Annotated in this window: 54 protein-coding genes (1 of these 54 running past the window's edge); 45 read left to right on the forward strand and 9 right to left on the reverse strand. The window is 71.6% G+C overall.

Annotated features, from left to right (window positions below):
- A protein-coding gene (gene bioA, locus IPJ59_RS21620) for an adenosylmethionine--8-amino-7-oxononanoate transaminase (protein ID WP_293273131.1) crosses the window boundary here: on the reverse strand, nt 1-220 show its 5' portion. The gene continues 1,118 nt to the left of window position 1, outside the view; only the first 220 of its 1,338 coding nucleotides appear in the window; the start codon lies at nt 218-220; its stop codon lies beyond the left edge, outside the window.
- A 152-nt stretch (nt 221-372) separates the two neighbouring features.
- Here bioA and IPJ59_RS21625 point away from each other — a divergent pair, with 152 nt between their 5' ends.
- From IPJ59_RS21625 to IPJ59_RS21675, 11 genes are all read left to right on the forward strand, one after another.
- Nucleotides 373-1,086, forward strand: coding sequence for a hypothetical protein (locus IPJ59_RS21625; protein WP_293273132.1), 714 nt, complete (start codon nt 373-375; stop codon nt 1,084-1,086).
- A gap of 147 nt (nt 1,087-1,233) precedes the next feature.
- Nucleotides 1,234-1,746 (forward strand): hypothetical protein, encoded by a 513-nt coding sequence (locus tag IPJ59_RS21630; RefSeq protein WP_293251278.1) that lies wholly within the window; start codon nt 1,234-1,236, stop codon nt 1,744-1,746.
- A 130-nt stretch (nt 1,747-1,876) separates the two neighbouring features.
- Nucleotides 1,877-2,305: a hypothetical protein gene (locus IPJ59_RS21635; protein WP_293251280.1), complete on the forward strand. Its 429-nt coding sequence runs from the start codon at nt 1,877-1,879 to the stop codon at nt 2,303-2,305.
- Nucleotides 2,306-2,314: 9 nt separating this feature from the next.
- Nucleotides 2,315-3,985 carry a sigma-54-dependent transcriptional regulator gene (locus IPJ59_RS21640; RefSeq protein ID WP_293273133.1) on the forward strand — a complete coding sequence of 557 codons (1,671 nt, stop codon included), beginning with the start codon at nt 2,315-2,317 and terminating at the stop codon, nt 3,983-3,985.
- A 36-nt stretch (nt 3,986-4,021) separates the two neighbouring features.
- Nucleotides 4,022-6,541 carry a tetratricopeptide repeat protein gene (locus tag IPJ59_RS21645; protein WP_293273134.1) on the forward strand — a complete coding sequence of 840 codons (2,520 nt, stop codon included), beginning with the start codon at nt 4,022-4,024 and terminating at the stop codon, nt 6,539-6,541.
- Nucleotides 6,511-7,020: an ATP-binding protein gene (locus IPJ59_RS21650; protein ID WP_293273135.1), complete on the forward strand. Its 510-nt coding sequence runs from the start codon at nt 6,511-6,513 to the stop codon at nt 7,018-7,020. The genes IPJ59_RS21645 and IPJ59_RS21650 overlap by 31 nt, the downstream gene beginning before the upstream one ends.
- Complete coding sequence (locus IPJ59_RS21655; protein WP_293273136.1) at nt 7,017-7,523, forward strand: hypothetical protein; 507 nt, start codon at nt 7,017-7,019, stop codon at nt 7,521-7,523. Before IPJ59_RS21650 ends, IPJ59_RS21655 begins: the two co-directional genes overlap by 4 nt.
- Nucleotides 7,524-7,575: 52 nt before the next feature.
- On the forward strand, nt 7,576-7,959 hold the full coding sequence (locus tag IPJ59_RS21660) for an acyl-CoA thioesterase (protein ID WP_293251288.1): 384 nt from the start codon (nt 7,576-7,578) through the stop codon (nt 7,957-7,959).
- 73 nt (nt 7,960-8,032) lie between these two features.
- Entirely contained in the window at nt 8,033-8,245 is a 213-nt protein-coding gene (locus IPJ59_RS21665) for a hypothetical protein (RefSeq protein WP_293251290.1), read from the forward strand.
- A 29-nt stretch (nt 8,246-8,274) separates the two neighbouring features.
- The gene (locus tag IPJ59_RS21670) at nt 8,275-9,174 is read left to right on the forward strand and encodes a hypothetical protein (RefSeq protein WP_293273137.1); all 900 of its coding nucleotides are present in this window, start codon (nt 8,275-8,277) and stop codon (nt 9,172-9,174) included.
- Nucleotides 9,175-9,219: 45 nt separating this feature from the next.
- Complete coding sequence (locus tag IPJ59_RS21675) at nt 9,220-11,070, forward strand: OPT family oligopeptide transporter (RefSeq protein WP_293273138.1); 1,851 nt, start codon at nt 9,220-9,222, stop codon at nt 11,068-11,070.
- 40 nt (nt 11,071-11,110) lie between these two features.
- On the opposite strand, the gene IPJ59_RS21680 is transcribed toward IPJ59_RS21675, so the two are convergent.
- The gene (locus IPJ59_RS21680) at nt 11,111-11,737 is read right to left on the reverse strand and encodes a M23 family metallopeptidase (RefSeq protein ID WP_293273139.1); all 627 of its coding nucleotides are present in this window, start codon (nt 11,735-11,737) and stop codon (nt 11,111-11,113) included.
- 44 nt (nt 11,738-11,781) lie between these two features.
- Complete coding sequence (locus tag IPJ59_RS21685; protein ID WP_293273140.1) at nt 11,782-12,813, reverse strand: hypothetical protein; 1,032 nt, start codon at nt 12,811-12,813, stop codon at nt 11,782-11,784.
- Nucleotides 12,814-13,100: 287 nt separating this feature from the next.
- Between IPJ59_RS21685 and IPJ59_RS21690 the strand changes: the two genes are divergently transcribed.
- From IPJ59_RS21690 to IPJ59_RS21735, 10 genes are all read left to right on the forward strand, one after another.
- On the forward strand, nt 13,101-13,520 hold the full coding sequence (locus IPJ59_RS21690) for an acyl-CoA thioesterase (protein WP_293273141.1): 420 nt from the start codon (nt 13,101-13,103) through the stop codon (nt 13,518-13,520).
- A 72-nt stretch (nt 13,521-13,592) separates the two neighbouring features.
- Nucleotides 13,593-14,615: an NAD(P)H-dependent glycerol-3-phosphate dehydrogenase gene (locus tag IPJ59_RS21695; protein ID WP_293251302.1), complete on the forward strand. Its 1,023-nt coding sequence runs from the start codon at nt 13,593-13,595 to the stop codon at nt 14,613-14,615.
- Nucleotides 14,616-14,889: 274 nt separating this feature from the next.
- On the forward strand, nt 14,890-16,470 hold the full coding sequence (locus IPJ59_RS21700; RefSeq protein WP_293273142.1) for a serine/threonine protein kinase: 1,581 nt from the start codon (nt 14,890-14,892) through the stop codon (nt 16,468-16,470).
- Between the two features lie 45 nt (nt 16,471-16,515).
- Complete coding sequence (locus IPJ59_RS21705; protein WP_293273143.1) at nt 16,516-17,229, forward strand: hypothetical protein; 714 nt, start codon at nt 16,516-16,518, stop codon at nt 17,227-17,229.
- Nucleotides 17,230-17,251: 22 nt separating this feature from the next.
- Nucleotides 17,252-18,412 carry a coproporphyrinogen-III oxidase family protein gene (locus IPJ59_RS21710; RefSeq protein WP_293251308.1) on the forward strand — a complete coding sequence of 387 codons (1,161 nt, stop codon included), beginning with the start codon at nt 17,252-17,254 and terminating at the stop codon, nt 18,410-18,412.
- A 54-nt stretch (nt 18,413-18,466) separates the two neighbouring features.
- Nucleotides 18,467-19,603 carry a hypothetical protein gene (locus tag IPJ59_RS21715; RefSeq protein ID WP_293251309.1) on the forward strand — a complete coding sequence of 379 codons (1,137 nt, stop codon included), beginning with the start codon at nt 18,467-18,469 and terminating at the stop codon, nt 19,601-19,603.
- Between the two features lie 50 nt (nt 19,604-19,653).
- On the forward strand, nt 19,654-20,205 hold the full coding sequence (locus IPJ59_RS21720) for a nucleotide exchange factor GrpE (protein WP_293251311.1): 552 nt from the start codon (nt 19,654-19,656) through the stop codon (nt 20,203-20,205).
- A 20-nt stretch (nt 20,206-20,225) separates the two neighbouring features.
- The gene (gene dnaK / locus IPJ59_RS21725; RefSeq protein WP_293273144.1) at nt 20,226-22,091 is read left to right on the forward strand and encodes a molecular chaperone DnaK; all 1,866 of its coding nucleotides are present in this window, start codon (nt 20,226-20,228) and stop codon (nt 22,089-22,091) included.
- Between the two features lie 138 nt (nt 22,092-22,229).
- Nucleotides 22,230-23,336, forward strand: coding sequence for a J domain-containing protein (locus IPJ59_RS21730; protein WP_293273145.1), 1,107 nt, complete (start codon nt 22,230-22,232; stop codon nt 23,334-23,336).
- A 92-nt stretch (nt 23,337-23,428) separates the two neighbouring features.
- On the forward strand, nt 23,429-23,809 hold the full coding sequence (locus IPJ59_RS21735; RefSeq protein ID WP_293273146.1) for a hypothetical protein: 381 nt from the start codon (nt 23,429-23,431) through the stop codon (nt 23,807-23,809).
- Nucleotides 23,810-23,852: 43 nt separating this feature from the next.
- On the opposite strand, the gene IPJ59_RS21740 is transcribed toward IPJ59_RS21735, so the two are convergent.
- Nucleotides 23,853-24,077 (reverse strand): hypothetical protein, encoded by a 225-nt coding sequence (locus tag IPJ59_RS21740; protein ID WP_293251319.1) that lies wholly within the window; start codon nt 24,075-24,077, stop codon nt 23,853-23,855.
- A gap of 503 nt (nt 24,078-24,580) precedes the next feature.
- Here IPJ59_RS21740 and IPJ59_RS21745 point away from each other — a divergent pair.
- The 14 genes from IPJ59_RS21745 (at nt 24,581) to IPJ59_RS21810 (ending at nt 39,949) form a co-directional block, all read left to right on the forward strand.
- Complete coding sequence (locus tag IPJ59_RS21745) at nt 24,581-27,490, forward strand: serine/threonine protein kinase (protein WP_293273147.1); 2,910 nt, start codon at nt 24,581-24,583, stop codon at nt 27,488-27,490.
- A gap of 85 nt (nt 27,491-27,575) precedes the next feature.
- Nucleotides 27,576-28,094, forward strand: a complete 519-nt coding sequence (gene ribH, locus IPJ59_RS21750; RefSeq protein ID WP_293251323.1) for a 6,7-dimethyl-8-ribityllumazine synthase — start codon at nt 27,576-27,578, stop codon at nt 28,092-28,094.
- Entirely contained in the window at nt 28,081-28,584 is a 504-nt protein-coding gene (gene nusB, locus IPJ59_RS21755) for a transcription antitermination factor NusB (RefSeq protein ID WP_293251325.1), read from the forward strand. The genes ribH and nusB overlap by 14 nt, the downstream gene beginning before the upstream one ends.
- 130 nt (nt 28,585-28,714) lie before the next feature.
- A complete protein-coding gene (locus IPJ59_RS21760; protein ID WP_293251327.1) occupies nt 28,715-29,110 on the forward strand; it encodes a response regulator in 396 nt (131 codons plus the stop codon).
- A complete protein-coding gene (locus IPJ59_RS21765) occupies nt 29,107-31,530 on the forward strand; it encodes a chemotaxis protein CheA (RefSeq protein ID WP_293273148.1) in 2,424 nt (807 codons plus the stop codon). Before IPJ59_RS21760 ends, IPJ59_RS21765 begins: the two co-directional genes overlap by 4 nt.
- Entirely contained in the window at nt 31,520-32,161 is a 642-nt protein-coding gene (locus tag IPJ59_RS21770) for a chemotaxis protein CheW (RefSeq protein ID WP_293251331.1), read from the forward strand. Before IPJ59_RS21765 ends, IPJ59_RS21770 begins: the two co-directional genes overlap by 11 nt.
- The gene (locus IPJ59_RS21775; protein WP_293273149.1) at nt 32,158-32,673 is read left to right on the forward strand and encodes a chemotaxis protein CheW; all 516 of its coding nucleotides are present in this window, start codon (nt 32,158-32,160) and stop codon (nt 32,671-32,673) included. The genes IPJ59_RS21770 and IPJ59_RS21775 overlap by 4 nt, the downstream gene beginning before the upstream one ends.
- A 9-nt stretch (nt 32,674-32,682) precedes the next feature.
- Nucleotides 32,683-33,468, forward strand: coding sequence for a response regulator transcription factor (locus IPJ59_RS21780; protein ID WP_293251335.1), 786 nt, complete (start codon nt 32,683-32,685; stop codon nt 33,466-33,468).
- Nucleotides 33,459-35,495, forward strand: coding sequence for a HEAT repeat domain-containing protein (locus IPJ59_RS21785; protein WP_293273150.1), 2,037 nt, complete (start codon nt 33,459-33,461; stop codon nt 35,493-35,495). Before IPJ59_RS21780 ends, IPJ59_RS21785 begins: the two co-directional genes overlap by 10 nt.
- 32 nt (nt 35,496-35,527) lie before the next feature.
- Nucleotides 35,528-36,355: a CheR family methyltransferase gene (locus IPJ59_RS21790; RefSeq protein WP_293273151.1), complete on the forward strand. Its 828-nt coding sequence runs from the start codon at nt 35,528-35,530 to the stop codon at nt 36,353-36,355.
- 29 nt (nt 36,356-36,384) lie between these two features.
- Nucleotides 36,385-37,599, forward strand: a complete 1,215-nt coding sequence (gene cheB, locus IPJ59_RS21795; RefSeq protein WP_293251341.1) for a chemotaxis-specific protein-glutamate methyltransferase CheB — start codon at nt 36,385-36,387, stop codon at nt 37,597-37,599.
- Nucleotides 37,600-37,720: 121 nt separating this feature from the next.
- Complete coding sequence (locus IPJ59_RS21800) at nt 37,721-38,542, forward strand: GAF domain-containing protein (protein ID WP_293251343.1); 822 nt, start codon at nt 37,721-37,723, stop codon at nt 38,540-38,542.
- Nucleotides 38,539-38,952 carry a response regulator gene (locus tag IPJ59_RS21805; protein WP_293251345.1) on the forward strand — a complete coding sequence of 138 codons (414 nt, stop codon included), beginning with the start codon at nt 38,539-38,541 and terminating at the stop codon, nt 38,950-38,952. Before IPJ59_RS21800 ends, IPJ59_RS21805 begins: the two co-directional genes overlap by 4 nt.
- A 28-nt stretch (nt 38,953-38,980) precedes the next feature.
- On the forward strand, nt 38,981-39,949 hold the full coding sequence (locus IPJ59_RS21810) for a site-specific tyrosine recombinase (RefSeq protein WP_293251347.1): 969 nt from the start codon (nt 38,981-38,983) through the stop codon (nt 39,947-39,949).
- A gap of 35 nt (nt 39,950-39,984) precedes the next feature.
- Here IPJ59_RS21810 and IPJ59_RS21815 read toward each other — a convergent pair whose 3' ends face one another.
- Nucleotides 39,985-40,824, reverse strand: a complete 840-nt coding sequence (locus tag IPJ59_RS21815) for a hypothetical protein (protein WP_293251348.1) — start codon at nt 40,822-40,824, stop codon at nt 39,985-39,987.
- 68 nt (nt 40,825-40,892) lie between these two features.
- Nucleotides 40,893-41,024: a hypothetical protein gene (locus IPJ59_RS21820; RefSeq protein ID WP_293251350.1), complete on the reverse strand. Its 132-nt coding sequence runs from the start codon at nt 41,022-41,024 to the stop codon at nt 40,893-40,895.
- A gap of 240 nt (nt 41,025-41,264) precedes the next feature.
- Between IPJ59_RS21820 and IPJ59_RS21825 the strand changes: the two genes are divergently transcribed.
- From IPJ59_RS21825 to IPJ59_RS21860, 8 genes are all read left to right on the forward strand, one after another.
- Nucleotides 41,265-42,134, forward strand: coding sequence for a hypothetical protein (locus IPJ59_RS21825; protein WP_293251352.1), 870 nt, complete (start codon nt 41,265-41,267; stop codon nt 42,132-42,134).
- 172 nt (nt 42,135-42,306) lie between these two features.
- A complete protein-coding gene (locus IPJ59_RS21830; protein ID WP_293251354.1) occupies nt 42,307-43,296 on the forward strand; it encodes a hypothetical protein in 990 nt (329 codons plus the stop codon).
- A gap of 22 nt (nt 43,297-43,318) precedes the next feature.
- Nucleotides 43,319-45,238, forward strand: a complete 1,920-nt coding sequence (locus IPJ59_RS21835; RefSeq protein WP_293273152.1) for an ABC transporter ATP-binding protein — start codon at nt 43,319-43,321, stop codon at nt 45,236-45,238.
- Between the two features lie 82 nt (nt 45,239-45,320).
- A complete protein-coding gene (locus IPJ59_RS21840) occupies nt 45,321-46,910 on the forward strand; it encodes a glycine--tRNA ligase (protein ID WP_293251358.1) in 1,590 nt (529 codons plus the stop codon).
- A gap of 34 nt (nt 46,911-46,944) precedes the next feature.
- Nucleotides 46,945-47,232 carry an oxidative damage protection protein gene (locus IPJ59_RS21845; protein WP_293251360.1) on the forward strand — a complete coding sequence of 96 codons (288 nt, stop codon included), beginning with the start codon at nt 46,945-46,947 and terminating at the stop codon, nt 47,230-47,232.
- Nucleotides 47,233-47,447: 215 nt separating this feature from the next.
- Nucleotides 47,448-48,020 (forward strand): hypothetical protein, encoded by a 573-nt coding sequence (locus IPJ59_RS21850; protein WP_293273153.1) that lies wholly within the window; start codon nt 47,448-47,450, stop codon nt 48,018-48,020.
- Nucleotides 47,939-49,204 (forward strand): NHL repeat-containing protein, encoded by a 1,266-nt coding sequence (locus tag IPJ59_RS21855; RefSeq protein WP_293273154.1) that lies wholly within the window; start codon nt 47,939-47,941, stop codon nt 49,202-49,204. Before IPJ59_RS21850 ends, IPJ59_RS21855 begins: the two co-directional genes overlap by 82 nt.
- 208 nt (nt 49,205-49,412) lie before the next feature.
- Nucleotides 49,413-50,834 carry an OmpA family protein gene (locus IPJ59_RS21860; protein WP_293251364.1) on the forward strand — a complete coding sequence of 474 codons (1,422 nt, stop codon included), beginning with the start codon at nt 49,413-49,415 and terminating at the stop codon, nt 50,832-50,834.
- A gap of 30 nt (nt 50,835-50,864) precedes the next feature.
- On the opposite strand, the gene IPJ59_RS21865 is transcribed toward IPJ59_RS21860, so the two are convergent.
- Entirely contained in the window at nt 50,865-51,578 is a 714-nt protein-coding gene (locus tag IPJ59_RS21865; protein ID WP_293251366.1) for a hypothetical protein, read from the reverse strand.
- A 37-nt stretch (nt 51,579-51,615) separates the two neighbouring features.
- A complete protein-coding gene (locus tag IPJ59_RS21870; RefSeq protein ID WP_293273155.1) occupies nt 51,616-52,776 on the reverse strand; it encodes a rhomboid family intramembrane serine protease in 1,161 nt (386 codons plus the stop codon).
- Nucleotides 52,777-52,915: 139 nt separating this feature from the next.
- Between IPJ59_RS21870 and IPJ59_RS21875 the strand changes: the two genes are divergently transcribed.
- Nucleotides 52,916-53,398, forward strand: a complete 483-nt coding sequence (locus IPJ59_RS21875) for a hypothetical protein (RefSeq protein WP_293251370.1) — start codon at nt 52,916-52,918, stop codon at nt 53,396-53,398.
- Between the two features lie 89 nt (nt 53,399-53,487).
- Here IPJ59_RS21875 and IPJ59_RS21880 read toward each other — a convergent pair whose 3' ends face one another.
- Nucleotides 53,488-54,801 (reverse strand): UDP-glucose dehydrogenase family protein, encoded by a 1,314-nt coding sequence (locus tag IPJ59_RS21880; RefSeq protein WP_293273156.1) that lies wholly within the window; start codon nt 54,799-54,801, stop codon nt 53,488-53,490.
- Nucleotides 54,802-55,732: 931 nt separating this feature from the next.
- Between IPJ59_RS21880 and IPJ59_RS21885 the strand changes: the two genes are divergently transcribed.
- Nucleotides 55,733-56,848 (forward strand): hypothetical protein, encoded by a 1,116-nt coding sequence (locus IPJ59_RS21885; RefSeq protein ID WP_293273157.1) that lies wholly within the window; start codon nt 55,733-55,735, stop codon nt 56,846-56,848.
- The last annotated feature ends 35 nt before the right edge of the window (nt 56,849-56,883 follow it).

Here is a 56,883-nt window from a genome sequence, read left to right on the forward strand (position 1 = left end):
GGATCGCCGCGACGATCGCCGGGTGGCCGTGCCCGTGGACGCAGGTCCACCACGACGCGATCGCGTCGAGCAGCCGCCCGCCCGACTCGTCGTACAGCCAGCAGCCGAGGGCGCGTTCGATGGCGATGGGGGGCAAGCGATCGAGGTCGGCGAAGTGGGTCGCGGGGTGCCACAGGTGCGCGCGGTCGCGGTCGCGGAGGGACACAAGCCGGTTCGCCATCGCCACGGCAGCCTGGTCCGCCCGGTCCTTCGCCGTCAACCCCGCGACCTCTGCGTTGCCCGATGGCCCCGGACGGCGCACGCTGTGGTATCACCCTCGACAGACACGCCGGTTGAAATGCCGGTTGTGCGCAGCGTCACGGACGGTTCGCCATGCCACGCAGTTCCAGGTCCCTGATCCCCTCGCTCCTCGCCTTCCTCGCAACCGCCTCCCTCGGCGCTGGCTGTGTGCTCTACGGCGGCCCCGAGGACTACAAGACCTGCGCCGAGGTCGTGTGCGGCAACCATGCCACCTGTGGCGAGAACGCGGACTGTTACTGCGACGCTGGCTACGACGGCAACCCCTACGACGGCTGCGTCGATGTCACGCCGGCGGTCGACGCCACCTGCAAGGTCGACTGCGGGCAGAACGCGTACTGCTCGGAGGGCGCCTGCTACTGCGAGCTCGACCACATCGCCGTGTGCGGTGCGAACGCTGGATGCATGCCCGAGGCCCGCGTCTGCGACGGTCAGCCTGACTGTCCCAACAGCGCCGACGAGGCCGTCGCTGTGTGCAGCAAGCCGGTGTTCCAGGAGTGGCTGATCACCGACGATTGTGACGACGGCCTCGACATCGAGTGGCGGCTGTACGCCCAGGATCGCGACTGGGCCTGGCCCGACGCGACCTCCACTTTTGTCACCACTGGCATCGGCGCCGAGGACTTCCAGACCATTCAGTGCTTCGACGGCGAGACGATCTGCATGGCGGGCGCCGCAGGGGACACCGTCTGGGGCTTGAACCTCGACGGCACCGGCAGCTGTGACACGTGTTGCTTTCTCTGCGGCAGCCCAACGTACATCGACCTCGGCTTCCAGACCTGCCAGTAATTGGCCCCCGATAATTGGCTCAGCGAACAGATCGCTGGGGGCTCGCGGGGCCTTGCAATCGCGGCCATTTGCCGCTACGTCTCTCCTCCCCGTGCTTGTACTCTCGTGTTTCGCGCGACGCATTGCGCCGCGATCCATGGTGGCCCCATGACAGAGATCGCCCAGCTCTTCGAGTCTGCGCTCCGGCAGAACCGTGCCAACCTGCTGCGCAAAGCCGCGATCAACACCGTGGCCAAGATGCCGGCACAGACCACCTTGCACGAGCTCCTCAGCAGCGAAGCAGGCACCTCGATCCGCGAGCTCACCCTCCACGAGCTGCGTGAGGCGCTGACCGGCTTCGTCCCCGCAGCGGGCGCTCGTCGGAGCCCGGGTGCAGCCAGTCACAGCGGCCCAGGCGGCCACACCAGTCACTCCGGCGTGACGGTGAACGCCGCCACGCCGGCCGCCAATAACGCCTCCCCGGAGAGCCGCGAGGCCCGGCTCTACCGCCAGATCATCGACGCCGTCGGCCACGAGCCGAAGACCATCGGCCAGCTCGCCAAGGTCGTCGATGTCGACGTGGTCGAGCTCCGCGGCTATCTCGCGTGGATGAAGAAGATGGGCAAGATCGACAGCACTGGCCGAGCCCGGGCCACGCGCTATCACCTGCCAGCTGGTTGACCACGCCAGGCTGACCACGCCAGGCGCCAGGCTGACCACGCCAGGCTGATCACGCCAGGCTGATCACGGCACATGGCACGCCTGAGGGTGCTTGCTCCGGCGCGCGAGCTGGGGGATCCTTGCGCCGGCCATGGACGACAGCAGCGACGACCTCGAGTTTGGCCGGCAGATCGCCGCGCTCAAGCACGACCTCGGCAAGTATGTGGCGTGGATGTCGGCCAACCTCGATGAGGACTGCTGGCATGGCCCCGTGCGCGACGAGCTGATCGACGCCCTCGAGCGCGACCTGCTGCGCACGCGGACCCCCGCGGACGGCCCGCCCGAGCCCGCCTGGGCGGTGTGGCAGCGGCTGGCTGGCGCGCTCCCCAAGCCCTGGCGCCACCCCGAGCTGCACGACGTCGACGCCGCCGTCGCCGAGCTGCAGGCGGCCGAGCCGGCGCTGCGGGCCCGCGATCGCGTCGCGCTCGCCAGCCAGCGCTCGACCATCCGCGCCGCGCAGCGGACGATCCGCAGCGCCTTGCAGCAGCTCCATCGTCGTCTCCTCCAGGCCGAGACCTAAGAGCCTCGCATGTCCTCGATCCTCATCATCGACGACGAGGACAGCTACCTCGAGCTGTGCCGGCGCCACATGCCCGAGCACAGCTTCTTGCCGCCGGCCCGCAACTATCGCGAGGCCGCCGACACGCTGCGGCGTCACGCCGGCAAGGTCGACCTCGTCCTGCTCGACGTCCACTTCGACATCCCCGAGGCCGATCTGTTGCCGCAGGACAAGGCCGCGCTGCTGGCCCGCGGCGACGCCAGCCGCCAGATCGAGCGCCTGCGCCGTAGCCAGGGCTTGCACATCCTCGCCGCGATCCGCGAGCGTTACCCCGATCTGCCGGTGATCGTGATGACCTCGCGGGACGACCTCCCGCTCGAGACCGACGCCGAGCGTCTGCAGGCCGAGGACTACACCTACCTGCTCGCGGACGACTACCTCGACGCGCGTTCGCTCAAGCTGCAGGTCGACGCCATCCTCGCCCGCCGCGAGCGTCCGGCCGCCAACGACGACGACCCCTTCTACTGGGGCGCGACCGGGGCGATGTCCAGCCTCCAGCGCCGGCTCTCGATCCTCGCGCGCGGCCGCCTGCCGATCATCATCCAGGGCGCCACCGGCACGGGCAAGAGCCTGGTCGCCCGCGAGTTCATCCACCCGCGCTCGCAGCGACCTGGCCCCTTCGTCGCCGTCGACCTCTCGACGCTGCCGACCGATCTGATGGCCGCGCACCTGTTCGGCGTGATCAAGGGCGCCTACACCGGCGCGACCAACACGCGCGAGGGCGTGCTGACGCGGGCCCACGGCGGCACCCTCTTCCTCGACGAGATCGGCAACCTCTCGCTCGAGCTGCAGAAGTCGCTGCTGCTGGTGCTGCAGGAGGGCGTGTACCGCCCGGTCGGCGCCGTCAAGGAGATCGTCACCGACATCAAGATCGTCGTCGCCACCAACGAGAACCTCGGCGCCCTGGTCCGCGCGGGCCGCTTCCGCGAGGACCTGTACATGCGCCTGAACCCGGCCACCGCGGTCACCCTGCCGAGCCTACGCGAGCGTCGCGACGACTTCGAGGATCTGCTCGCCTGGTTCATGCGTCAGGTCGTCGGCGAGGCCTACAACCGCGACCTGCTCGGGCAGTACGCCGAGCAGCGCGGCCTCGCGGCCAACCTCCCGATCAGCGCCGGCCGCGGCGTCCCACCCCGCGCCGACGTGCGGCGGATCCATTTCCTGCTCCACCCGAGCAGCTTCAAGCTGCTGCACGACTTCGAGTGGCCGGGCAACTTCCGTCAGTTCGCCATGACCCTGTCCAACCTCGTCACCTTCACGCTGGTCGAGCTGGTCGAGCGCGCCGAGAAGATCGAACCCCAGCGCCCCGGCGAGGGGCGCCCCGACGTCATCCCGATCCCGCCGAAGATCGTCAGCGACCTGCTGCGACCGATGACCCCGCCCGAGGTCGTCGACCTGCCGATGGCCGCCGCGGGCCCGCGGCGCTTCGTCGTCGATCTCGAGGCCGGGGACTCGCTCAACGCGGTCTCCTGCGCCGTCGAGCGGCAGTACCTCGAGCAGCTCTACGAGCGCTGCGGCGCCGATCTCGGGCAGATGGCCGCGCTCCTGCTCGGCGACGAGACGGCCGGGCGCAAGATCCAGCTGCGCATGAACCAGCTCGGCATGAAGCTGCGCCTCCTCAAGCGCAAGACGGGGGAGTGACGGAACATGCGGACGCGGGCGGGCGTCATCGGGGCGATGTCCCTGCGCATCGCCGCTACTGGCCTCGTGCTCGGCCTCGTGCTCGGCCTCGCCGGTCACGTCGTCGCCGCGCCCGCTGGCAAGAAGTCCGCTGAAGCGCGCCCGCCTGCAGTCACCGTGAAGCCCGCGCTCGAGGCCGAGGGTCCGGCCGATGGCTTGCCGCCGCCGCCGGTGCTGGAGGCCGACACCGGCGAGACCGGCGGACCCGGCGACGAGTTCGGCGAGACCCCGCCGATGACCCCGCAGCAGCGGCTGCAGGAGTTCGACCTGCACATCAGCCGCGCCCAGCGGGCCGAGCGTGAGAACCGCCTCGACGACGCGATCCGCGAGTACAGCGCGGCGCTCAAGCTCCAGCCCGGCGATCCGGCGGCGCTCAAAGGTCGCGCCTATCTCCGGCACAAGCGCACGAAGGAGGGCCAGTGCCCCAAGCGCGCGATCGAAGATCTGCGGCTGCTGCGGACCTACGACCCGCGCGGCCTGTGGCTCGAGCAGCGCGGCACCCTCGTCACCTGGCTGGGTCAGTGCGACACCCGCACGGACGCGGAGCGCCTGAGCCTCGCGCTCGAGGTCGCCGACGACGACCCCAAGTCGGCCAATCGCCCCGGCGACATCCGCTTCACCATCGCCGTCCTGCAGGCGCGCCAGGCCGAGGCCGCCGAGCGGGAGCGCGAGCGGCTCGCGCTCCAGCGGGCCGCGCTGCAGGAGCTCGAGCGCTACCGCAAGGACTGCGAGCAGATCGGGCGCAAGCCGGCCGCCGACGCGCTGGCCCTGCAGGCGGCCCTCTACCGCAGCACCGACAACCCCGAGGCCGCGATCCAGATCTACGAGGAGCTGCTGCGCCGCTACCCGGGCACCACCGCCGCCAAGCAGGCCAAGAAGAGCGTCGACGACCTCAAGCTCGAGGTGCAGCTCGACCGGCTGGAGAAGGAGCAGGGCGGCAAGCCGAGTCAGGCCGCGGAGGCCGCGTACACCAGCGCCGTCGCGGCGCTGCGAACCGGTGACCTCGCCACCGCCGAGCGCGAGCTCGACAAGGCGATCGCCGACTCGCCGTGGTTCCCCAAGGCGCACTACGTCCTCGGGATCGTCCACGCGCGCAGCGGTCGGGTCCCGAAGGCCGCCGAGGAGCTGAAGATCAGCATCCGCATGGACCGCTTCGACTACGAGGCGCACATGGCCCTCGGCCTGCTCTACAAGAAGGAGTTCGCCGGCGGCGAGGACGAGCAGGCGATCAAGCACCTCGAGACGGCGCTGCTGCTGCGCCCCGATCTCTACCACCTGCACTTCCAGCTCGGGCAGCTCTACGCCCGCATCGACCGCGAGCGGGCGCGTCGCTCCTTCACCCGCTTCCTCGACGCCCCGATCCCCGAGGACGACCCCGACCGCGAGCTCGCCCGGCGCGCCCGCGACGAGCTCAACCGCGAGCCCGCCGCCGAGAACCCCTCGATCCTCCCCGAGCCCCCGCGCGACCTCCAGCGCCTCGATCCCGAGCTGCAGCGCATGATCAACGAGGCCTACCTGCGCGTCAGCGAGGAGCAGGACTTCCAGCAAGCCGAGCGGGTGCTCGAGCGCGCCCGCAAGAAGTTCCCCGGCGAGGAGGTCGTGCTCAACGAGCTCGCCAAGGTCGCCTACGCGACCGGCCGCTTCGGCAACGCCCGCGAGTTCTGGGAGACCTCGCTGGCGATGAAGGAGGACCAGATGGAGGTGCACGAGCGCCTCGGCCTCTTGCTCGAGAGCGACCTGCCCGACGAGGCCACCACCCACCTGCGCCGGGCCGCCGAGCTCGGCGCCTCGACGGCCCGCTTCCGCCTGGCCCAGCTGCTGTGGTCCGACCTGCGCGTGCTCGACGCCTCCGACGAGCTCGACCGCTACCTCGCCGCCGCCGGCCCCTACGACCTCTACTGGGACGCGGGTCGGCGCCTGCGGGAGCGCATGGACCAGGTGTTCCTGCGCCTCTATCTCGCGATCGGCGCCCTGCTCCTGCTCCTGATCTCGATCCCCGCGTGGCAGGTGTACCGGCGCCTGCGCGGCGCCTCGCTGGCCCAGCTGCTGCAGCGCGCGCCCAAGAGCTTCCCCGAGGTCGCCCGGATCTTGAGCCTCATCCGCCACGAGATCCTCAAGCACAACACCGCCTTCCTCACCGACGTCGGCCGCGCGCTCGAGATGGACGAGCCCGACGCCGAGGTGCGGGCCGGCATCGTCGCCCGCCGCCTGTTCGGCGAGCACCGCGGCGGGGCCCCGGCGGGTCAGCCCGCCGGCATGCGCGAGCGCGGCATCTACGGCCGCTTCCTCGGCTACGTCGCCGAGCTGCAGAAGGTCGGGCGCAGCCACGGCGTCACCCTGAACCTCGGCCGCAAGGACCCGATCTTCAGCGCCATGATCACCGCCTTCGAGGATCTGCGCGGGCTCGAGGCGATGCAGCGCACCCCACCCGCGACCGCCCGACCGTTAAGCTCGACTGGTCGCGCCGGCTGGTCCGCTCGGGCCACGTGCTCGGGCGCAAGGCCTTCGAGTCGCTGAGCAGCGTGATCCACTCGCTGTGCATCGTCGAGGTCGCGCCCGGCCTGGTCCGCGAGGTCTTCGCCCAGGTCGTCGCCGAGGCCCAGTTCGGCGGCGTGCAGGTGCGCGAGCTCGAGGTGGCGGGGGAGGGCGCCCGCGTGCGAGTGTTCCGCTCCGACCTCGAGGACATCCTGACCAACGTCATGCGCAACTCGCTGCAGTCGAGCGTCCTCTACGCGCCCAAGCCGATCGCCCTCGGGGTCGCCCTGGTCACCGAGATGGACGAGATCACCGGCCTCAGCAGCCTGGCGATCCGCATCCAGGATCGCTCGAGCGAGCAGCTCAGCAACGAGATGTTGCGCGGCCGCTACGTCGAGCGCGGCATGGGCATCACCGCCGACCTGCTGTCCCGCTACGACGGCTCGATCGCCGTCGAGCCCGAGCCCGGCTGGCAGAAGGCCGTCGTGCTCCGCTTCTTCACCGTCGAGGAGGTCCCATGAGTTCGTCCAACACTTCCGGGTCGCGAGAGATCGACCCACGCGAGATCAAGGTCCTGATCGTCGAGGACGGCGACGAGTACCTGCAGAACCTCTCGACCTTCGTCGCCCGCGGGATCCGCTACACCCAGGCCAAGAGCGGCGGCTGGGCCTGCACCCTCCTGAGCACGCTGCAGCCCGATCTGGTCTACCTCGACATGCGCTTCGATCGCACGCCGAACGAGGCGCTGCTCGGCGACTTAGTCGGGCTCACGGCCCGCTTCAACGGCGACGTCGCCCGCGCCCGCGCCTTCCAGCAGGACAACCAGGGCCTGTTCGTGCTGCGAGCGCTGCGCGACGCCGGCTTCCACGGCCCGGTGATCCTCTCCTACGACTTCAGCCGCGAGGAGCGGCGCTTCCGCGCCCTGTCCGACAAGGACCCCGCGCTCTCGTACTGCCCCGACTACGCCGACGCCAGCGAGATCCAGGCCGCGATCTTCCGCGCCGTCGGGCGTCGGCCGCCGTGATCGCCGATCGTCGCTGGCGCTTCACCGGCGGGCGGGCGACAGTGTGCGCGCCATGACTGAAGACCTCGGCTCTCCCGCGATCCGCGTGCTGATGATGCCGCGCGACACCAACGCCCACGGCACGATCTTCGGCGGGCACATCCTCAGCCTCATCGACCAGGCCGGCGCCGTCGCGGCCCACGGCGTCGGCGCGCGCAAGGTCGTCACCGTGGCGATCCGCGAGGTCGTGTTCAAGGCCCCCGTGCACGTGGGCGACATCGTCAGCTGCTACGCGCGCGTGGTGAAGCGCGGCCGGACCTCGCTCACCGTCCAGGTCCGCGTGCTCGCCGAGGATCCCGTCGCGCGCGACTGCGTCGAGGTCACCAGCGCCGAACTCGTCTACGTGCACGTCGACGAGGACGGCCGCCCGAACGCGCTGCCGCCGGCCAACGCTTGAACGGCCCTGGACGGCCCTGGGCGGCCCTGGACGGCCCTTGACCGCCGCGAACCCTTTCCGTAGCGTGCTCGCCATGCGCACCGCATTTCACCTCGTCCTCGGTCTGTCCCTCCTGAGCCTCGGCGCCTGCGCCGAGCAGCCCGGCAAGAAGAAGGAAGAGACCAAGGCCGAGACCAAGACCGACAGCAAGACCGACAAGCCCGACGGCACCAAGACCGAGACCAAGACCGAGACCAAGGTTGAGACCAAGGTCGAGACCCCGCCGACCCCGCCGCCGGCCACCTGATGCGCCTCCCGCTGCGTCATCCGCCGCCCGTGGCGGACACGCCGCTGCGACGTTGCGCTCACCTCGAGGCGCTGGCCGAGTCGGCCCTCGGCCTCGGCCTCGGGCCCGCGGCCGCCCTGGTCGCGCCGATCCACGCCCGCGGCCGCTTCGGCAACGCCCTGCAGTGGCACTTCGGGCTCGACCCCCACGACAGCTCCGAGCAGCTCGACTGGGAGGACCGCATCGAGCTCAAGCTGGTGTCCGTGTGGCGCCGCCGCGACGGCGGCCTCGCCTGCGACAAGCTCAAGGTCTGCGACATCACGGCCGACCCGTGGCGCAAGCTGGGCAACGTGCTGTGGGTGTTCGCCGATCGCATGACCCGCGCGATCGTCGGTCACCGATTCACTCGGCTCGCCGGGGCGGCCCGCAGCTCGCTCGCCGCGGCCTGGGACCACGACCCTCACTTCGACCGCCCCGCGATTTTCGTCGAGGCTCGTGAGCAGGACGAGCGCCAGGCCCCCGCGTACTACCTCAGCGCCACCTGGCTCGCCGAGCACGTGCTGCCCGCGAGCCTGCCCGGTGTCTACCGATTCGACGCGAAGTGGTGGTCCGAGGCCCGCGGTCACGGCCGCTGGCGCCGCGATCCCTTGCTGGCGCTGTGGCGCGGCGAGCCGTCACCCGTGGCCTGCCCGCGCTGCGGCGGCCCGCTGCGCTGCGAGCTCGATCGGCTGCGGGCCGAGGGCTGGTCGCCAGCCGTGCACGCGATGCCGCTGGGCCCCGACTGTGGCCTGCAGGCGCACGCGGTGCTCGCCATGGCCGGCCTGCCGCTGGCCCCTGGCGCCCTCGGCTTCGACGATCTGGTCGCCGCGATCGAGAGCCGCGTGGCGGCGAGTCAGGTCGCCCGCCTCAGCGACCGCGTGCTCGAGCCCGAGGACCACGAGCACGACTGACGGACGGCCCGCGATCGCGCTACCGTGCCGGCCTCACGGAGGAGCATGACGCAGGCAAACCCTGGCTTGGCGGAGTTCACGGCGCGCGCGGTGATCACGGGCATCGTCCTCGGGCTGGTGTTCGGGGCGGCCAACGCCTACCTCGGCCTCAAGGTCGGCATGACCGTCTCGGCCTCCATCCCCGCCGCGGTGATGACCGTCGCCGTGCTGCGCCGTCGCGGCGTGACGATCCTCGAGGCCAACATGGCCCAGACGATCGGCTCGGCCTCGACCTCGCTGGCGACCGGCACGATCTTCACGATCCCCGCGCTGTTCCTGTGGGGCCTCGCGCCGCCGTACTGGCAGGTGGTCGTGCTGGCGCTGCTCGGCGGCCTGCTCGGGCTCGCGGCGATGATCCCCCTGCGCCGCCTGCTCATCGTCCAGGCCCACCACGAGCTGCCGTACCCCGAGGGCACCGCCTGCGCCGAGGTGCTGCGCGCGACCACCTCGGGCGCCTCCGGCAGCGCGTGGATCTTCCGCGGCATCGCCGTCGGCGCGCTGGTCAAGCTCGCCGGCTCGCTGCTGTTCCTGATGCCCACCGAGCTGCACGCCGGCCTGCCGATCCTGCCGCGCGCCGAGCTGGCGATCGAGGTCGCGCCCGCGCTGCTGGCCGTCGGCTTCATCCTCGGCTACCGCCAGGCCGCGGTGGTGGTCGCCGGCGCCGTGATCTCGTCGCTGGCCCTGATCCCCCTGATCGCCTGGATCGGCGCCGGTCTGCCCGGACCGCTCTACCCCGAGCCGCTCCTGCGCATCGCCGACATGGACACCGGCGAGATCTGGGCCCGCTACATCCGTTACATCGGCGCCGGGGCGGTCGCCACCGCCGGCGTGCTCACCGTCGCCCGCAACCTGCCGACCATGCTCGGCGCCTTCGTGGCTGTCCTTCGGGGCATGCGCAAAGGGACAGGTCCCACCAGCGACGAGCGCACCGACCGCGACCTCCCCGGCAGCTTCATCGCCGCCGCGATCGCCACCGTGGTCCTGGTCGTCGCCCTGGTCCCCGGCGTGCTCGCGGGTGAGATGGGCCTGGCCGCGCGCTCGGTCTGCGCGGCTGGCGTGGCGGTGTTCGGCCTGCTCTTCGTCACCGTCGCCGCGCGCATCGTCGGCATCGTCGGCGTGTCCTCGCAGCCGACCTCGGGCATCACCCTGGTCACCCTGCTCGGCACCGCCTCGCTGTTCGCCGCCTTCGGCTGGGTCGAGCCCGGCGCCCGCGCGGCGGTGCTGACCGTCGGTACGATCGTCGCGGTCGCGGCCTCGAAGGCCGGCGACATCTCGCAGGACCTCAAGACCGGCTTCCTGGTCGGCGCCACCCCGGCGCGCCAGCAGCTCGGCCAGCTCATCGGGGCCGCGTGCGCCTGCTGGGCCGTCGCCGCGACCGTGATGCTGCTGTCGAGCTACGGCTTCGGCAGCAAGGAGCTGCCCGCCCCGCAGGCGACCCTGATGAAGACGATCATCGAGGGCGTGCTCAGCGGCGAGCTGCCCTGGGGCCTGGTGCTCACCGGCGCCGGGGTCTCGGGCGCGGCGATGCTGTGCGGCGTCTCGGGCCTGGCCTTCGCGATCGGCGTGTACCTGCCGCTGGCCTCGATGGCCCCGATCTTCGTCGGCGGCTGCGTGCGCGCCATGGCCTCGCGGGGCGCCGCGCCGGAGCGCGAGGGCGAGGCGCGGGCCGGCATCCTCGCCGCCTCGGGCGTGGTCGCGGGCGAGGGCCTCGCGGGCGTGCTGGTCGCCGGACTCGTCGCCGCGGGCGTGCTCGCCAAGTCGAGCCCGCCGCTGCTCTCGGGCGTGTACGGCTCGCTCGTCGCCGGCCTCGCCGTGGTCGGCGTGTGCGGCTTCCTCGGCCGCGCCGCGCGGGCCTAGGAGCGGCGCGTCGACCTCCGCCGCGGGCTGCTGGCGACGATCAGTCCTCCTCGCTGACGTAGCTGGCGAGGGCAGGGTAGGGGTGCAGCGGCGCCCCGATCAGCCACAGAGGATCGACCGCGAAGGCCCCGAGCTTGACCGTGAGGTGCAGGTGCGGCGCCTCGCTGCGCCCGGTGTTCCCGACCAGCCCGAGCGCCACCCCGCGATCCACCGGCAGCCCGACGTGCACGAGGATGTCGCTCATGTGGCCATAGAAGCTGGTCACCCCGAGCCCGTGATCGACGATCACAAGGTTGCCGAGCAGCGGGTCGCTGCCCGCGAAGCTCACCACACCCGGGCCGATGCTGAGGATGAGGTCGCCGGTCTCGCCGCGCAGGTCGAGCCCGCGGTGCAGCTTGGTCCCCGCGCCCGTGATCGGGTTGGTGCGCCACCCGAAGTACGAGGTGATGTGCACGCTCTCCACCGGCCAGTCGAAGCGCAGCCCCGGTCGCGCGAACTCGATGTCGCCAGCGTGGAACGCATCGGCCAGCGGCGCCGGCGTCTGCTCGCGCGGGCTCGCCGGCGTCTCCTCCGGGGACACCCCAAGGCCCGCGTCGCCCGCGTCGACCGCGACCCCGGCCTCACCGCAGGCGGCCAGGAGCAGCAGCGCGAGGGAGCGGCGGAGCATCGCGGCGCGACCCTACCCGATCTCCCGCCCGCGTACACCCGGCCTCACGCCGGTGCTTCGAGCACCGCGAAGTCGACCAGCCGCGCCACCAGATCCGGGGTGAGGATCACCCCCTCGCGGGCCAGCTCCGCGAGCACCTGCTCGGTCGGGCGACCGTCAAAGCGCGGCAGCAGGGCGAGCAGCTCGTTCGGCAGCTCGAGCGCGTCGCTGTCGCTGTAGGTCACGACCCGAGTCGTCGTCGGCCCGCGCTGCGCCAGCTTCACCGTCCCCGGCACCAGCACCGCCGGCGGACGTCGCAGCGCGACCAGCCCCGACGCCGGCCCGGCCGAGCCCTCCGATCGCAGCGCCGCGTGGGCGGCCTGCAACTGCTCCACCAGCGCGGCCAGCTCGGGCCCGCCGATCACCTGTACTTCGGGCCAGCTCAGCTCGTCGACCAGGGCCGCCGCGCGCAGGTAGTAGTCGCGGCGCAGCGGCACCCAGGCCGACCACTCCGACAGCGAGTCATCGATCTCCGCGGCCCCCGGCGGCGCCTCGCGGTACAGCAGCTGACACGCGCACCAGTGGCACAGCTCGCGCTCGGCGAGGGTCAGCAGCGCCTCCGCGGCCTGCCAGAAGCGCTGCCCGGCCGCGCCGCGATCGTGCTTGCAGAACCAGGTCGCGCACACGCCGTTGCGCTGGCGCCAGATCCCGCACAGGCCGCCCTGCTCCGCCAGGTAATGCGGGCAGCGCAGGTCGGGGTCGCGGCCGAAAGTCTCGGCGGCGACCAGCGCCTGGTAGCGCGCGCGGTCGGCCTCGCTCACGTCGAGCCCGTGCGGCGTGCAGGTCGCCAGGTCCTCGATCCGCGACTCGAGGCTCGCGCGCCCCGGCCCCGGCGGCAGCTCGCGCAGCGCCGCACCGACCAGGAAGTTCGGCAGCGCCGGCACGTAGGTGCAGCACTTGGCGTCGGCGCGGAAGCGGTAGCCCTCCGCCACCGCCTCGCCCTGCATCGCGCAGCTCGAGCAGGTCGCCGCCTGTTCTTCGGGCAATGTCCCTCCGAGCAGGTCGGTCAGCCATTTCGCGTAGCGCGGCGGCAGCATCGTGCGTGCGCGCCGACGTGATCTTGTCGCGGCGCGAGGGCCCATCGTACCATCGCCGCGGGGGTGACGGGTGGACGGGCGGGGTGGGGCGCGGGTCTTCGACGCGGGGGTTGTGCGGCGCGTGCCAGGCGGCATCGCCTCGCAGACCCTCGCACAGCTGCAGTCGCTGCGTCCGGCACATTCGCCACATTCGCCACACCGGGGCGACATCGTCGCGTCCAGCGCTCCGGCAGCGGCTATCGTCGCGCGCATGTCCCCGAGGCCCCGCACCCGCCGAGCCGAGCCCCGTGTTCGAGCAGCGCCGCACCGTCGTCGCCGCCGACATCGACGCCCTCGGCCACGTCAACAACCTCCGCTACCTCGAGTGGGTCCTCGCCGCCGCGATCGATCACTCGGAGGCCGTCGGATGGAGCCTCGCCCGCTACCAGGAGCTCGGCGCCGCGTGGGTCGTGCGCTCGCACGCGATCGAGTACCTGCGCCCCGCCTTCGTCGACGACGATCTGCTCGTCCGCACCTGGGTCAGCGAGATGACCAAGGTCAGCTCGCGCCGCAAGACGACCGTGTCGCGGGCCGACGGCACCACGCTAGCCCGCTGCGAGACCCTCTGGGTGTTCGTCAGCCGCCGCGCCCACGCCCTCGACCGCGTCCCGCCCGAGCTCGCCGCCGCCTTCCCGCTGATCCCCGACGCCCCGCCGCGCGTCCGGTGATGCTGGCCCGCCCCGCGTCGGGTGATGCGGGTCCCGGGCGCTCCGCCGCGCGTCCGGTGATATAAGGCTCGCATGTCCACCACGCCCGTCGTCACCGTGCTAGGCGCTGGCAGCTGGGGCACCGCGCTGGCCCTGCACGCCGCGCGTCGCGGCCTCCGCACCCGCCTGTGGACCCGCAGCGTCGAGCACTTCGAGCTGATGCGACGCGAGCGGAGGAACGCCCGCTACCTCCCCGACTTCCCGTTCCCCGACAACCTCGAGGCGAGCGCCGACCAGGCCGCCGCGCTCGCCGACGCCGCGCTCGTGATCCTGGCGATCCCCAGCCACGCCCTGCGCACCTCGTTGCTCGCCGTGCGCGAGGTCCAGGCCGAGCTCGCCGACCCGCCGCTCTACCTGGTCGCGGCCAAGGGCGTCGAGGTCGACACGCTCGCGACGATGGCCGAGGTCGTCGCCCAGACCCTGCCTCCCGCGCACGCCCGACGCATGGCCGTGCTCGGCGGTCCGAGCTTCGCCGCCGAGGTCGCCCGCGGCCTGCCCACCGCCGTGGTCATCGCCAGCCACGAGCGCGCCGTCGCCGAGCAGATCCAGCACATGCTCGGCGGCGACGGCGTGCGGGCCTACGTCACGGAGGACGTCGTCGGTGTCGAGCTCGGGGGCGCCTTCAAGAACGTCATCGCCCTCGGCGCGGGCGTGTGCGACGGCGCCGGCCTCGGCCAGAACGCCCGCGCCGCGCTCATCACCCGCGGCCTCGCCGAGATCGGCCGCCTGTGCCACGCCCTCGGCGCCCACCCGGCCACGCTCTCCGGCCTCGCCGGCCTCGGCGACCTCGTGCTCACCTGCACCGGCGGCCTCTCACGCAACCGCCGGGTCGGCCTGGCCCTCGGCCAGGGCCAGCAGCTCGACGCGATCCTCAAGGAGATGGGCATGGTCGCCGAGGGCGTCAACAACACCCTCAGCGCCCACCGCCTGGCCCGGCGCGAGCGCGTCGAGATGCCGATCACCGCGATGATGCACGCGATCCTCTACGAGGGCATCAGCGTCCGCACCGCGGTCGACGCGCTCATGCAGCGAGATCTCAAAGCGGAGCGCGACTGACAGGACTGAGTGGGACTGCCAGTGGAGCGAGCCACAGCAGCGACGGGAGCGCGACAGGGCGCCGCGCGGAAAGCCGAAACCGCGGACGTTTCGCGGCCCGGCCCGGCGCCCGCGGCCACCGCCCAGGTCCGAGTCCGTGCACAAACACCGGTAGTCCTCCGGGTCAATGCCCACGCCATCGCAGCGAAGTCACCGCCTCACCACCCGCGGGCCGCGTCTCGCCCTCTGCCCGGGGCTTGGCGCTGGATCCCGGATCCGTTAGGCTGGTGCGACCTTGAGCAACATTGAGCCCACGCCATTCGGCGACAAATATGTGCTGGTCGAGCACATCGCGACTGGCGGTATGGCGGAGATCTATCGCGCCCAGTACTCGGGCATCGAGGGCTTCGCCAAGGAACTCGTGGTCAAGCGCCTGCGCGAGGAGTTCGCCGCCCGCCCCAGCGTCGTCCAGATGTTCCTCGACGAGGCCCGCGTCGCCGCGACGCTGACCCACCAGAACGTGGTCCACACCTACGACCTCGGCGAGCTGCAGGGCGAGTACTTCATCGCCATGGAGCTCCTCAAGGGCGAGGAGCTGGTCGCCGTGCTGCGCCGCGCCGTCAAGACCGGCCACATGTTGCCGATGCAGATCGCGATCGGCATCGTCATGCAGTCGCTCGAGGGCCTGCACTACGTCCACACCCGCGCCGACGATCGCGGCCGCCTGCTCGGCCTGTGCCACCGCGACATCAACCCCACGAACATCCACGTCGGATACGACGGCACCTGCAAGATCGTCGACTTCGGCATCGCCGCCACACGCGCCAGCCTGCAGACGGCCGGCGAGGGCCAATTCGCCGGCAAACTGGCCTACATGGCCCCGGAGCAGGTCCTCGGCCACGAGCTCGACCTCCGCGCCGACATCTTCGCCCTCGGCATCGTCCTCTACGAGATGTGCCTCGCCCGCCGCCTGTTCCGCGGCCTGCCCGAGGAGGTCGCCGAGCGCATCGTCGAGGGCGACATCCCGGCGCCCACCTTCGTCAAGGCCGAGTTCCCGCCCGCGCTCGAGGCGATCATCATGAAGTCGCTCGAGGTCGACCCCGCCGAGCGCTACCAAAATTGCGACCACATGTTCCGTGACCTGGAGAAGTACACGGAGCAGGCCGGCATCCGCTGCACGCCGCGCATGATCAGCGCCTACATGAGCGAGATGTTCGGCGAGGGCGCGCCCGCCGAGGTCAACTACGACGATCAGTACGACGACCTCGTCGACGAGGCCCTCGACTTCGACAAGTTCGACTCGCTCGAGGCCGCCAAGAACGACGACGCCCCCGAGTGGGCCCGCTCCTTCGAGTCCCAGCCGGACACATCCGGCGTCCGCAACAAGAAGTCGATGACGATCGGCAACCTCGAGGCCCTGCTCGGGCCCGAGTTCCAGCAGCTGCGCGAGCAACAGGCTTCGGCCGCGGCCACCCCCGCCGCCACCGAGTCCGACGCCGCTGGCTCCGGGCGTCGCGGCAAGAAGGCTGGCCCGCGTGAGCGGGTCGCCATGCCCCGCATCGAGGCCGAGGCCCCGCCGCGCAAGGGCCCGGCGACCCGGCCGCCCGTGCCAGGCCCGGTCGCCCCGGTCCAGAAGCAGGGCCCCGCGCAGCTCGGCCGCGTGCCGACCGCGGGCCGCCCGGTCATCCGCCCCGGCCAGTCCATGACCACCGGCGCGCTGTCCTCGCTCGACACGGGCGCGACCGCCGGCAGCTTCGGTCACGGCGTGATGGCCGAGCAGAACAAGAAGGGCGGTGCAGCCCTCACCTGGCTGCTCGTCATCTTCGGCCTCGGCGGCCTGGGATACATCGCCTACACCGTCTTCACCATGAAGTAGTTGGGTTGCAGTCAGCAGTGCGTGCGTGAACGCGAGGCTCGTCGGATGAACAGCGCTGAGGTCCAAGGAAACCACACCTGGGGGAAGTTCTCCGCCTTCCGCGTGCTCGGCGATCACGAGCCCATGCCCGGCTTTCGCCTCGTCATGCAGTTCGCCCCGCGGCCCGAGGGGTTGACTCGATTGCTCGAGCAGCGCGCCCGCCACAGCGACACCCTCGACTCCGAGCTCGCCCGCCTCACGGTGCGCGCCGGCATCGGCCTGCTGCAGTCGCACAACGTCTCCTTCGCCTACGCCAACGCCGAGGAGGTCGTCGCCCTCATCCGCCCCGACGCCGTCGCCCGCATGGGCTCGTCGCTCGCCGTCTATGAGCAGCTGCTGTCGATGTACTCGGCGCGCCTCGCTGTCCTGCTCGGCGAGGAGCTCCACGTCCACGGCCACATCTTCGAGTTCCCCGACCTCGGCATCGCCCGCCGGGCCTTCGTCGCCGCCCAGGAGTGGGCCGAGGAGGGCACGCCCCTGCGCTCCGCCAGGCGCCTCGGCTCGCAGCTGCGCGGCCAGGGCCAGGGCTTCCACGCCGGCAGCATCGACTCCGTCGAGGGTCAGATGACCACCCTGCGCGGCGCCGGCGTCGACCTCGACGCCCTCCCGCACTGGTGGTGGCGCGGCATCGCGGCGCGCTTCCGCAGCGACGGCGGCGTCGAGCTCTACGACGACGTCCCGCACGGGGCCGAGCTCGCCGCGCTCGTCTCGGACGTCTAGCCCACGCGCGCAAGGTCCCCGCGTGGCCGGCCTCTACGTCCACGTCCCGTTCTGCGCCCGCGCCTGTCCCTACTGCGACTTCGACTTCCAGGTCGGTCGCCGCCCCGACGCTGTGGCCTTCATTGCTGGCCTTGGCTGTGAGCTGGCTGCCCGCAAGGACATGTCCCCGGAGACAGGTGTCATCCCGCCCGGCGACGCCTGGCCGACCGTCTACCTCGGCGGCGGCACCCCGAGCCTGCTCGGCGTCGACGGCCTGCGCGCGCTCGCGGCCTTCATCGCGGCCAACTTCCCCGGCGCTGGCCGTGGCCCGGGCTCCGAGTACACCGTCGAGGTCAACCCGGAGCACGGCGACCCGGCCCTGTTCGCCGCGATCGCCGGCTTCGGCGGCACCCGCGTCTCGCTCGGCGTCCAGACCCTCGACCCCCACGGCCTCGCCGCCCTCGGTCGCGTCCACAGCCGCACGCGCGCCCTCGCGGCGCTCAGCGACGCCCGCAGCGCCGGCCTCGATATCAGCGCCGACCTCATCGTCGGCTGGCCCGGACAGACGCTCGCCAGCCTCCGCGCCGACGTGACCGCGATCGTCGATTCGGGCGCCCGCCACGTCTCGATCTACGGCCTCACGATCGAGGCCGGGACCCCGTGGGAGACCCTGGTCCGCCGCGGCAAGCGGCGCCTCCCCGACCCCGAGCACCAGACCGACCTCCTGCTCGCCGCGGGCGAGGCCCTGTGCGCCGCCGGCCTCGAGCACTACGAGGTCGCCAGCTACGCCGCCCCCGGCCAGCGCGCCCGCCACAACCTCGGCTACTGGACCTGGCGCGACTACCTCGGCCTCGGACCCTCGGCCCACTCTGCCGTGTACGCCGACGACGGCTCGGTCATCCGCCGCGGCAACCGCCGCGGCCTCGGCCCCTGGAGCGCCGACCCCGGGATCGCCGGCGAGCTCGATCCACAGGCCCCGCTCGCCGCCGCCGCCGAGGGCCTGTGGACCGGCCTGCGCCACCTCCCGGGCCTCGATCTCGCCGCCTTCCTGGCCCGCTTCCCCGCCGTCGATCGCGCCTGGATCGCCGCCCGCACGCTGCGGCAGGTCGCCCGCGGCAACCTCGAGCTCGGCGACGCCTGCCTGCGCGTCGCCCCCGGCCGCTGGCTCTGGCACGACTCGATCGCCGCCGATCTGCTCGCCTGAGCGCGCGACCCTGGGACTGGCGCGTCCCGCTTGATCGCGCTACCAAGGGCGACGGTGGCAGAGCTGAGTCCCCGACGACAGCGGATCTTGTTCGCGCTGTGTCGCGACTACATCGTGACCGGTCGCCCGGTCGCGTCGGCCAACCTCACCCAGCACCTCGAGTGCTCCTCGGCCACGATCCGCAACGAGCTCGCCGCGCTCGAGGAGCACGGCCTCCTGCAGCAGCCGCACCACTCCGCCGGGCGCCTGCCCACCGCCGCGGGCATGCGCCTCTACGTGCGCTCGCTCGGCGCCCTCCCGCCGCTGCGCGCCGAGGTCCGCCGCGCCGTCGACGTCTCCTTCGGCGAGGTCGTCCAGGGCCCCGAGGGCATGCGCGCCGCGGTCCGCGTGCTCAGCGAGCTGGTCGGCTGCGTCGCCGTCAGCTTCGTCGGCGAGGGCCGCCGCGGCGTGATGCGCCAGGTCGACCTCGTCCCCGTGCAAGGTCATCGCGCGCTGGTCGTCGTCGGCCTCGCCGACGGCGCCACCCACGTGCACCCGGTCAACCTCGACCCCAGCCTCGTCGGCGGGCTCGCCGGCGATAAGGGCGGCGCCTCGCTGCTGCGCGTCCAGGAGCGCCTGCGCGGCCTGTGCATCGGCAAGACCCTCGCCGAGGCCCGCGCCGATCTCACGCGCATGTGGGCCGAGCAAGAGGCCCACCTCGATCGCCTGCTCGCCGAGAGCCTGCGCCTCGGCCTGTGGCTGTGCAGCGCCGCCGCCCTCGATCCGCTGTGGGTCCAGATCGCCGGCCAGAAGCTGCTCGCCGGCCACAGCGGCACCACCCTCGCGCAGATCCTCAGCCTCTTCGACGACTATCACAGCCTCGCGGAGCTGCTGTGTCAGCTGCTCCCGGAGCAGGTCGGCTCGGCCCGCGCCGAGGTCCACGTCGCCGGCGAGGTCCCGGGCACGGCTGGCCCCGCGGGCGCAGCAGGCCCCGCGGGCGCAGCAGGGCCCGGCGGTCTGTTCATCCGCGACGAGCCGCTCGTGCTCGCGGGGCTTAGCCTGGTCGGCTGTCGCCTCCACTCGACCGACGACGACGGCCGCAAGACCACCGCCGTCGCGCTGCTGGGCCCCGATCACATGGATTACGAGGCCGTCATTCCTCTGGTAGAGTACGCCGCCCAGGCACTGGCGGCGCGTACAAGCGAGGGATAGGTCACGTCCCGCTTGCGTGTGCACGGCCGAGTCGCCACATACGGAGCCGCATGAGCCAAGCAAGCAACGACCCCGACCAAAGCCCCGACCACTCGGCCGCCGGCATGGCGCTCCTGGACGCCGAGAAGCTCGCCCTGGCCGAGCAGGAGGTCGCGAGCCTCAAGGACAAGTGGCTCCGCGCCGTCGCCGATCACGAGAACTTCAAGAAGCGCACCCGTCGCGAGATCGACGACGCCGTGTTCCGCGCCCGCCAGGACCTGCTCAGCAGCTTCTTCCCGACCGCCGACAACCTCGACCGCGCGCTCGAGCTGGCCCGCGGCAACGAGCAGCTGTTCAAGGGCATCGAGATGGTCGCCCACGAGTTTCGCGGCGCGCTCGCCCGCCACGGCATCGAGCCCGTGCCCACCGTTGGGCACCCCTTCGACCCGGCCCTGCACGAGGCCCTCTCGCAGGTCGACTCCGCCGACCACGCCCCTGGCACCGTCACCTTCGAGTTCGAACGCGGCTACCGCCAGGGCGATCGCCTCCTGCGCCCCGCCCGCGTGGTGATCGCCGGCCCCGGCTCGACTGGCTCGCCTGGCAAGGCCGGCCCCGCGGCGTGATCCATGATCGAGATCCCGCGATGACGAGCAAGCCGGGCCCGATCCTCGGCATCGACCTGGGGACCACCAACTCCTGCGTCGCCGTGATGGACGGCGGCGAGGCGCGCGTGCTCGCCAACCGCGAGGGCAGCCGCACCACCCCGAGCGTCGTCGCCTTCGTCGGCGACGACATCCTCGTCGGCGAGGCCGCCCGCCAGCGCGCCAGCAAAGATCCAGCCGCCACCGTGTTCGCCGCCAAGCGCCTCATCGGCCGCAAGTTCGCCGAGGTCGAGGCCGTGCGCCGCGGGCTGCCTTACACCGTCGTCGCCGCGGCCAACGGCGACGCCTGGGCCGAAGTCCACGGCCGTCGCCGCTCACCCAGCCAGATCTCCGCGCAGGTGCTCGCGTACTTGAAGGACGCCGCCGCCGACGCCCTCGGCGAGCCGGTCACCCGCGCCATCATCACCGTCCCCGCCTACTTCGACGACGCCCAGCGCCAGGCCACCCGCGACGCCGGCACCATCGCCGGCCTCCGCGTCGAACGCATCCTCAGCGAGCCCACCGCCGCCGCCCTCGCTTACGGCCTCCATGACCGCAAGGACAGGCCGCCCCAGATCGTCGCCGTCTACGACCTCGGCGGCGGCACCTTCGACGTCTCCCTGCTCGAGCTGCGCAGCGGCGCCTTCGAGGTCCTCGCCACCGCCGGCGACTCGCAGCTCGGCGGCGAGGACTTCGACAGCGCCGTCGTCGATCACATCGCCGACCTGTTCCAGCGCGAGCACGGCGTCGATCTGCGCAGCGATCGCGCCGCCCTCGCGCGCCTGCGTGACGCCGCCCAGCGGGCCAAGCACGAGCTCAGCTGGGCCCTCGCCACCGAGCTGAACCTGCCCTTCATCGCCGCCGTCGACGGCCAGCCGCTGCACCTCGCGCTCACGCTCACCCGCCGCGAACTCGAGCGCCTCACGCGGCCGCTGATCGATCGCAGCCTCGGCCCCTGTCGCCGCGTCCTCGCCGACGCCGGCCTGCGCCGCGACCAGGTCGAGGAGGTCCTGCTGGTCGGCGGCCAGACCCGCATGCCCGCGGTCGTAGAGGCCGTGGCCGAGTGCTTCGGCCGCCAGCCCAGCACCGCCCACAACCCCGACGAGGTCGTGGCGATCGGCGCCGCGATCCAGGGCGCCGTCCTGGCCGGCGAGCTCGCCGACCTCGTCCTGCTCGACGTCGTCCCGCTCAGCATCGGCGTCGAGACCCAGGGCGGCGTGTTCTCGGTGCTGATCCCCCGCAACACCCCGATCCCCACCCGCCGCACCGAGACCTTCAGCACCAGCGTCGACAACCAATCGATCGTGCACGTGCACGTGCTCCAGGGTCTGCGCGAGATGGCCGAGGACAACCGCAGCATCGCCCGCCTGCAGCTCACCGACATCCCGCCCGCCCCGCGCGGCGCCCCGCAGATCCAGGTCCGCTTCGAGCTCGACGCCGACGCGATCCTCCGCGTCAGCGCCCGCGAGCTGCTCAGCGGCAAGGAGGCCGCGATCGTCGCCCAGCCCGCCTCCGGCCTGACCCGCGCCGAGGTCCAGGCGCTCGCCCAGGAGGCCGAGGACGCCCGCCAGCACGACCTCTCCCGCCGCGCCATCGTCGAGACGCGCAACCGCTGCGAGACCCTCGCCTACGCCTGCGAGCGCGCCCTCGAGGGCTACGGCGAGGGCCTCCCCGCCGCCGTCCGCGAGTCGGTGCAGCGCGACGTCGCGGCCCTGCGCGGGCTGCTCGGTGACCATGCGGGCGCCCGCGGCGGCCCCGAGCTGCAAGCCGCCTTCGCCGCGCTCGAGCGATCGTCCCGCCAGATCTACGCCGCGATGCTCGGCGACGCCGAGACACCCGCCCTGCTCGCCGAGGGGTCCCGCGAATGAGCTACCAGGATCACTACGCCGTCCTCGGCGACGCCGAGACACCCGCCCTGCTCGCCGAGGGGTCCCGCGAATGAGCTACCAGGATCACCACGCCGTCCTCGGCGAAACACCCGCCCTGCTCGCCGAGGGGTCCCGCGAATGAGCTACCAGGATCACTACGCCGTCCTCGGCGTCGCCGCCAACGCATCGCAGGACGAGGTCAAGGCCGCCTACCGCCGCCTCGCCCTCGCCACGCACCCCGATCGCCACCCCGACGACCCCGACGCCGAGGCCCGCTTCCGCGCCATCTCCACCGCCTACGCCGTCCTCAGCGACCCGGCCCAGCGCGCCCGCTACGACACCCAGCGCCTCCTCCCCGAGACCCTGATCGGCGGGCAGGGCGGGCAGGGGGTCAGCCTCCAGACCGCGAAGGACCTGCTCGCCGCCGTCGTCGGCGACGTGTTCGGCCGCCAGCGCCGTGAGCGTCGCCGCGGCCGCGACATCCGCTACACCCTCACCGTCGAGCTCGCCCAGGCCGTCCTCGGCGGCGAGCACGAGATCAACTTCGAGGCCGCCGGCGCCTGCAGCACCTGCGGCGGCACCGGGGCCCGCCCCGCCGGGCGCCCGCCCATCACCTGTCCCTTGTGCCAGGGTCGCGGCGAGGTCAAGGGCGAGGGCTTTCTGCGCCGCTACAGCCCGTGCGGCCGCTGCGGCGGCGTCGGCATGATCCAGCAAGATCCCTGCGCGCCCTGCTCCGGCCGCGGCTCGCGGCGGGAGAAGCGGAGCTTCCACGTGCGCCTCCCGCCCGGCACCGAGTCGGGCGTCGAGAAGCTCGTCGAGGGCCAGGGCGAGCCCGGTCAATTCGGCGGCGCACCCGGGCACCTGCGGGTCACCATCAACGTCCGCCCGCACCCGTGGCTGCGCCGCGAGGGCCTCGACATCCTCGGCGAGCTCTACGTAAGCCTCGGCGAGGCCGCCCGCGGCGGCAAGCTCCCGGTGCCCACCCTCACCGGGGTGGCGATGGTCGAGATCCCCGCCGGCGTGACCACCGGCGCCAAGCTGCGCCTGCGTGGCAAGGGCGCCCCCGCCGAGGCCGGACGTCCCGGCGATCAGATCGTCACCGTCGTGATCGAGACCCCGCGGATCACCACCGCCACCGGCGCCCCCGCGACCCACCTCGCCAGCGCCCTCGACGCCCTCGAGCGCGCCTTCGAGGCCGATCCCCAGCTGCTCCCGCGTCGCGCCGCCCAGCGCAGCGGCGCCTGATCAGGCACCCTCAGGTGCTCTTCAGATGTCCCAAAGGACAGCCGCGTTAGCGCTGGCGCGGCGCCATGCTTTGAGGCACCTTGCTCGCACGCATGGCAACGGGTGACGCGAACAAGCAGCTGCAGGAGCTCGAGCAGCTGGCGAGCAACCTCGGCGTGCGCGTCAGCTACGACGCCATGACGGGCCTCAGCCAGGGCGGCGGCGGCCTGTGCAAGGTGCGCGGCGAGTGGCGCATCATCATGGACAAGCGGCTCAAGGCGGTGGAGCGCATGCAGGTGATCTCCGACGCCCTGCGCTCACGCTTCGACACCGAGGCCCACTTCGTCTCGCCGCAGGTCCGCAGCATGCTCGCGCCAATGGCTGGCATCCCGGTTGGCATCGGGGCTGGCATCGGGGCTGGCATCGGGGCTGGCATCCCGGCTGGCATCCCGGCTGGCATCCCGGTTGGCGTCCCGGCACCTGCGGGCACCTGACCCAAAGGTCAGGTCTCTGCCCACCGGAGGTGCCTCCGACGCCTCACACGCGCAGGAGATCGGCCAGGGTCGGATCGCCAGCGAGCAGCGCCTCGACCTCGGCCCGGATCTCGCGCCACAGCGCTGGATCAGCCCCTGCGGGCATCTGCGCCGCGACCACCGCGTCGATCAACTGCACGCGCGCCGCCTCAGCGTCGATAGCGCCCGCAGCCAGGGCCTCGCTGATCGACGCCACGGGATCCGCCGCCGCGGCCTCGACCGGGGCCACGCCGGTGAGCCCGCCGCTCGCCGCGACCTCACCGACCTCCGCGACCGAGTCGACGTCCGCAGCCGGCTGCGCTGCGCCGCTGGGTCCGACGCGCTCAAGCCGGGGGAGGGGGTCTGGTCCGCTGGGATCGTCGTGCCGGTCTCGCATGGGTACGCCTCGCAGACCTTATCATCGGCCGTCGCAGGGGGATCGTTGCAGCCCCACGATCGACCACGGCCCGGTCCGGAGCCCGCCCAATCTCACCACGCCCGGCCGGTCGTGGACAAACCCGCGCCAGGTCCCACGTGCGTCCGCAGGGGCCGCGGCGGGCCAGCGGCCAGCCCCAAAATAGCCTGAGTGCCCCGAATACCCCGCCCTCCTGGCCCGGTTTTCCGGTCGTGGCCAAAGCCTCCCCCAAAGCCTCCCCCAATGCCTCTTGAAGCGACGAGGACGTTGACTTTTGCCAGGCTTCGGGCTCACATGTTGCAGCCCTACGTCCACGCGCGTACGGGTCGGAGTTCCTGTTGAATCAGATCACCCAATTCGGCCCTTACAAGCTGATCGAGCGCATCAGCGTGGGTGGCATGGCAGAGGTGTACAAGGCCACAGAGCACGGCGTGGAGGGCTTCGAACGCACCGTCGCGGTCAAGCGGATCTTGCCCCACATCGCGGAGGATGACGAGTTCATCACGATGTTCAAGGACGAGGCCAAGATCGCCGGCCAGCTCCAGCACGGGAACATCGCCCAGATCTACAACCTCGGGCAGCAGGGCGACAGCTTCTACATCGCCCTCGAGTACGTCGCCGGCAAGGACCTGCGCAACATCTTCACCCGCTGCCAGCAGCAGGGGCGCGCCATGCCGATCGCCCAGGCCTGCTTCATCGTGATGAAGGTCGGCGAGGGCCTCGACTACGCCCACAACAAGCGCGACAAGCACGGCCGCCACCTCAACATCGTCCACCGCGACGTGAGCCCGCCGAACGTGCTCGTGTCCTACGAGGGCGAGGTCAAGCTCATCGACTTCGGCGTCGCCAAGGCCGCCGGTCGCGTCAGCCGCACCCAGGCCGGCATCCTCAAGGGCAAGTTCGGCTACATGTCCCCGGAGCAGGTCCGCGGCATGCCGCTCGACCGCCGCAGCGACGTGTTCTCGCTCGGCGTCGTCCTCTTCGAGACCCTCGTCGGTCAGCGCCTGTTCCAGGGCGACACCGACTTCGCGACCCTCGAGATGGTGCGCACCGTCGACGTGCCCGCCCCGAGCAGCAAGAACCCGGAGATCCCCAAGGACCTCGAGGCCATCATCATGAAGGCCCTCTCCGGCGAGCCGGAGACCCGCTACCAGACGGCGATGGAGCTCCACGACGACCTCCAAGCCTTCATGTTCCAGCACGGCATGTTCTACAGCCGCAAGGACCTCGCCGCGTGGATGCGCAAGCAGTACGCCCGCGAGATCGAGCTGGAGAAGGACAAGAACACCGGCAAGTCGGCGCCCCCGCGGCCCGCACCGCCGGGCGCCGCCGCTGGTCGCAAGCCCACGCTGAGCGGTGTGCCGGCCCCCAAGGCCGCGCCGCCCGCGGCCCCACCCACGCCCGCAGCCGGCGCCCCGCGCCCGCCGCCCGCGGTCAAGCCGCCGCCCGGCTCGCCCGGCCCCAAGCCGCCCGCCGTTGGTCTGCCCAAGCCCGGCGCCGGCGATGCCCTCGAGCCCACCGAAGAGCAGCTCGCCGCCGCCCGCAAGCGCAGCAAGACCATGCTCATGTCGCCGTCGAATCGGCCGACGACGCTCAAGCCCGGGGCAACCGGCGCCGTGCCGACGATCCCCGCTGGCCTCGCAGCGATGCCGAAGCCCGCCGATCCGCTCAAGCAGACGATCGTCCCCGGCGGCGCCCCGCCGCCCGCAGTCGTCGCGCCCAAGATCGCATCGGTGCCGCTGCACCCGCCGACGCAGGCGCCCCGGCCCACCGTCGCCCCGGTCGCCAAGGCTGCCCCGTCCAGCGAGGACGGCCCCGATCTCGACTGGGACGACGACGAGCTCGAGACCAAACTCTTCGACGAGCCCGGTGGCCCGGGTGCCCCCGGTGCCCCTGCCATGGCCGCCTCCGTGCCGAGCGCCGCGCGCAGCAAGGTCAAGCCCGAGGAGGCCGGTTCGATCGCGCCGCTCATCCCGAAGGTCGGGCAGATCGAGGCCGACGAGGACGATGGCCCAGCCACCGTGCAGCTGCCGCCCAACGCGGCTGCCGTCATCATCCAGCCGCTCATGGCCGCTGCAGCCGCTGCAGCTGCGGCCGCTCAGTCGATGCCCGGCGGCTCGATGCCCGGCGGCTCGATGCCCGGCGGCGCCATGCCCGGCGCCTCGATGTCCGGCGGCGCCATGCCCTCCGCCCCCGGCTTCCCGCAGCAGTCGAGCCCCGGTCTGCCTCAGCCCCCGCGCCGCGGCCAGCAGACGATGCCCACGCCGGAGCTCGCCGACGTCGAGGACACAGAGACTGGCAAGCGCAAGCCCAACTTCCTGCTCATCGGCGGGATCGCGGCGGGTGTGCTCCTGCTGATCGTCGTCATCGCCATGTTCTCCGGCGGCGGCGACAAGCCCGGCAAGGTCGCCAGCAACGACTCCGGCACGCCAGCTGCGGCCAGCGGCGGGGCTGTGCCAGGGCCGACGGTCGGCGGCCTCCAGATCGAGGTCTCGCCCGCGGACGCCAAGATCCTGGTCGACGGCGCCGAGGTCCCCGGCAGCGGCTCCTCGCGCGTGGTCAACAACCTCGCGGTCGGCAAGCACAAGCTCACCGTCAACTTCGGCGACGCCTATCTCCCCTTCGAGCAGGAGGTCGACGTCGTCGCCAGTCAGCTGGCCAACTTCCCGGTCAAGCTCAGCGTCCGCGACGTCACCGTCACGGTCACCACCGAGCCGGCAGAGGCCGCCCTCAAGCTCATCGAGGGCCAGAACCCGCCGACCGTCGTCGGCAAGGGCGGCGACAGCTTCAAGGTCCAGCGCAAACCCGGCGCGACCTACAAGCTGCTCGCCGAGCTCGCCGGCTACGATCCCAGCGAGATCCCGCTCACCTTCACCGGTGGCCCCAACGACAGCGCCAAGCTCGTGCTCATCAAGAGCAAGGCCGGCACGCCGCCGACGCCACCCGAGACCACGCCGCCGATCCCGACCCCGCCCCCCGGCGAGGTCACGCCGCCCAAGCCCAAGGATCCGAAGCCCAAGCAGCCGCCGAAGGCCAAGACCGCCGAGCTCAAGATCGGCTCGGGCCCCGGCCTCCCGCCCGCGACTGTGTGGGTCGACGGCCAGAAGCAGCCCAAGCCCACGCCAGTCACCGTGATGGTCACCGCCGGCGCCCACACGGTGAAGTGGAAGTATCCCGACGGCAAGACCACCACCAAGAAGGTCACCGCCGCGGACAAGTCGAGCCAGGTCATCAAGGGCACCCTCTAAGGTCCCCGCTTCAGGCTTGGGCTTCGGGCCCCGCTCGTCGGGCTCGCGCTTGAACAAAGCTCGGGGACAGGGTAATCCGCCCGCCATGAGCGAGCGGCCGCAGATCTTCGAGGGCACGCTGGACGCGACCGGGCTCCGCTTCGCGATCGTCGTCAGCCGCTTCAACAACTTCATCACCGACCGCCTGCTCGACGGCGCCATCGACACGCTGCTCCGCTCCGGCGCCAGCGTCGGCGACATCCTCGTCGTCAAGGTCCCCGGCGCCTTCGAGATCCCCAGCGCCGTCACCCAGGTGCTCGGCGCCCGCAGCGTCGACGCCGTCATCACGCTCGGCTGCCTGATCAAGGGCGACACGATCCACTTCGACCTCATCGCCCAGGAGGTCACGCGAGCGATCGGCCAGCTCGCGCTCGCCTTCGAGGTCCCGATCAGCTTCGGCGTCCTCACCACCGACACCCTCGAGCAGGCGATCCACCGCGCCGGCGCCAAGGCGGGCAACAAGGGCGGAGAGGCGGCCCTCGCGGCGATCGAGCAGGTGCGCCTGTTCCGGGCCCTCGCCGCCGGCGCACAGGGGCAGGGCGAGGCCAGCGATGCTACCGGTTGACGACTCGCCGGCGGCGCGTGGCCGCAGCCGGGCCGGCCGCGCCGAGGGCCGCGAGCTCGCGCTGCTCGCCCTCTGCCACCTCGAGTCCTACCGCGAGCCCGAGCGCGCCCAGGCCCTCGACATCTTCTGGACCCACGCCCCCAGCGAGGCCGGCGACGACGGCGCCGAGCTGCGCAGCTGGCTGAGGGACCCCGAGGCCACGGCCTTCGCCCGCCGTCTGCTCGCCGCGGCCCTCGAGCGCGGCCCCGAGATCGACGCCGCGATCGAGGCCACCTCCCGCAGCTGGCGGCTCGCCCGGATGGACCGCGTCGACCGCAACCTCTTACGCCTCGTCGGCGTCGAGATGCTCGCCATCGAGGACACGCCGCGCGCCGTGATCGTCGCCGAGGCTGTCCGCCTCGCCGCCCGCTATGGCAGCGATCGCAGCGCCCCCTTCGTCAACGGCGTCGCCGAGGCGCTGGCCAAGCGCCTGCGTCCGACTGGCAAGTAGCCTGTCCCTTGAGACAGCCGTGCGGGCGTTCACGCCCCCGCGGAGATCCCGCTCGTGGCGTGCTATGCCCTCCAGGCGGCCCTCCAGCGGCCGCCCCGGGCGTCCAACGACCGGCGTATACTGCCCGGCGATGTCGATCCGGGTACTTCTCGTCGAGGACTCCCCCGCCATGCGCAGCTTCGTGGGCTCCGTGCTCGAGTCGGCCGGCGAGTACCACGTCGACGAGGTCAAGGACGGCTTCGACGCCCTGCGGGTGATGCCGCGAACCGACTACGACCTCGTGATCACGGACATCAACATGCCGGACATCAACGGCCTCGAGCTCATCCGCGCCGTCCGTCAGCAGCCGCGCCACGTCCACACCCCACTCATCGTCATCACCACCAACGACCGCGCGCAAGACGTCGAGCGCGCCCTGAAGCTCGGCGCCTCCGCGGTGCTCACCAAGCCCTTCACGCCCGAGGCGCTGCTCGACACCGTCGCTCGCCTGTGCAAGACGGCCCGCGGCCCAGGAGGCGGCGGTTGAGCAGCGTCGACCAGAACGCCTCCGAGTTCATCGCCGAGGCGCAGGAGGTCATCGAGACCTTCTCGCGCACGCTGCTCGAGCTCGAGGCCCAGTCGCGCACCGGCTCCACCGACCCGGACCTCCTCAACGCCGCGTTCCGGGCGATCCACAGCCTCAAGGGCCTCGCCGGCCTGTTCGGCGCCGCCGCGATCGGCGGCCTCAGCCACACCCTCGAGAGCACCCTCGACAGCCTCCGCCTCGGCAAGCTCGGCCTCGGCCGCGTCGTGCTCGACGTCCTGTTCGAGGCGATCGAGATGTTCGGTCGCCTGCTCACCCCGCGCGACGAGACCGACGAGCCCGAGCCCGACATCGAGCCGATCCTCGCCCGCCTGCGCGCCCTCACCGAGCAGGAGGCCCCGGAGCTGCCGCAGGACAACCTCGAGTGGGTCGGCGAGGCGATCCTCAGCGTGCTCACCGAGTACGAGGAGCACCGCCTGCGGGAGAACATCCGCTCCGGCCGCGGCCTGTTCCGCGTCCACGCGAAGTTCGACATCCTCGCCATCGACGTCGGCATCGAGCAGCTCAAGGACAAGATGAAGCTCTACGGGGAGGTCATCACCTACCTCCCCAGCGCCGACGGATCGTCCGACGACGCGATCGAGCTCGACATCCTGCTCGGCTCCAAGAGCAGCCTCGCCGAGCTGTCCTCCGCCCTCGCCGTCGGCGACGTCACCGTCCACCGCCTCGCCGCCGCCGAGGCCAGCTCCGCCATCACCCCCGCGCCCGCACACAAGCCGGCGAGCCCCGCCCCGGCGAGCCCCGCCCCGGCGAGCCCCGCCCCGGGCCGGGCCGCCGCTCCCCCGCCGACCCGGACCGCCGCCGCCTCGGCGCCACCGCCCCGGCCCGCCGCCGCCCCGCCGCAGACACCCGCGCGCCGCGACCCCGAGCCCGCGCCAGCCCCCGCGCGCGCCCCCGTCGCCCGCGGCCCCGTCACGCCCGCACCGTCTCGCCGCGAGCCCGCGCCCGTGCCGCTCGGCGACGACGCCCCGGTCGAGGCCGCCAGCTCCGAGACCAGCCTGCGCAGCCTCAGCCAGACGGTCCGCGTCGACCTCCGTCGCCTCGACCTCCTGATGAACCTCGTCGGCGAGCTCGGCCTCGTCCAGAACAACCTCGCCGGCGTGCTCGAGGCCGTGCGCCAGCTCGACCACAGCGCCGACGTCTCGCGCGAGCTCTCGGTCCAGATCCGCGACATGACCCGCAAGCTCGCGCTGCTGCAGCAGTGCATCCTCGACGTCCGCATGGTCCCGATCGGCCAGGTCTTCGACAAGCTGGCCCGCGTCGTCCGCAAGCTCAGCCGCGACCTCGACAAGGAGATCCGCCTCGTCATCTCCGGCGCCGAGACCGTGCTCGACAAGCTCATCGTCGAGGAGCTCAGCGACCCGCTGATGCACATGATCCGCAACTGCATCGACCACGGCATCGAGCCCGCGGGCGAGCGGGCCCGCCTCGGCAAGCAGCCGGCCGGACGCATTGAACTCCGCGCCTTCCAGAAGGGCAACCGCGTCGTCATCGAGGTCGAGGACGACGGCGGCGGCATCGACTGGCTGCGCATCCGCGACATGGGCGTGCGCCGCGGCCTCGTCAGCGCCGAGGAGGCCGTCTCCATGACCCCCTCCGAGGCGATCAACCTGATCTTCTCCCCCGGCTTCTCGATCCGCGAGCACGCCACCGAGGTCAGCGGCCGCGGCGTCGGCATGGACATCGTCAAGACCAACATCGCCAAGCTCAGCGGCATGATCGACGTCACCACCGAGGTCGGCCGCGGCACCAAGTTCGCGATCACGCTGCCCGTCACCCTGGCGATCATCCAGGCCCTCGTCATCCAGAGCGCCGGCCACACCTTCTGCATCCCGCTCAACTCGGTGCTCGAGTCGATCATGGTCGAGGTCCGCGAGATCAGCACCATCGAGGGCCACGAGGTCATCATCCTCAACAAGCGGACCCTGCCGCTGCTCTACCTCTCGCGCCTGTTCGCCCTGCGCCCGCTGTCCCGCACCTACCGCGATCCCAACCGCGTCTACGTTGTGGTCGTTGGGCTCGCGCAGCACCGTGTCGGCCTCGTCGTCGACGAGCTGCTCGGCCAGCAAGACGTCGTCATCAAGCCGCTCGGCAGCGCCGTGCGCAACGTCCCCGGCATCGCCGGCGCCACCGAGCTCGGGGCCAACCGCACGGTCCTGCTCCTCGACGTCGGCCGCCTCGTCGACGAGGGCGTGCGCCAGGCCGACGCTGCCATCTCCATCGGTGGCTCGCTCGGTGGCTCGCTCGGCGGCTCGGGGGGCGGCAACCTCGGCGGCGCGAGCGTGGGCGGCAACTCCGGCTTCGGCGGCCTGTCCGGCGGCACCCAGTCCTCGCATCTCGGAGGTACGACGCATGTCCGTTGAGCGCGAGGACATGTGGCAGGCGCTGCTGCGCAGCGGCGAGACCCTCGCCACCGACGAGGACTACGAGCACGGCTACAAGCGCGAGGTCCCGCAGGACCTCCAGCAGTACGTCAGCTTCCGCGTCAGCGGCGAGATCTATGGCCTGCCGATCCACGAGATCGAGGAGATCAGCAAGGTCTTCGGCACCACCCACGTGCCGCGCACCGCCGATTTCCTGGTCGGCATCGGCAACGTCCGCGGCCGCATCATGCCGGTCATCGACCTCGCCCGCCGCCTGCGCCTGCGCCCGGTCGAGCGCGGTCGCACCGCCCGCGTCCTCATCGTCAACCTCAACGACGAGTCCTACGGCCTCGTCGTCGACGCCGTCATCGACGTCATCCGCATCCCCCCCGAGAAGATCGAGGAGAAGCCCGGCGGCATCACGGGCCCGCGCGCCGAGTACATCCGCGGCCTCGGCCGCCGCAAGGGCGCGGTCACCGTCGCCAAGGGCGCCGACGTCAAGGACCGCGGCGTGGTCGAGGACATCGTCATCATCCTCAACCTCACCACCCTCCTCGACCCCAAGGACTTCATCCGCACGGGTCCGGCCGTAGGTGGGCCGTCGGGCGGCGGCGAGGAGGGCAGGGGATGAGCGACCAGGAGCGTCTCGCTGGCGCCGAGGAGGACCTGAAGCTGGCCGGCTTCTACGTCGGCCAGGGCCTCTACGGCATCGAGATCATGCGCATCAAGGAGGTCATCCAGACCCGCAACCTCACCGTGCGCCCGGTGCCCTTCGCCCCCGCGATCGTCGAGGGCGTGATCCAGCTGCGCGGCGTCGTCATCCCCGTCGTCGACCTCCGCCGCCGCTTCGACAGCCCGATCGACCCCGCGATCGAGCACCTCAACAAGCTCATCATCGTCAGCGTCGCGGGCCGCATCGCCGGCCTCAAGGTCGACCGCGTGCTCGGCGAGCTGCGCGTGGCCGCCGGCGGCCTGCGCCCGGCCCCGTCCATGCTCCGGGCCGACGGCGAGCGCAGCAGCGGCAGCGACAACGTGTTCAGCGGCGTCAGCCGGATCTCCCGCGACCGCTCCGATGCCGAGATGGTGTTCGTGATCAACCTCGACGTGCTCCTCCGCGGCGGCCAGCCCGGCGGGGGGCGGTAGGCCCAGGGGATGGAGAAGTACAAGATCCTGGTCGCCCACGAGCGCCCCGTCATCGCCCGCGCGATCGCCAGGGTGCTCGCCGCGCAGGGCCTCGTCGCCGAGGTCGCCCGCGACGGCGACGCGGTCTGGCGCGCCCTCGAGAGCGACAGCTGGGACGGCCTCCTCCTCGACGTCGCCCTGCCCGGACCGCCGGTGCACCAGATCGTCGCCCTCGCCAAGACCGGCGTCCCCCTGGCCCTGCGCGCGGTCATCCTCCTCGCCTCCGTGTTCCGTCGCTCGAGCTACAAGCGCCGCCCGCAGCAGCTCTACGGCGCGGACAGCTACGTCGAGGGCCACCAGCTCGGCGCCGAGTTGTCGACCAAGCTGTGGCGCCTGCTCTCCCCCGACCCCGCCGGCCCCGGTGACATGGTCGAGGCCGAGGCGCTGCTCGTCGAGCTGCAGGCCGAGGCCGAGGCCGCCGCCGCCGCCGAGGTCGCCGAGGCCGCCACCGCAGCCACCGGCGCTACCGTTCAGCGCCCCCGCGATCCCGCCGCCGAGCTCGCCGATCTGCTCGTCGCCGACCTCCTGCTCCATGCCGGCGAGAAGCTCAGCGACGCCGACGCCGACGCGGCTGACCCCCCGCGCGCGAGCGACATCGCGGTCGTCCACGAGGTCCTCGCCGACGAGCTCGCCCAGGCGCGCGAGCTCCACAGCGCCGCCCTCGGCCCCGCGACGGCCGACGCCGACCCGATCGCCGCGGCCCTCGACCGCTTCCTGCGTCCGTCCGCGGACGAGCGAGGCGGCGCGTGGACCTGACACCCCAGCCCCTCCCGCCGGAGCTCGAGCGCCTGCTCGCTCGCTTCTCTGGCGAGAGCTGGCGCGAGCGCAAGCAGGCCGTCAAGGATCTTCAGGCCGCGCTCGAGCGCGTCCCCCCGACCCCGGAGGTGCTGGTCGCGCTGCTCGAGCGCCTGCTCGACGGCCTCACCTCGGAGTCCGTCCCGGCCCGCTCGACCTGCCACGAGATGCTCGTCCACCTCGGCAGCTCCGGCCTCGCCGGCGCGCTGCGACGCCTGCAGGCCGGCGGTCGCGGGGCCCGGATGTACGTCGACCTCCTGGCCGACATCGGCAAGCCCGAGCACGTCCCGCTGCTCGCCGTGGTCCTGCAGACCGCCACCGACGACAACGTCCGCGCCTCCGCGGCGGCCGCCCTCGGGGCGATCGGCGGGCCCGCGGCCGAGGCGGCCCTCAAGCAGGCCCTGGCGGACAGCTCCGACATGCTGCAGCTGTTCGCCCTCGACGCGCTGCGCTCGATCGGCGCCGCCCTCTCGGTCGATCTCCTGCTCCCGCGCATCGACAACGCCGTCACTCGCCGCGCCGCCACCTCGCTGCTCGGCCACAGCGCGACCCCGGAGGCGCTCGACCTCCTGGTCGCCCTCCTCCGCGACAGCATGGCCGGCGTGCGCGCGGCGGCGGCGGTCGCCCTCGTGACCCTCGACGCCGCCCTCGCCGACCAGGGCAAGCCCGACGCCGTCGCCGCGGCGCTCGCCGGCAGCATCGACGACGCCGTCCGTCAGCGCCAGCGCGAGCTCGTCGAGCACCGCCAGACGGAGGTCAAGATCGCCGCGCTCGAGCTGTGCCGCATGACCAAAGATGCAGGTGCCTTGAGACATGTCCTCTCGGCCATGTCGGACCCCGTCGTGCGTGAGCGGGCCGCCGGCTTCGTCACCGCCCTGGGCGCCGAGGCCGGCCCGGCCCTCATGGCGCTCGCACCGTCGGTCGGCGCGGCGACCCTCGGTGATCTCTTCGTCCTGATCGGCGCGCTCGGCCCCGAGGTCGGGCCGTCCGACGGGCCCCTCATCGCCGTCCTCGTCGCCGGCCTCGAGCACCCCGATCCAGCGACCGCCTGCGTCGCCGCTGGCGCGCTCGGCCGGGTCGGAGACGCCGCCGCCTTCGCGCCTCTGGTCGCGACGCTCGGCGCACCCGACCCGCTCGGAGAGGCCACCGCCGCTGCGCTCGTCGTCCTCACCGAACGCCACGGCCCCGCCGCACCCGCGGCCGCGGCCCTCCTGCGCGGCGCCACCACGGCCACCGGCACCCGCGCGCGCAACCTCTGTCGCGTCCTCGGGGCTCTCGGCCGCGGCGGCGACACCCGCTACGTGCCGCCGCTGGTCGCCCTCCTCGGCGCCCCCGAGCCGCTGGTCCGCGTCGCCGCAGCGCGGGCCCTCGGTCACATCGGTGGTGAGCACGAGGGCGTCACCGCGTTGTGCATGGTCCTCCACGACGGCGACGCCGGCGTGCGCGCGGCGGCCTGCCGCAGCCTCGGTCAGGTCGGCGCTGGCGCGGCCGTCCAGGCGCTGCTGGGCGCCACCACCGACGACAGCGCCCAGGTCCGCGCCGCCGCCGTGCACGCCCTCGTCAGCCTCGACAACCCCGTCGCGCTGGCTCGCCTCCGCGAGATCGTGCTCGCCGACAGCTCGCCGAGCGTCGTCATCCCCGCGATCGCCGGCCTCGGTCGCGGCGGCGGCGACCTCGACCTCACCCTCCTGATGAGCCTGTGCGGCTCCACCGATCACGAGGTCGCCAAGGCCGCCGCCCGCGGACTGGTCCGCTTCAGCGCCCACCGGGCCACCGCCGCCGTCCTCGGTCTGCTCGCGCACGATCGCTGGGACGTGCGCTGGGCCGCCGCCGAGGTGCTCGCCGAGCGCGGTGACCTCACCGCGCTCGCGCCGCTGCGACGCGTGCAGGCGCTCGAGCGCGACCCGCTGGTGCGGCAGGTCCTGGCCGGCGCGGTCGCTCGCCTCGAGGGCCTCGCGGCGGCCAGCGACTCGGAGCTCCCCGCGTGAGTGCCCCGCGTCCGCCCCTCGATCGCGGAGCCGTGCGCATCCGGATCTCGCCCGAGGAGACGCGCCTCCTGCAGGAGCTGATCCTCGAGCACTGCGGCGTCAACCTCGGCGTCGACGCCGGCTTCCTGTTCGAGCGTCGCCTCGGCGTCCGCCTCGAGGCCCTCTCGCTCGCGTCCTTCCGCGAGTACTTCCATTACCTCAGCTACGACCTCGACGGCCCCGCCGAGCTCGAGGACTGCATCGAGCGCATCACCACCCACGAGACCTACTTCTTCCGCGAGCAGTTCCAGCTCGACGCCTTCCGCCAGGAGATCATCCCGCAGCTCGTGCATGGCGACGCCGGGGGCCGCGGTCCCGCCGTGTGGAGCGCCGGCTGCTCGACGGGCGAGGAGGCCTACACGATCGCGATGTTGCTGGCCGAAGCCGCCCCCCAGGCCGCCAGCCTCGTGATCGGCAGCGACATCAGCCGCAAGGTCCTCGCCACCGCACAGCAGGGCGTCTACGGCCCCGCCAGCTTCCGCACCACCGACGACGCCGTGCGCGATCGTCAGTTCCTCCCCGCCGGCCCCGGCCTATGGCGCGTGCCCCCATCGATCCGTCGCATGTGCAGCTTCGTCCACCTCAACCTGCTGGAGGTCGCACGCTACGCCACGCTCGGCCGACTCGACGTGATTTTCTGCCGCAATGTCCTGATCTATTTGTCGGCTCCAGCCCGCCACCGCATCGTCGAGGCGTTCTACGATGCCCTTGTACCGGGCGGCTTCCTTCTCCTCGGTCACTCCGAGAGCCTGCTCAACGTCACGACCCGCTTCGACCTCGTGCACCTCACCAGCGACCTCGTGTACCGCCGCCCCGCGTGAGCGGGTCCTCGCCAACGCCTCTGCTCGCCATGGAAACCCTCGATCCCCCGCTGCGTGCGCCTGGCCAGAAGGTCCGCGTCCTCGTCGTCGACGACTCGGCCTACAACCGGCAGACGATCAGCGCGATGCTCGAGTCGGACCCCCAGATCGAGGTCATCGGCCGCGCCTCGAACGGCAAGGAGGCGCTGCGTCAGGCCTTCGATCTCCACCCGGACGCCATCACCCTCGACCTCGAGATGCCGGAGATGGACGGCTTCGCCTTCCTCCGCCTGTTGATGGCCAAGCGACCGGTCCCGGTGATCGTCATCTCCAGCCACAGTGAGCGCGACAACGTGTTTCGCGCGCTCGAGCTCGGCGCGATGGACTTCATCGCCAAGCCGGGTCGCCACATCGGCCCCGACCTGCGCATGATCCAGGACGACCTCGTGCTCAAGATCCGCACGGTCGCCCGCCTCAGCGTCGTGCGCCTGCTGGCCCGCGCCCAGGCGCTCGTCGAGCAGCGCTCCGATCGCAGCACCGGCGAGCTCCCGGCCTTCGACAGCGGCCGCTACGACGTCGGCGGCGGGACCCAGCCGCCGATGCTCGGGGTCCTCGGCATCGCCGCGTCGACCGGCGGACCGCCCGCGATCCAGCAGCTGCTGTGCGCCCTGCCGTCGACCTTGCCGCTGGCGATCGTCATCGCCCAGCACATGCCGGCTCGCTTCACCCGGGCCTTCGCCGCCCGCCTCGACAAGATCTGCGCGTTCCAGGTGGTCGAGGCCAGCGACGCCCAGGTGCTCAAGGCCGGCACCGTCTACATCGCCCCCGGCGCCGCCAACCTCGAGGTCGAGTCGTGCAACCCGCCCGGTGCGGCCCGCGTCCGCGTGCGACCACCGCGGCAGGGCGCCGCCATCGTCCCGTCCGGCGACATGCTGTTCAAGACCGCCGCCGACGTGTTCGGGCCCCGCTTCTGCGCTCTCGTGCTGACCGGGATGGGCTCCGACGGCCGCGAGGGCGCCGAGCTGGCGCGCCGCGCCGGTGCCACCGTGCTCGCCGAGGATCCGCGCACCGCCGTCATGCCCGGCATGCCCGGCTCCGCCATCGACGCCGGTGTCGTCGACCAGGTCCTCGCGCTCGAGGAGCTGCCCGTGGCGATCCAGCGCTTCGCCGACCACTGCCGCGGCCTGGCTGTCAGCTCCGGCGGGCCTGGCGGGCGCCATGACACCGGGCCTCGCGGCGATTCCGGCAGCTCCAGCGAACGTTGACCGGCTTCATGCTTTTCTGCACCCCGCGCGCCAGGGCCAGGATCGGGCGGCGCTGCGGCGTGATATCTTCGCCGAGATGCGCGTGCAGGACACGGGTCAGGGCGATCGGAGCTCCCGGCCCTTGGCTTCTCTCCAAGACTTCTTCGGCCGCGGCGAGGTGTTTGTCCGCCAGCTCATCGCCGAGAACCAGCGCCTGCGCAGCGAGCTCCACGAGGCCCACCCTGGCCGTGACGACCTCCCCGCGCAGCATTCCGCCTCGATCATCGAGGACCTCATGGCCCGCGTCGCCGAGCTCGAGGTGGCCGCCGCGGCGACTGAAGCTGCGGACGACGAGGACGACGACGACACCGACACCGACCCGTCCGACTCCGCTCGCGTCCTCGGCCTGACCGAGCGCGTCGAGCAGCTCGAGGACGAGAACTACCACCTCGCCTCGATGTACGTCGCCGGCTTGCAGTTCCACTCGGCGCGCACGCTCGCCGAGGTGCTGCAGACGGTCACGGAGATTCTGCTCAACTTCGTCGGCGTCGGCGCCTTCACCGTCTTCATGCTCGATGAGGAGCGCCAGATGTTGTTCGCCCTGGTGCGCGAAGGCGGCGACATCGAGGCCTGCGGCGAGGTGCCGGTCCACGGCGAGGCCGGCGCGTTGGGGCCCTTCGCCGCGATGATCCAGCGCGCCCGCCCATGGACCCGCGGAGATCCCGCATACGCGGACGACAACGCGATCCTGTATCTTCCCCTGGTCAGCAACCGCCGGCTCGTCGCGGTGCTGCGCCTGGAGGGCTTCCTGCCCCAGAAGCCAGGCTTCGACGACAACGACTTCAGCTTGCTGTCTATGATCTCCGAACACGCGGGCATCGCCATCGAGACGGCCTGGATCCGGGCCCACGCGAAGACAGTGCCGCTGCAACGACAGGCCGTGGAGCATCTGGTGGGCGCATGACGCAAGACAGCACAGAGACCACGAGACGGCTGCAGGCGCTGGTTGTCGAGGACAGCCCGCCGATGCGCAAGATGATCGTGTTCGCCCTGTCGCGGATCAAGGGCCTCGTGGTCGCCGAGGCCGATGACGGCGTCGACGCGCTGCGCCGCCTCGCCGGCACCAAGTACGACCTCATCATCACCGACATCAACATGCCGATCCTCGACGGCCTGAAGCTCGTCAAGCGCCTGCGCGCCGACGAGTCCTACATGCACGTCCCGATCATCATCATCACCACCGAGGGCGCCGCCGAGGACCGCCAGCGGGCGCTGGCGCTCGGCGCCAACGCGTACATCACCAAGCCGATCCAGGCCCCACAGGTGATCAAGCTGGTGAAGGAGATCCTCGGCATCGTCGACGACCCGCGCTAGCGGCTCGTGACTTGCTCAGGGCTCGACCATGGCTCGCCCCGCGCCCGGTCGCCGCGCTGCCCCGCCTCGCCCCGCACCTGTCTCGAAGGCCAGCCCCGGGGGCCTCGACGGCGCGATCGACGAGTACCTCATGCACCTCAAGGTCGAGCGGGGCCTGCGGCCCAACTCGCTCACCGCCTACGCCCAGGACCTGCGCGAGCTGGCCGCCTTCCTGGTCGCTCGCCTCGGTGACCCGGCCCCGCTCGCGCGCGTCGACCCGCCGCTGCTGCTCGCCTACCTGCAGGCGATCGCCCCGAAGCTCAAGGCCCGCAGCCAGGCCCGCCGCGTCGTCGCCCTGCGCGGCCTGTTCCGCTGGCTGCGCGAGGAGGGGCAGATCGCCGTCGACCCCAGCCAGGGCCTCGCCGCGCCGCGCCTGGCCCAGAAGCTCCCCGACCTGCTCGGCCGCGACGAGGTCCTGCGCCTGCTCGCCGCGCCCGGTAGCGACGGTCCGCTCGCGCTGCGCGACACGGCCCTGCTCGAGCTGCTCTACGCCAGCGGCTGCCGCATCTCCGAGGCGCTCGACCTCAGCCTCGATCGCCTCTACCTCGACCAGGCCGTGGTCCGGCTGATCGGCAAGGGCGACAAGATGCGCCTGTGCCCGATCGGCGGCCCCGCGGTCGCGGCCCTGCACGCCTGGCTGCGCGACGGCCGACCCGCGCTGGCTCGGGGCAAGCGCCCGAGCCCGCTGGTCTTCCTCAACAAGAGCGGCGCCCGCCTGTCACGCCAGGGCTTCTTCCAGAAGCTGCGCGAGCACGCGATCGCGGCCGGCATCACCCGTGACATCTCGCCGCACAAGCTCCGCCACAGCTTCGCCACCCACCTGCTCGAGGGCGGCGCTGACCTGCGCGCCGTGCAGACCCTGCTCGGCCACGCCGACATCGCCACGACCCAGATCTACACCCACGTCAGCGACGCCCAGCTGCGCAGCGCCCACCGCAAGCACCACCCGCGCGCCTGAGCTGCGCGGCCTGTCCCAAGGGACAGACCGCTGCGTCACGGGCAGCGCGGCGCGACGAAGCTGCCCTCGAGCTGCGGCTCGCTGAAGCTGAAGAAGCCGTCGACGTGGCACAGCCGGCCCGTCACGTTCTGGTCGTCGATCGCCAGGATCTCGAAGGTCGCGCCGAAGCTGCCGCCACCGAACGCGCAGTCGCTGTTGTTGCCGTTGACCGGGCCGGTCTCGCTGGCGCTGCCGGTCACGTCCTGCCCGAGCAGGTTGAACACGCCGGGCGACTGAAACTCGGGCGGAATGGCGATCGTCACGTCCCAGTGTTCGCCGCACGGGAGCGACGCCTGCGGGTCGACGCAGCTCGCCTTCTGGTCCGAGAGCCGCACGTACAGCGTGGCCGGGTCCGGCTCGCCGCCGCCGCTGCTGCCGCTGGTGCCCGTGGGGTTCGGCTGCGGGGGGATCTGCGACTTGAGATACGCGAGGGTCTCGACCCCGGCCAGCGGCGTGGCCATCCCCTCGCACGGCACCACGGGCGGCGGATCGCTGGTGTCGCCGGTGTCCAGCGAGGTCTGGCTGGTGGCGACGGTGGTCGCGCTGGTCGCCCCGGTGGTGGCGCTCGCGGTGCCCGGATCGCTGGTGGCGGTGGTCGTTGTGCCGGTCGCGGAGCCGGCCGATCCGCCGGAGCCGCTGTTGGTGGCCGACGCGGTACCTGGGCTGGTCGGGTCGCTGGCGCCGGTGGTCAGCTCCTCACCGGTGGTGGTCATGGTGCCGCTCGAGTCACCACCCTCGTCGTTGCCCATCTTGGGGCCGCAGGCGAGGCCAGCGGTGAGGCCAGTGGCGAGGCTGATGACGACGAGGGCGGGGAGTTTGTCGAGAAATGAAGCCATGGCGCCACGGAATAACATGGTGCCGCGGTATTGCGGTCACCTTCACCTGGCGCCTTCACCTGGCGCCTTCACTTGGAGAACGCGCGCCCGAGCTCGCGGCTCAGGCGACCGCTCTGCAGGCGGTTCTCGACCTCACCATAGGCGGCATAGAGGGCGGGGAGCAGGCTGGCGATGGCGACGACGGTGATGAAGAGAGACATGGTGGTTGCTTCCTCTGCCGGCCCCATTAGCGAGAAGCATGCCGGTCGCTTGTAGTACTCAACTATTTGAAATCAATGAATTCATGACACATGTCCGGCCTGGCTCGCGCTGGCAACTCGAGTTTCGTGGCCAGCAGCCCGAGCAGCCACCCCCGCTTGCGAACCTGGCTCTTGAGGCAGGTCATCAGCGCTTCGTCGCTTCGTTGACGGGCCCGGGCCGCTTCTCTACAGTCCCTCGCCGTGACGAAGACAAGCAGTGGCGTGGGATTGTTCCTGGCGGCGCTCTGCGCCTGTGTCACGCCGCAGGGCGGCACGACGAGCGACGCTGGCAGCAGCAGCGGCGGCGGCTCGGAGCCGACCACCGACGAGCCGCCCGACAGCGACGCGAGCGGCCCGATCCAGACCGTCACCAGCGACACCGACCCCGACCCGACGGGCTCGAGCACCGCGACCAGCGACGCCAGCAGCAGCAGCAGCGGCCATGGCGACACCACCACCGGCGACGCCTGCACCGGCATCGTCGACGCGCTCGCGCTGGCGCTCTCGGCCGACGCGCGCTGCCAGCTGCTGCTCGCCCTCGACGCCGACGCCGGCCTGGTCGGCTGGCACGCCGTCTGCGGCGCGGTCCCCCCGGCGGATGTCTACGACGCGAAGAGCGCCCTCACGGCGACGGCCTGCTGCGCCGACGGCATGTTCCTCCAGGATGTCAGCCCCTTCGTCGTCTACTTCGCCCCGGCGGACCCGGCCGAGGGCGGCGTGGCGATCGTCAGCAACCATCTCGGCGCCGTGGTCTTCGACGCCACCATCGGCATCGCCAATCCCGGGACGATCTCCGTGCCCGACACGTGGAGCCCCGTGGACATGCTCGGCGTCGGCGCAGGCTGCTCCGACCAGGGCGTCGATCTCACGGGCCTGCAGAGCTTCCACGCCGGGGACGGCGAGATACCCGTGGGCTTCGAGGCCAAGGTCGGCGAGGCGATCGACGCGACTGCGCTGCCCGCCGCGCTGGCCGGGGCCGCCACCATCGATCGCGCCGTGCTGCTCGGCTACGAGGACCACGACAAGGCCCCGAGCAGCTACCTCCTGCTGCTCGAGCTGCGCGCCACCTGACGCGCCAACGAGCCCACCCGAGGCGCCCCTGAAGCGCCACCTGGGGCGCCAGAGCGTCGGCACTCGCCCCCACCAGGCGAACGTGGACCGGCGCCGGTCTGGGACCCCGCCAGACGCCGATCCCCCGCGCGCGAAAGCTCCGCCGGGCGCGCATTTCATGTTATGTGGGAGCATGCAAACGCGCCTACTTACGCCATTCCTCGCCGCGCTCACGCTCGCCCCGATCGCCTGTGGTGACGACAAGGGCGGCTCGACCAGCAGCGAGACGGACGCCGCCGGCTCGACCACCGGCACGAGCCCGGCGACCACCGACGGTCCGACGCCGACGACCACCGACGGGCCGACGCCGTCGACCACCGACGAGCCGCCGCCGACCACCACCGTCGATCCAGACCCGACGACCACCGGCGACGGCACCACCGGCGAGCCGGCCGACTGCGCCGCTCCGGCCGACGCGGCCGACGAGGACGGCGACGGCGTGGCCAACATGGCCGACAACTGCCGCTGCGACGCCAACCCGAACCAGCTCGACTTCGACGGCAACTCGGTCGGCAACGTCTGCGACGTCCCGCTCAAGTTCACCATCGCCGACGGCACGCCGCCCGAGTTCAACAAGCTCGACACCACCGCCGAGGCCGAGAAGACCCTGAAGTGCAACTTCCCGGTGAGCCTCATCGTGCTAAACGGCGACGTGCAGGTGACCCTCGACGACGCCGGCACCGCCAAGATCTGGGCCGCCAAGCTCAACTTCGCCGACACCCCCGAGCTGACCTGCGACCTGACCCTCGTCAAGGTCAAGCTCAAGATCCAGCAGTTCTTCGCCGACGGCCCCGACAAATTCGTGGTCGGCTTCCCCTTCACCCTCCCCGATCACGACGCGGGCAGCATCAGCGGCCAGACCGACAGCCCGCAGAGCATCCTCGTCAGCGGCATCATCAACGTCACCGAGTCCAACAACGAGGGGCTCGCACCGACCGGCGAGAACCCGCTGGAGATGGTCCCCGGCGCCTTCCCGACCGGCCTCGCCTCGGTCGTCAACAAGGGCGAGCAGGTGTCGGTGGTCTTCGACGACAGCGACTCCATCGTTTTCATGCAGACCACGATGAGCGGCATCAACATCAAGCTCACCGGCCTCAAGGGCACCCTGCGCCTCAAGATGTGAGGTGCTACCCTGCGCGGGCTCCATGGCCGCCAGCTCCTCGCGCCCTGCACCTGCCGTCTCGTCCGGCGTCCCCCCGTCAGGCGGCCCGTCAGGCGGCTCGTCAGGACCTGTCCGTTCGGAGGCCGCGGAGGCGGTCGACACCGTCAAGCCCGTCGAGCGACTGCGCCGCGTGTTCCGCTACGCGCGGCCGTACCGCGGGCGCCTGACCATCGCCCTGGTCTGCCTCTTCATCGCCTCCGGCCTCGGCCTGGTCCACCCGTACTTCTTCGGTGAGCTCGCCGGCGCCGCCTTCACCAGCGGCGCCGTGACCGATCACAGCGCGGCCTACCGCGCGCTGGCCGAGAACTCCATCGCCCTGGTCCTGGTGTTCCTCGCCCAGGCCGTCTTCATCTTCTTTCGCCACTTCTACATGACCTGGATCGGCGAGCGGGTGGTCACCGACCTGCGCATCGACCTCTATCGCCACCTGGCGACGATGCCGCAGAGCTACTTCCACAGCACCCGCACCGGCGAGCTCATCTCCCGCCTCGCCGATGATGTCACCCGCCTGCAGAACACGGTCGGCCAGGACCTCAGCATCTTCCTGCGCAACGTGCTGATGCTGATCGGCGGCGTGGCGATCCTGTTCTACATGAACTGGCTGCTGACCGCGGCGATGCTCGCCGTCGTGCCGGCGCTGATGATCGCCGCCAACTATTGGAGCCGCATCATCCGCGAGATCAGCCGCCAGGCCCAGGACGAGCTGGCCCGCGCCTCCGGGGCGCTGCAAGAGGGCCTGTCCGCCATCGAGACCGTCCAGGCCTTCACCCGCGAGCGCTTCGAGGTCGACCGCTACGGCGCCGCGCTCGAGCGCACCTTCGGTCTGTTCATCCGCCGCACCCTGGCCCGCAGCTGGTTCGCGTCCGTGATCTCCTTCTTCGCCTTCGTCTCGATCGCCGGGGTGTTCTGGCTCGGCGGCAGCATGGTCATCGAGGGCACGATCACGGCCAGCAACCTGATGAGCTTCCTGCTCTATACGCTGATCGTCGCCGGCGCCGTCGGTGCCCTCGCCGAGCTGTTCGGCGGCCTCCAGTCGACCTTCGGCGCGACCGCCCGCATCTTCGAGATCCTCGACACGCCGCCCGACATCGCCGACCCGCCCGCGCCGGTCGCCACGCCGGCATTGCGCGGCGCGATCGAGTTCGCCGGCGTCTCCTTCACCTACCGCGACCGCGAGGTCCCCGTGGTCCAGGGCATCGACCTGCGCGTCGAGCCCGGTGAGGTGTGCGCCCTGGTCGGCCCCAGCGGCTCCGGCAAGACCACCCTCGGCCGCCTCGTCCTGCGCTTCTGGGACCCGAGCGAGGGCAGCGTCCGCCTCGACGGCCACGACCTGCGTACGCTCCGACTCGCCGACCTGCGCGGCGTGATGGCGATCGTCTCGCAGGACCCGGTGCTGTTCAGCGGGACGATCCGCGAGAACATCCGCTACGGCCGCCTCGACGCCAGCGACGCCGAGATCGAGGCCGCCGCGCGGGCGGCCAACGCCGACGGCTTCATCCGCGAATTCCCGGAGGGCTACGCCACCGTCGTCGGCGAGCGCGGCGTCAAGCTCAGCGGCGGCCAGCGCCAGCGCGTCTCGATCGCCCGCGCGATCCTCCGCGACCCGCGGGTGCTCATCCTCGACGAGGCCACCTCGGCGCTCGACAGCCAGAGCGAGCACCTCGTGCAGGAGGCGCTGGAGAAGCTGCAGAAGGGCCGCACCACCCTCGTCATCGCCCACCGCCTCAGCACCATCCGCGACGCCGATCGCATCGTCGTCCTCGACCACGGTCACATCGTTGAGGTCGGCCGCCACGAGGCCCTGATGGCCCAGCACGGCACCTACGCCCGCCTGGTCGCGCGCCAGGCCGCCGCCGCCGCGGACGAGATCACCAGCGCCAACGCCACCGTGGCGAGCGCCTGACCCCCCGCGCGGACCCAGGCCCCCGTGCCTCTGGATCCGGCCTGGATCCGATCCTGGGGGGCGTGTTACTCCTCGCGCCACCATGGCCAGCGCCGACGAGCCCCGCGAGAGCGAGCTGATGCAGAAGATCGTGTCCCTGTGCAAGCGCAGGGGCTTCGTGTTCCAGAGCTCCGAGATCTACGGCGGCCTGCGCTCGGCATACGACTACGGCCCGATGGGCGTCGAGCTCAAGCGCAACCTGATGAGCGAGTGGTGGCGCTTCATGGTCCACAGCCGCGAGGACGTGGTCGGCATCGACGCGTCGATCATCATGCACCCCGACGTGTGGAAGTCGAGCGGCCACCTCGCCAACTTCTCGGACCCGCTGGTCGACTGCAAGGTCTGTGGCGAGCGCTTCCGGGCTGACAAGGCGCCGAAGCTGGCTGAAGGCGCCGACGCCCCGATCACCCTCGCCGACAAGGGCCGCGCCAAGGCGGCCCTCGACAAGCTGGAGAGCCAGGGCGTCGCCCTGCGCCGCGACGGCGCCAGCCTGCTCGGCGCCAAGGCCGGCCCCGCCGGCTACGTGTGCAGCAACTGCGGCTCGCCCTTCCTCAGCGAGGAGCGCCGCTTCAACCTCATGTTCCGCACCACCCTCGGCCCGGTCGACCCGATCGGCGACATCGTCGGCATGGTCCGCAGCGCCATCGCCGAGGGCGCCGACGACAAGCAGCTGCGCGCCCGCGTCGAGGCCGCCATGGCCAGCAGCTCGGTCTACCTCCGCCCCGAGACCGCCCAGGCGATGTTCGTGCAATTCATGAACACCCAGCAGAGCACCGGCATCAAGGTGCCCTTCGGCATCGCCCAGATGGGCAAGAGCTTCCGCAACGAGGTCACCGCCGAGCACTTCATCTTCCGCTCCTGCGAGTTCGAGCAGATGGAGTGCGAATACTTCGTGCCGCCCGGCGAGGGCCCGAAGTACCTCGAGTACTGGAAGGAGCAGCGCATGAAGTGGTGGCGCGGCCTCGGCATCGCCGCCGACAACCTGCGCTTCCGGGCCCACGACGCCGACGAGCTCGCCCACTACAGCGACGGCTGCTTCGACGTCGAGTACCAGTTCCCGTGGGGCTGGGACGAGCTCGAGGGCATCGCCAGCCGCACCGACTACGACCTCAAGGCCCACGCCGCCGGCAGCAACAAGAAGCTCACCTACTTTGACCCCGAGGCGATCGACCCCACGACCGGCAAGCCCGGCTGGCACTACGTGCCGCACGTGGTCGAGCCCGCGGCCGGGGCCACCCGCGGCGTGCTCGCGGTGCTGTGCGACGCCTACGCCGAGGAGGCCGGCGACGCCGAGGGCAAGGGGGCGCGCACCGTGCTGCGGCTGCACCCGCGCCTGGCCCCGATCAAGGCCGCGATCTTGCCGCTGGTCAAGCGCGACGGCATGCCAGAGATCGCCCGCCGCATCGCCGATCAGTTCTTCAGCGCCGGCGTCAACGCCAAGTACGACGAGCAGCACGCGATCGGCAAGCGCTACGCCCGGCACGACGAGATCGGCACGCCCTACTGCCTCACCGTCGACACCCAGACCCTCAGCGACGACACTGTCACGATCCGCCACCGCGACGATCGTCGCCAGGAGCGCATCAAGGTGCAGGAGGCCGTCGACGTGGTTCAGCGCGCCCTCAAGGCCTGAATCTCCGCGATCGCCCATCAACCAGGAGCCCCGTATGTCCGCCACTCAGCCCCGCATCGTCCACTGCAAGAAGCTCGGCAAGGACCTGCCGGGCCTGCCCTTCAAGCCCTTCCCCAACGAGCTCGGTCAGCTCATCTTCGACAACATCAGCCGCGAGGCGTGGCAGATGTGGCTCAAGGAGTCGCCGCGCTATATCAACACCTACCGCCTCGACCTGCAGTCGAAGGACGGCCGCGACTTCCTCGAGAAGCAGATGAAGATCTTCTTCGGTTTCGAGGCTGGCGAGCTCGCCGACACGGCGTATACGCCCCGCGAGGGCTGAGCCGCGGCGAGCGAGGACTCGCGCCTCAAGCGAAACTGCGTAAGCGCCCGCGAGGGATGATCAGCGAGCAAGACTTGCGGCTCAGGTGGTGACGCGGGGGCGCAAGCGCGCAGCGGTCTTCGTACGGCCGTTCTTGCGTCCGCGGTCGCCGGCGGCCTACGATGCGTGGCCTCTCCGTGAGGCCAGGACTAATTGACATGATCACCGCAGGTCAAGTGAGCAAATATCGTTTGTTCTTCCGTCGCCGCACCGCGGCCCTTTGCTTGCCCCTCGGCCTGCTCCTCGGGTCCACGCTCGCGAGCGGCTGCCAGAAGGTCTGCAACGACGACGGCTTCGCCTGGCAGCAAGATCCGAGCTGTCTCGCGGGGCTGACGGCCACCGAGACCGCGAGCGAGACCGACACCGACGATCCCAGCGCGACCGACAGCGCGACCGACTCGCCGACCAGCTCGGGCGGCGGCGGGCAGTGGTGTGTCGACGCCGACGGCGACATGTACGGCGATCCCGATCAATGCACCGACGTGCCCCCGGGCGGCACGCCGCCGGACGGCACGGTCAACAACGACGACGATTGCGACGACGGCAGCGACACCACGTATCCGGGGGCCGCGCCGCTCGACAGTCCGACCGCCTGCATGGCCGACGTCGACGGTGACGACTACGGCGACGTCGATCCGCGCCCGGGCAGGGCGGCGGCGGCGGTGCGGTGCCGGGCAGCGACTGCGACGACACCAGCGCCAACACCTTCCCCGGCGCCGCGCCCAAGGACGACCCTGACGCCTGCATGAAGGACGAGGACGGCGACGACTGGGGCGACAAGGATCCCCCCGGTGGCGGCGGCCCCAACGAGCCCCAGCCGGGCACCGACTGCGACGATACCAACCCCAACGCCTTCGCCATGTGCGGCGCCTGCAACGACGTCGACGGCGACGGCTGGCTGGTCGACTGCGACTCCTATCCGCCGGGTATGCCCGGCCCCGACTGCGACGACAGCGATCCGAACACCTTCCCGGGCGCCGCGCCGAACGACGACCCGAAGGCGTGCATGACCGACAAGGACGGCGACGACTGGGGCGACGACATGCCCACCAGCCCCGACGCCGTGCCCGGCACCGACTGCGACGATGACGACGAGAACACCTCGCCCGGAGCTGCGCCGAAGGACGACCCGGACGCGTGCATGACCGACAAGGACGGCGACGATCGCGGCGACGCCAAGCCGCCGGGCGGCAAGCCTGGCGTCGTCGCCGGCAGCGATTGCTACGACGATAACCCTTCGCTCAACCCCGACAACAATGTCCTGCTGACCGCCGAGATCACCAGCGGCAAGCTGCTCGAGGTCGACATCGCCACCGGCGACATGACCGAATACGCCGCGGTCGACGTGAAGGACTTTAACCCGTGGATCCCCACCAGTATCGCCGTCAGCCCGCTCGACGGGACGGTCTACGCCGCGCTCGCGTTCCGCGATCGCCTGGTGACGATGAACTACTGCGGCGCGGGCGTACCGACGGCGCTGCCGATGGCCCACAAGAAGAACATCTGCGGCATCGGCTTCGACCGCGCGGGCGTCCTCTACGGCATCGACGGCCAGGTCGACCAGTTCCTCACCTTCAACGCCGACGGCTCGCTCAAGCCGACCTTGCCGCTCACCTTCGAGGGCAAGCTGCTGAACGTCGCTGACTGCGGCATGGCCTTTGATTGCCACGAGGACCGCCTGCTCGTCTCCGACTCCGGCTCCGGCGGTATCTACGTGGTCAACCCGGCCGATGGCTCCACCACCCGCGTCGCCGACCTCCCGAACGAGGTGTTCGGCAGCGGCCTCGAGTACGATCCCACCACCAAGCTCGCGCTCTCGTGCGACCAGAACTCGCTGCTGTCGATCGCTATCGACGGCAGCAACGACTTCACCCAGCTCCCCGACCTCGCCGCCCCGGCCGACGACCTCGGCTTCGGCCCGAAGTGCAACTAGTCCCCAACGGCTCTCACACGGATCGACGATCATGACCAGGACGGCACTCCTCCATTCGACCCTCACCGTGCTCTTGTCGGCCACCGTCGGCGCCGCATCGGCGCAGGCGGCCCCGGCTCCGGCTCCGGCTCCGGCTCCGGCTCCGGCTCTGGCTCCGGCTCCGGCTCCGGCTCCGGCTCCGGCTCCGGCGGCGGGGCCTGCGGCTCCGGTGACCTCCGACCCGACCCCGGCCGCCACGACTGGCCCCGCCGGCACCACCGGCCCAGCCCCCACGCCGTGGATCGAGCGCTATCGGCCGACCCGCAATTCATGGGAGCTCGGCATCTACGGCGGCGTCTTTTTGCCGTCGCCGAATCATGAGTTCTACGCCCCGGACCTCAACATCTCGGGCTTCGGGCACCAGCCGCTCGCTCGCGCTGGCGCCGATCTGGGCCTGCGCGCCGGCTATTATCCGCTCAGTTTCCTCGGCCTCGAGCTCGAGGGCGGTCTGATGCCGATCAAGGTCGCCGACGGCAGTCGGGCGACGATGTACGCCTTCCGTCCGGTCGTCCTGGCCCAGCTGCCGTACCGCATCGCGCCGTTCCTGCGCGCCGGGGTGGGGATGCTCGGCATCTCGTCGACCGCGCTCGGCAAGGACATCGACCCGTCGTTCAACATCGGCGGCGGCGTCAAGTTCTACATCAACCGGCTCCTGGCCTTGCGCCTCGACATCGTCGACAACATCGCCACCGCCTACGGCGTCGGCCGCGATCGTTCGAACAACCTCGAGATCCTGCTCGGCCTGTCGCTGCGCCTCGGCAAGAAGCCGAAGCAGGAGCCCGCGCCGCAGCGCAGCCTCATCGACAGCGACCTCGACGGCCTCTACGACCCCGGTCAGAAGGGCGTCGCGCCCGCGGACGAGGACGCCTGCCCGCAGCAGCCTGGACCGCGCGAGAACCGGGGTTGCCCGTGGCTCGACAGCGACGGCGATGGCATGTACGACCCGGGCCAGGGCGGCGTGCCGGCGGCCGACGTCGACGCCTGCCCGCAGCAGCCTGGCCCGCGGGAGAACCGGGGCTGCCCGCTGCTCGACAGCGACGGCGACATCCTCCTCGACCCCGGGCAGCCGGTGTCGGCGGACAAGATCGACGCGTGCCCGAAGGAGCCCGGGCCGATCGCCCTGCAGGGGTGCCCCGATAGCGACAATGACAAGATCCCGAACCGCTTCGACAAGTGCCCGACTGAGCCGGAGACGGTCAATCAGTATCAGGACGCCGACGGCTGCGCCGACGAGGTGCCGAAGGCGGTCGAGCAGATCAGCGGCGTGCTCGAGGGCATCTACTTCGACGTCGACAAGGACACGATCAAGCCGAAGTCGAAGGCCACCCTCGATCGCGCGCTGGAGGTGCTGAAGAAGTTCAACACCACTCGCTGGCGGATCGCCGGCCACACCGACTCCGACGGCAACCGCGAGCACAACCTCGACCTGTCGCTGCGCCGCGCGGGCGCCGTGCGCCAGTACCTCATCGACCGCGGGATCGACGGCTCACGGCTCACGGCCCAGGGCTACGGCCCGGACGAGCCGATCGACAGCAACGCGACGAAGAAGGGCAAGGCCCGCAATCGTCGTATCGAGTTCAAGCTCGACTGAGCGGGCGCGGCTGCCCGCGAGGGCAGGGCGCTAGATCGTGGCAGCGGCGGCGCGCAGGGCCGCCGCTGCGTCGTCGCGGACCATGCGGTCGTGCGAGACGATCATGCGCCGCAGCGCCGGGGTGTCGGCGAGGCGCAGGAGGTGCTCGCGGAACCGTCGGCGGTCCTTCACCACGAACAGCTTGACGATCCTGGAGATGCGCGGGCCGCCGGTGGACTGGGTGATGTTGCGCAGGATCCATCCGGTGAGGCCCTTCACGTCGGGCATGTTGAAGACCGCGTCGTTGAACACCAGGGTGACGCCGTCGGGCGAGCGCACGATCATGACGCCCTCCTGCTCGCCGACGCCGTCGAGGGTCTCGAAGGCGACGTCGCGGTCGACCGGGAAATCTGCGTAGTTGCCATCGACCGCGACCACCTCGGCGACCTTCTTGGTGGCGCCGGCCGGGCACAGCACCCGCGCCTGCGGGTAGCGGTCCTTGAAGACCCTGGCGTCGAGGCGGTGGTACCCATTGGGCACCACCAGCCAGGCCACGGGGCCCCAGGCGTCGATCTTCGCCATCGATTCGTCGTCGAGGGCGATCGCGTTGTGGACCACCAGTTGGCCGTCGCTGCGGCGGGCGATCGTCATCACCCGCTTGAGCGGCATGGTCTCCAGCTTGCCCTCGACGCGCCAGAGGTTGTCCGCGACGACCTCGATCGGGCGGTGGGGGAGGACCTTCCAGCTGTCGTGCGCCTTCGCCATGGCGCTGGTATGCCGCAGTCGCGCGCGGCCGACAAGCTCAGCGCGGGGCGTAGGCGGCGGCCGGGACGCGGACCTCGCGGCCCACCTCGAATCGCCGCGCCCGCAGCACCAGCGGCGTCATGAGCAGGCCGAACACGAATCCGCCGAGGTGGGCGAACCACGCGAACTGCACCTTGGTGGTGAAGAAGCCCATGACCAGCTGCAGTCCGACCCAGGCCCCGAGGTACAGCCAGGCTGGGATCTTGAGCTGCACGAAGAAGATCGTCTGGAACAGCTTGGCCCGCGGGAAGCTCCACAGGTATGCCGCCATGACCCCGGCGATCGAGCCCGAGGCGCCGACCACCGGCGTGGCCGTGGCGTAGCTGAGCAGCACGTGCAGCGCCCCGCCGGCCACGCCGGCCCCGATGAACAGCAGGGCGAAGCGCCAGCGCCCGAACAGGTGCTCGATGTTGTCGCCGAAGATGTAGAGAAAGTAGGCGTTGAACAGGACGTGGTACCAGCTGCCGTGCAGGAACTGGTGGGTGACGAGGGTGTGGACCGAATCGTCGTAGTCGCGGACGATCTTGCCGGAGATGACGGCCCAATCGCGGTAGAAGAGGAAGCCCTGGACCTCGGCGAAGAACAGCAGGAGAAAGCCGCCGAGCAGGAGATACACCAGCCAGGGGGTGCCGCGCGCCGGGTTGTCGACCTCGACCGGGAGCTGGGTGACGATCTGCGCGACCCAGATGACGCCGCGCCGCACCAGCTTCTCCTTGAGCGCCTGCTGGCCCTCCGTGGTCGTCCGCACCGCGAGCTTGCGCCGCTCCTCGCCGTCGAGCCAGATGCCGGCGCAGCGCGAACAGCACTCGATCGGGGTCTTGAGCAATCCGGGCAGCTGATGCTCGTACATCGGCCCGTGGCCGCGCGGGCACACGCGGGTCGATCGCCGGGCCTCCATGCCCGCGAGCCGCACCGAGTCGACGGCGCCGTCGCCGAGGACATCGAACTCGCCGCGGTCGAACCACGCGCCGAAGCAGACCGGGCAGGTGTCGAGTACGACGTGCTGGGCGGCCGTCGGGTCGGGCTCATCCACCTGGCGCCAGCGACCATTGGCGAGCTGCGCCAGCGTCACTGGCACGAGCGCGTGCAGGCCACACGCGGGGCATTGCGCGTCGACGGGCGCCTGCGGGGCGTCGCTGGTATCCACTGCGCGATCCATGGCCAGTAGGCTCTCGGGGCGAAAACGCCGCTGTCCAACGAGAGGAAGCGCAGCGTATCATTTCGCGGCGGGCCTGAACACGCGGGCCCGCGGCGACGTACCGGTGCGAGTCGGAGGGGAATGTATGGCGAGAGCGAGCATGTGGATATTCGTGGTGGCTGGGATGATGACGGCGACGGCGTGCGGCTGGAAGCCCGCTGAACCGGCGGGCGAGCGCGGGCGAAAGGCCAGCATGGCGAGCATCGCCAGCTTCGACCCCAACGAGGACATCCAGTTCGACCTCGAGGCCTACGGTTCAGACAGACCGGACCAGTACGCGATCGAGCAGGCCTTCGCGACCCGCTACGGCGCGTTCGATGACTGTGTCGCCGCCGAGAAGAAGCGCCGGCACAAGGACGCCCAGCTGCCCGGCGACGTGGCGATGGCGATCAAGCTGAACCCGAAGAGCAACAAGCCCTTCGCGGTCAACGCCGAGCTCGACCCCGGCGCCGAGAGCAAGAAGCTCAACGACTGCCTGCGCGACGCGGCCGCGGCCGCGACCTACCCGGAGTACGATGGCCCGCCGGTGCAGGTGAAGTTCAGCTTCGAGCTCGATCCGGGATCGGTCGAGGTCGAGGAGTAGCGCCGCCCGCCACGCGCGGACGAAGCAAGGACCTGGCCCCAAGGCCAGGTCCTTTTGCTCGTCGCCCACACGTCGGCTGGCGTCAGGCCTCAGCGGCCGATGCCGCTGTAGAAGAAGCCGAGGCCCTCGAGCAGCACGCGGTCCCACTGGTTGCGGCCGTCGAACAGCGAGGGGCGGGCCATGGTCCGCTTGAGGCGCTCGAAGTCCGGGCTCCGGTACTCGCGCCACTCGGTGACGAGGAGCAGGGCGTGCGCGCCCTCGGCGGCCTCGTAGGGGTCGTCGACGAGGGTGCAGGACGGGGCGACGCTGTCGCCGAGGGCGGCGAGGAAGTTCGGGCCGGCCTCGGGGTCGTGCATCTTGATCTTCGCGCCGTCGGCGACCAGGGTGCGGATGATCTTGAGGGCGGGCGCCTCGCGGATGTCGTCGGTGTTGGGCTTGAAGGCCAGGCCCCACACGCCGAAGGTCTTGCCGGCGATGTCGTTGTCGAAGTGCTTGCGCAGCTTGCGGACCAGCACGAGCTTCTGCGCCTCGTTGATGCGCTCGGCGCTGGCGACGATCTCGAGGGTGTGGCCGTACTCGCGGGCGGTCGTGAGGATCGCGCGGATGTCCTTGGGGAAGCAGGAGCCGCCGTAGCCGACGCCGGGGAACAGGAACTTGGGGCCGATCCGCGGGTCGCTGCCCATGCCGCGGCGCACCATCTCGATGTCCGCGCCGACGCTGTCGGCGAGGTTGGCCATGTCGTTCATGAAGGAGATGCGGGTCGCCAGGTAGGCGTTGCAGGCGTACTTGGTGAGCTCGGCCGAGCGCGCGTCCATGAAGATCATGCGATCGTTGGTGCGACAGAACGGCTGGTAGAGCCGGTGCAGGGTCTGCCGCGCGGCGTCGTCGCTGGTGCCGATGATGATGCGGTCCGGGTGCATGAAGTCGTCGACCGCGGCGCCCTCCTTGAGGAACTCGGGGTTGGAGACGACGACGAAGGGCTGCTTGGTCTGCTCGCTGAGGATCCGGGTGATGCGCTCCGCGGTGCCGACCGGCACGGTGCTCTTGTCGACGATGATCGCCGGACGCTCGAGGTGCCGGCCGACCTCGGCCGCGGCCTGGAACAGGAAGGAGAGGTCGGCGGCGCCGTCGGAGCCGAGCGTGGGGGTGCCCACCGCCATGAAGATGATGTCGCCGTGGCGGGCGGCCTCGGCGTTGCTGGTGGTGAAGCGCAGGCGCCCGGCGGCGACGTTGTGCTCGACCAGCGGCTGCAAGCCGGGTTCAAAAATGGGCAGCTTGCCGGCCCGGATCGACTCGATCTTGCCGGCGTCGATGTCCGCACAGAGCACGTCGTTGCCGAAGTCGGCGAACACGGCGGCCGCAACGAGGCCGACGTAACCGGTACCGATGACGCTGATCTTCATAAGGCGGCGAGGATACTGCATCGCAGTCGGGTCTGCTACGATGCCGGCCGCGGTTCGCGGGGCTTTTCTCGCCCGCAGAGGTGCGTGTGGATCGACCACCAGGCGATGCAGACAACCCGGCACGGGCCGCGGAGGAGCCGACGATCGCCGAGTCGCGGCTCACCCGTGTGGCGATGCTGCTGCCGGTGATCGGCGCCCCGGCGGGGCTGCTGTTCGCGATCCTCGCCAGCCTGATGATCTCCGGCTGGCACGTGCAGCACTCGGCGATCGTCCAGGTCGACACGCAGTGGCGGGCCGGCGAGCAGCTCGCGCTGCGCGTGCATGTGCAAGACGGCGAGGGCGCGGGGATGCCCGACGCCGCGGTGACCGCGACGCTGCGCCGCGGCGAGCAGTCGGCCCCGCTGGCCGAGGCGACGGACGCGACGGGTGGGGGCTCGACCCAGGCCACGCTGCGGGTGCCGGACTGGGACGCGGGCCCGGCCGAGCTCGTGCTCGACATCGCCGGCGGCGGCCAGCGCTTCCGCGAGACGGTGCCGGTGACGCTCGCGTCGGTCCGGGAGGCCCGCCGCGGCACCGTCACGATCTCCACCTCGGTGAAGAACTGGTCCGACGACACGGAGCCGCAGCCGGAGCGCCTGCGCATCGCCCTGCGTCCGCTCGGTCGCATCGCCGCTGGCTTCGACAACACGCTGCTGGTCCGCGTCACGGACCTCGAGGGCGCGCCGCACGTCGGCCCGATCGAGGTGCTGCTGCTCGACGGCGAGTTCGGGCACAAGCCCGACGGCGCGACCACGGGCCCGCGGGTGATCGCCGGCGGACACACCGATGCGCAGGGCCTGCTGCGCTTCGACGGGCCGCTGAGCACCGATGTCGTGCGCTTCGAGGTCCGCGTGCTGGCGCCGCCGGTGATCGTCGGGCCGGTCACCGGCGGGTGCTCGAAGTGCGCGGCCGCAGCTGCGGCTGCGGCCGCGACGGGTGTGGCACCCGCGTTGATCGTGACGAACGCGGCAGGCACCGTGGCCCCGGGCACGACGGCGGGCACGACGGCAGGCACGACAGCGGGCACGACGGCGGCGGGCACGACGGCAGGCACGACAGCGGGCACGACGGCGCCGGGCACGACGGCGGGCACGACGGGCACGCGGCGGGCACGACGGCGCCGGGCAGCGTTGCGCCGGGCAGCATGGCGGTGGCTGAGCCGCTCGGTACGCGGAAGTTTCGTCTCGTCAGCTTCGCGGGCGCGGTGCGGGTCAGCGCGGAGCCGCTGGCCGTGCGCGCCGGCGCCTCGCTGCAGATCAACGCGCGCGCGCTGCGGGCCAAGAAGCCGGTGTTCGTCGACTTGCACGGCCCGGACGGCGCGTGGGTCGACACGCTGGCGCCGGTCACGGGCCCCGAGCCGCCGCGCGAGTGGTCGACCGCCGGGCTGGCGCCGGGCTTCCTGCAGATCGAGGCCTACCAGTTCACGACTTCGCCGGGGGAGTCGGCGGCGCTGGTGCGGGTGCAGATCACCGAGGGCGAGCCCGACACCGACGCGGCCCTCACCCCGCTGTTCGAGCAGCAGCGGGCGCTGATGTCGGTGGGTCGGGTGGAGAAGGGCTTCGACCGCGAGTTGGAGCGCAAGTATCTCGACGCGATCGAGCGGACCGTGATCCCCTCGCTCGAGGTGCCGATGGCCCGCGCCTGGTTGCTCGGCACTTTGCCGGTCGAGGTGCTCGGGCCGCCGCTGGCGCTCAGCAGCTTGCCGCGCGAGCAGGCCGATCTGGCGGCCCGCAAGCAGCGCTGGGCCAGCGGCCTGCGCTGGTTCCTGCTCGGGGGCGGCGGGGTGTTCTTGCTGGCGACCCTGCTGCTGATCGTCCTCAGCCACCGGCGGGCGGCGGCGCGGCTCACCCGTGAGATCCACGGACAGGCGGCGGCGGCGGAGATCGCCCGCGAGATCGGGCAGGCGCAGCGGGCCGTGCTGCTGCGGGCGGTCGCTCTGGTGGTCACGATGGCGCTCGGGCTGGTCCTGATGGTCGTCGTGCTCGACAAGCTGCTGTGGAACGCGTGAGCGCGGCAAAGTGGGAGCGGCCCGGGGCCTCGAGG

It is taken from the genome of Nannocystis sp. (genome assembly GCF_016714285.1).
Taxonomy (GTDB): domain Bacteria; phylum Myxococcota_A; class Polyangia; order Nannocystales; family Nannocystaceae; genus Nannocystis.

Coding starts and splice junctions, on each gene's coding strand:
- IPJ59_RS21625 (WP_293273132.1), top strand. CDS start 373: ATGCCACGCAGTTCCAGGTCCCTGATCCCCTCGCTCCTCGCCTTCCTC.
- IPJ59_RS21630 (WP_293251278.1), top strand. CDS start 1,234: ATGACAGAGATCGCCCAGCTCTTCGAGTCTGCGCTCCGGCAGAACCGT.
- IPJ59_RS21635 (WP_293251280.1), top strand. CDS start 1,877: ATGGACGACAGCAGCGACGACCTCGAGTTTGGCCGGCAGATCGCCGCG.
- IPJ59_RS21640 (WP_293273133.1), top strand. CDS start 2,315: ATGTCCTCGATCCTCATCATCGACGACGAGGACAGCTACCTCGAGCTG.
- IPJ59_RS21645 (WP_293273134.1), top strand. CDS start 4,022: ATGTCCCTGCGCATCGCCGCTACTGGCCTCGTGCTCGGCCTCGTGCTC.
- IPJ59_RS21655 (WP_293273136.1), top strand. CDS start 7,017: ATGAGTTCGTCCAACACTTCCGGGTCGCGAGAGATCGACCCACGCGAG.
- IPJ59_RS21660 (WP_293251288.1), top strand. CDS start 7,576: ATGACTGAAGACCTCGGCTCTCCCGCGATCCGCGTGCTGATGATGCCG.
- IPJ59_RS21665 (WP_293251290.1), top strand. CDS start 8,033: ATGCGCACCGCATTTCACCTCGTCCTCGGTCTGTCCCTCCTGAGCCTC.
- IPJ59_RS21675 (WP_293273138.1), top strand. CDS start 9,220: ATGACGCAGGCAAACCCTGGCTTGGCGGAGTTCACGGCGCGCGCGGTG.
- IPJ59_RS21680 (WP_293273139.1), bottom strand. CDS start 11,737: ATGCTCCGCCGCTCCCTCGCGCTGCTGCTCCTGGCCGCCTGCGGTGAG.
- IPJ59_RS21685 (WP_293273140.1), bottom strand. CDS start 12,813: ATGCTGCCGCCGCGCTACGCGAAATGGCTGACCGACCTGCTCGGAGGG.
- IPJ59_RS21695 (WP_293251302.1), top strand. CDS start 13,593: ATGTCCACCACGCCCGTCGTCACCGTGCTAGGCGCTGGCAGCTGGGGC.
- IPJ59_RS21705 (WP_293273143.1), top strand. CDS start 16,516: ATGAACAGCGCTGAGGTCCAAGGAAACCACACCTGGGGGAAGTTCTCC.
- IPJ59_RS21720 (WP_293251311.1), top strand. CDS start 19,654: ATGAGCCAAGCAAGCAACGACCCCGACCAAAGCCCCGACCACTCGGCC.
- dnaK (WP_293273144.1), top strand. CDS start 20,226: ATGACGAGCAAGCCGGGCCCGATCCTCGGCATCGACCTGGGGACCACC.
- IPJ59_RS21730 (WP_293273145.1), top strand. CDS start 22,230: ATGAGCTACCAGGATCACTACGCCGTCCTCGGCGTCGCCGCCAACGCA.
- IPJ59_RS21735 (WP_293273146.1), top strand. CDS start 23,429: ATGGCAACGGGTGACGCGAACAAGCAGCTGCAGGAGCTCGAGCAGCTG.
- ribH (WP_293251323.1), top strand. CDS start 27,576: ATGAGCGAGCGGCCGCAGATCTTCGAGGGCACGCTGGACGCGACCGGG.
- nusB (WP_293251325.1), top strand. CDS start 28,081: ATGCTACCGGTTGACGACTCGCCGGCGGCGCGTGGCCGCAGCCGGGCC.
- IPJ59_RS21760 (WP_293251327.1), top strand. CDS start 28,715: ATGTCGATCCGGGTACTTCTCGTCGAGGACTCCCCCGCCATGCGCAGC.
- IPJ59_RS21770 (WP_293251331.1), top strand. CDS start 31,520: ATGTCCGTTGAGCGCGAGGACATGTGGCAGGCGCTGCTGCGCAGCGGC.
- IPJ59_RS21775 (WP_293273149.1), top strand. CDS start 32,158: ATGAGCGACCAGGAGCGTCTCGCTGGCGCCGAGGAGGACCTGAAGCTG.
- IPJ59_RS21780 (WP_293251335.1), top strand. CDS start 32,683: ATGGAGAAGTACAAGATCCTGGTCGCCCACGAGCGCCCCGTCATCGCC.
- cheB (WP_293251341.1), top strand. CDS start 36,385: ATGGAAACCCTCGATCCCCCGCTGCGTGCGCCTGGCCAGAAGGTCCGC.
- IPJ59_RS21805 (WP_293251345.1), top strand. CDS start 38,539: ATGACGCAAGACAGCACAGAGACCACGAGACGGCTGCAGGCGCTGGTT.
- IPJ59_RS21810 (WP_293251347.1), top strand. CDS start 38,981: ATGGCTCGCCCCGCGCCCGGTCGCCGCGCTGCCCCGCCTCGCCCCGCA.
- IPJ59_RS21815 (WP_293251348.1), bottom strand. CDS start 40,824: ATGGCTTCATTTCTCGACAAACTCCCCGCCCTCGTCGTCATCAGCCTC.
- IPJ59_RS21820 (WP_293251350.1), bottom strand. CDS start 41,024: ATGTCTCTCTTCATCACCGTCGTCGCCATCGCCAGCCTGCTCCCCGCC.
- IPJ59_RS21830 (WP_293251354.1), top strand. CDS start 42,307: ATGCAAACGCGCCTACTTACGCCATTCCTCGCCGCGCTCACGCTCGCC.
- IPJ59_RS21835 (WP_293273152.1), top strand. CDS start 43,319: ATGGCCGCCAGCTCCTCGCGCCCTGCACCTGCCGTCTCGTCCGGCGTC.
- IPJ59_RS21840 (WP_293251358.1), top strand. CDS start 45,321: ATGGCCAGCGCCGACGAGCCCCGCGAGAGCGAGCTGATGCAGAAGATC.
- IPJ59_RS21845 (WP_293251360.1), top strand. CDS start 46,945: ATGTCCGCCACTCAGCCCCGCATCGTCCACTGCAAGAAGCTCGGCAAG.
- IPJ59_RS21865 (WP_293251366.1), bottom strand. CDS start 51,578: ATGGCGAAGGCGCACGACAGCTGGAAGGTCCTCCCCCACCGCCCGATC.
- IPJ59_RS21870 (WP_293273155.1), bottom strand. CDS start 52,776: ATGGATCGCGCAGTGGATACCAGCGACGCCCCGCAGGCGCCCGTCGAC.
- IPJ59_RS21875 (WP_293251370.1), top strand. CDS start 52,916: ATGTGGATATTCGTGGTGGCTGGGATGATGACGGCGACGGCGTGCGGC.
- IPJ59_RS21880 (WP_293273156.1), bottom strand. CDS start 54,801: ATGAAGATCAGCGTCATCGGTACCGGTTACGTCGGCCTCGTTGCGGCC.